Raw genomic sequence first — 57,671 nt, forward strand, 5'->3', positions numbered from 1 at the left:
ATTCATTTATTCGTGTATTATATGCGGGTTAAAAGCGTATCTTTAAACAGTAAAAAAATAAATAAATTTTTATGAAAAAATTATTAATGCTACCAGCTTTATTAATGTTAGTAGTTTCTTGTTCAAACAATGATGATTTAGTAGAAAATCAGCAGAACATTACAAAAGGAGTATCAAATTCTAATCTGCATTCAAAAGATGCACCCCCATCTCCTTATGTTGCTTATAATGGTGATTTTGCTAAAGTAAATGATCAAGGTAACATACTGTATTATGTGAAATTTATGGGAAAATGGAGACATATTGATAATCAGGCAACTTGGGATGGTTTATTCATTGACAAAAGTTTCAGATATGAATTTGGGTCAATAATCTCATTATCTGGAAGTACTCAAACGGAAATTGGTTCTCCGATTTATATTGACAATGGTTTGCTTCAAAATCCAAATAACGGGAGAATATATTTTAGAGAAGGAAATACGTTAAGATGGATACCGTCTATGGCTATTTTTAATCAATATCATTTTAATCCTAATGCTGTAATTCAGTCAACAGCAACAGAAACTTCGCAATATCAGCAATTGCCAGATATGTCAAACACTCTATACTAATATAAGTCTCCTTAATTGGAGACTTTTTTATTTTAATAAATTACAAAAGTTTGCCCGTTAAGAAAAGTCCTGCTACGGAAAAATAGATAATTAGGCCGGTAACATCTACCAGAGTTGCTACAAACGGTGCCGAAGAAGTGGCCGGGTCAAGCTTAAGCTTTTTAAGAATAAACGGAACCATGGAACCTGAAAGCGTTCCCCAGAGTACGATCATCACCAAAGAGACACCAACACTTAAGCCAACATACGCCCAGTGCATGCCGTAATCGAAAAAGCCGGCTTTGTGCCAGACCATAATTCTCAAAAAGCCGATGATTCCTAAGATTCCGCCAAGGAAAAGCCCGGTAAAAATTTCTTTTTTCATGACATACCACCAGTCTTTCAGTCCGATTTCCTGAAGCGCCATCGCCCGGATGATCAGCGTAGCAGCCTGTGAACCTGAGTTCCCGCCGCTGGAAATAATCAAAGGGACAAATAAAGCAAGGACCACCGCTTTCTGGATTTCATCTTCAAAATATCCCATTGCGGAAGCGGTAAGCATTTCAGAGAAGAAAAGGATAATCAGCCACATCCCTCTTTTTTTCACCATTTCCATCAGTGAAGTCTGCGTATACGGATCATCCAGTGCTTCCAGACCTCCGAATTTCTGGATGTCCTCGGTATTCTGGTGCTCAATCTGGTCAAGGATATCATCAATCGTTACAATACCCACCAGTACGCCTGCCTCGGTTATAATCGGAAGGGCTGCCCTGTCGTATTTTTCAAAATACTGGACTGCATCTTCTTTTGAGACCGTAGTTTCAATCGCCACAAACTGGTTATCGGTGATTTCCGAAACCAGGGTGTCTTCTTCCGCCAGCAATAAGCTTCCGAGCGCAATATCATCGATCAGGCGGTTTCTTTCATCCACCACATAAAGGTAATTCATGGTTTCCACCCGGCTCCCGACTTTCTTAATCTGCTGAAGGCATCTTTTTATCGTCCATTCTTTACGGATCTGGATATAATAAGGCGTCATCAGGCGGGCAATGGAATTGGAATCGTAACCCAGCAGTTTCAGGGCAATCCTTCTTTCCTGAGGATTCAGGTGGTTGATGGAGTATTTGATAAGCTCATCCGGAAAGTCCTCGAATAGGGCTGTCCGGTCATCCGGGGTCATCGCGTTCAGGATTTCAGAAACTTCGTCGCTGCCGATGCTTCGGATGGTTTCTTCCTGGAAATCAGGATTTAAGTGTGAAAAAACATCAGCTTTGTATTCCTTCGGAACTTTCAGGAATGCCAGAAGCCTTTCGTCAGCGTGTAATTCACTGAGGGTTTCGGCAATATCGGCAGGATTGAAGATCAGTTCGTCATTAGGATTCAAAACGTAATTTTTTAGCTATGCAAAAATAATTCAAATTTTTAAGATTGACCAGCGAACGGTAAAATTTAAGGATTTATTAAATTTCGCGTGTTAATAGATAAAGGCACCCGCAATTGCAGATGCCTGAAGAAATTTCTACTGAGATAGTTTGAATGAATTGTTTGTTCAACTAAATTAAGAAAAGAATTTATATTATTCACTATATAATGAAATTTATATCAATGAATTTCAATGGAGTGCATAAGATTTATGATGTAATGCCCTGAGAAAGGCTGATGATGATCCCAATGATGAGTTAAGAACTGTTAAGCAGAACAAGATTTAAATATTTGACGTAAGCTAAACATTAACCGCATTAAAATCCTGTTTCAGAAGGCTTTACTTTACGCAGTTGTTTTAAAATCCCTTTAATGGCTCCGTGTGTCCCGATCTTAACCGAGTTGGTGGTAGAGCCTAGAAGCCGCATATTCTTTTTATACGTATCGTAATCGCTTTCCGTGAGCAGGTTCCCGCCGGCATCAAATAGTTTCATGCTGACAATAACCTGGTTGGAGAAAACATATTTCCCGATTCCCACTTTAAAGTATTTTACTTTCGGGACAACGGCAAAGTCTGCATCATTGTTAATACAGTAATCTGAAATCGTCTGTTTGTCAATACTGTCAAAAGAAACCTGGATTTCAGTTTTAAGCATCCTGTTTTTCCGTTCGCTTAAATTATCAGAAACGGCACTGAAGAAGGCTGTATTGGTCGGTTCCTTGATTTCTTCGATGTCAGGATCCACTTCAGGGTTGAAATACAGAACTTTCCGGGTTTTGTTGTCTGCATTTTTCTGCGCTTTCATAGAAGAAGCACAGACAAAAAGGAGGGTGGTAAAGGCAGTAAGGAATATAAATTTTCTCATCATTAATTTCTATGCAAAATTACTGCCTTTTAATGGGATACCTTCATTTTTTTAAGAAATATTTAACATTTTTTATCTATTGAATTTGATAAATGAATCTGATAATGTTTGCCGGATTAAAAATAAGTCGTATTTTTGCAGCCGTTACATAATAATCATTAAACAATATTGGAATGTACTTAACAACAGAAAAAAAAGCAGAAATCTTCGCAAAACACGGAAAATCTGCACAGGACACAGGGACAGCTGAAGGACAGGTAGCCCTATTTACTTTCAGAATCAACCATTTATCTCAGCATTTGAAAGCTAACCGTCATGATTTCAACACGGAAAGATCCTTGGTAAAACTGGTAGGTAAAAGAAAAAGCTTATTAGATTATCTTAAGAAAAAAGATATCACAAGATACAGAGCAATTATTGCTGAACTTGGATTAAGAAAATAATCTGTAAAGATTAAAAGATAAAAGCAATCTCGCAAGAGGTTGCTTTTTTTATGGCCGGCCATTTCGGACTTTATGAACACTTACAGACATCCAGACCTGTATTCCCATACGATCCGGAATATACATTTAACAGCCGATAGCCGGTTAGGTGTAATGAAAATGCAGGCAATACAGCCTCTTCCTGTGGATTTTGACCATCGCAGAGGCTTTAATCCAAATAATTACATTAAATTTGCAAACGATAATTCAGACGAAATATAAATATTAAAGCACTCAATACGGAGTGCAACACAAAACAATTTATGAGTATACCTCAAGCAATTACAGAGCTGATTACTCTTGCAGACGGCAGAGAGATCACAATTGAAACAGGGAAATTAGCCAAGCAGGCTGACGGATCTGTTGTCGTTAAAATGGGCGGAACCATGCTTTTAGCAACCGTGGTAGCCAATAAAGATGCCAGTCCTGGTGTAGATTTCTTACCGTTAACGGTAGATTACAGAGAAAAATTCTATGCAGGCGGTAAAATCCCCGGAAACTTTTTCAGGAGAGAAGCCAGACCTTCAGATCAGGAGATCCTGACCATGCGTTTGGTAGACCGTGTATTAAGACCCTTATTCCCGGATGATTTCCATGCCGAAGTTCAGGTGATGATTTCATTGATTTCTTATGACGGACAGTCGATTCCTGATGATCTGGCAGGTCTTGCCGCATCTGCAGCCATTGCCATCACGGATATCCCTTTCAACGGACCGATGTCTGAAGTAAGGGTAGTAAGAATGAACGGTGAGCTTTCCGTCAACCCTAATTATGCCGATCTTAAGAATTCTGACCTTGATATCATGGTTGGAGCCACTAAAGATTCTATCGTAATGGTGGAAGGGGAAATGAAAGAAATCACGGAGGCAGAAATGCTGGAAGCGATTCAGTTTGCCCACACCGAGATTAAAAAGCAGGTGGAAGCACAGGAAAGACTTGCTGAAAAAGTAGGTAAATCTTTCCCGAAAAGAGAATACAGCCACGAAAACCACGATGAAGCCATCCGTGAGAAAGTGTGGAAAGAAACATACGATAAAGTATATGAAGTAGCGAAAACGCCTTCAGGTAAAGAAGAAAGAGGTGAGAAATTCAAAGCCGTACTGGCTGAATTTTTAGCACAATATGTAGAGGATGCTGAAGAACTGGAAAGAGTAACGCCTTTCGCAAAAGTATATTACCATGACGTAGAGAAAGAAGCGATGCGTCAGATGATCCTTAACGATAAGATCCGTCTTGACGGCCGTGATCCTGAAACGATCCGCCCGATCTGGAGCGAAATCGATTATTTACCGGGAGCCCATGGTTCTGCCATCTTTACAAGAGGGGAGACCCAGTCTTTAACGGCTGTAACTTTAGGTTCGGTAAAAGATGCAAACATGGTGGACAGCGTAATGGTAAACTATGACGAAAGATTCTTCCTTCATTATAACTTCCCGCCGTTCTCTACAGGTGAAGCAAGACCTTTGAGGGGAACTTCAAGAAGAGAAGTAGGACACGGAAACTTAGCGCAGAGAGCTTTGGCGAACATGATTCCTGAAGAAAACCCGTACACGATCCGTATCGTTTCCGATATCCTGGAATCCAATGGTTCTTCTTCCATGGCAACAGTTTGTGCAGGTACGCTGGCGCTGATGGATGCAGGGGTTCAGATTTCAAAACCTGTTTCCGGTATCGCAATGGGACTGGTAACTGACGTAAAGACCGGTAAATTTACCGTGCTTTCCGATATCTTAGGAGACGAAGACCATTTAGGGGATATGGACTTTAAGGTAACCGGAACAGCAGACGGAATTACAGCATGCCAGATGGATATCAAAATCCAGGGACTTTCTATGGATATTATGGAGAAAGCGCTTTTACAGGCTAAAGACGGAAGACTCCATATTTTAGATAAACTGACGGAAACCATTGCCCAGCCTAGAGAAGATGTGAAGCCTCACGCTCCTAAAATGGTGATGATGGAAATTCCTAAAGAATTTATCGGTGCCGTAATCGGGCCTGGAGGAAAAATCATCCAGCAGATGCAGAAAGATACCGATACGGTTATTGCCATTGAAGAGATCGGCGAGATCGGAAGAATTGAAATTTCCGGTGTCAGCAGAGATAAAATCAATGAGGCGATTGCCAAGATCAACGAAATTACTTTTGTACCGGTAGTAGGTGAAATCTACAACGGGAAAGTAGTGAAGGTAATGGATTTCGGTGCTTTCGTAGCAATTGCGAAAGGAACGGAAGGCCTTCTTCATATTTCTGAAATCGAATGGTCACGTTTGGATAAAGTTCCTTACAATGAAGGCGATGAAGTGGAAGTGAAGTTCATGGGTTATGATGACCGTAAGAAAATGAAGCTTTCAAGAAAAGTTCTTTTACCGAGACCTCCGAGACCGGAAGGAAAACCGAGAACAGAAGGACAGGACAGACCTCAGGGTGATAGAAGACCAGACAGGCCGGCAAGACCGGAAGGAAGATCTGACAGACCGCAGGGGCAAAGAAGACCGGAAGGCGACAGGCCGGCCGGAGATCAGGACCAGAATCAAAACCAGAATCAGGATCAGGATCCTTCATCAGAAGCTTAAGAATCATCTTATACAGATAAATATAAACCACCGGACATTCCGGTGGTTTTTTTATGTTTGGATTTTTGATCTGTATTTTTTCTATCTTTATCAAAAACAATATGAAAAAAATTGCAGTAAGCTGCGGCATTTTAATAATTCTGTCATGTCAGCAGAATACCAGGGAGGTTACACAACAGAAAAAAGAGGAACCGGCCCAAGTTACAGCCTCAAAAACAGCGGTAACGGATGATTTTGGTAAACAGGTTAAGGGACATTACAGTGAAGAGGATGATTCCTGGATCAGTGAAGACCCTTTCTATGAATCCGCAAATTTTGGCGGCAGCGATTATGCCAGCATTTACCGGCTGACAGACAATGAAGATGAGCCGCATCTGGGTTTGGTTGACAAAAAGGGAAGAATTGCAGTGTCTACAAAATATTCAGGACTGTCAATCGGTTTTAACGATGGTTTATGTGAAGTAACCCTGGAAAAAAAGGGTATGGTGAACGATAAAGGACAGGAGATTCTGCCACCTGTATACGACTGGATAGATCTTGCGAAGGATAATTTATTAATCATTAATAAAGACGGGAAAAGCGGTTTTGCCGATAGGACCGGAAAAGTGCTGATACAGCCGAAATATCAGGGAGCTTCTTATGCAGGGGACGGTTTGTTTTTTTATATGAAAGAGCCGCAGAGATGGGGTCTGAGAAATTTAAAAGACGAAATCATTGTTGAACCTGAATTTACATCCACATCAGCATTTATAAACGGAAAAACAGTTCTTCAAAAGGATGGGGGAGACGAATACATTATTTACAGCAGCGGCAAAGTAGTTAAGAAATAATTTGTTTTCCATTTCATTAAAAACCAGTCATCAATCAAAGTAATTTTATGAGAAAAATCCTGATCACCGCAGTTCTGTCGGGTTTAATAAGCTGTCATTCTTCCGAAAAAACGTCAGTCCCGGCTACAGTGCCCAATGAAACACTGATCGTTTCGGGCAAAGGGAAATTATTTAATTTCAATCTCGAGACCAGAAAGCTTACCTGGCAATATATATCCAAAGAAGATACCCTGGTCAACCGCAACCGTTTTACGTATGATTCGGAAAACATCTATATGCCGTTCGAAAGCGGAAGGCTGATCGGAGCCAATATCAATTCAGGAAAAGTGGTCTGGGACCATAATTTCATAAATCCTTCCTATCTGGCTGCGGATAATGCGGATAATATGGATGCAGCTGAAGATCATTCCGATAAAAATCTCGGACCCATTTTTATGTCAAAACCCCTGGTCTCCGGCAATATGCTCTACATTGCATCGGCGGGCAGGCCGGAGACGTTCAAATCTGATTTTTTTGTGATCGATGCGAAAAACGGGAACGTAATACGGACCAACCAGAATTCCACCAATTACAATTATTTCCAGCCCGTAGAAAACAAAGGGAATATTTACGTTAATTCTGCCGTGTTTTTAGATTTGCATTACCAGTCGGGATCAGACCGGAACGGCATTAATGAGAACGCAGCATTTGAGCATCCGCTTTATACCCAGATGCAGACTTCCGGAAGCCGCCTGCTGTTCGGCGATGACTATGGTAAGTTTTATGCCTGTGACATCAATGAAGACGGATTTGTCAATGCCGGAAGCAATGCCACTCCGGTTAGCAATTACGCCAGGAGCGAGCATTTTTTTAAATGGACATACCAGTCGGACAAATATCCCGGCCCGGTAGATGACCAGACCGCTTTACTGAATAATCTTCTGATCGTCTGCAAGGAATCCGAAGACGAAAGAAAGATGGCGCTTATTGCCATTGACTCCAGATCCGGAAAAGAAAAATGGATCTTCCAGCCGGAAGACATCATCAAAAACTGGCAGGTTGTGAATGAGAAAGCAATTACAGCCTATACCATAAATAAAATATTAGTACTGGATTCAGAAGGCAAAGTTAATTTTGAAGCGCCGATTGATCCTTCCCTGTATCCGGTTTCCAATATCGAAATCAATTCGAAAAATGAACTTTTATATATTTCAGGAAAAGGTATTGTCATGCTTAACAGAAAAACGAAACGGGCAGCCCTACTGATTGCCCATACCTTTTATCCCAGTTCCATTCCATTAAATCAAATTAAATATTTTGAAAAATAAAATCCTTATTCTTATCGGTACCGTAGTGATGGCCCATTCGGCTTTTGCCCAGACGGTGAATGATGTTCCGCTAAAAGAGATCGATGTGGATTATATCCAGATCATCGGGACAGGACGTACGCTTAGTACAAAAGTGAACGTTGAAATTGATTTCGGACAGGAAACGAAATCTGTTTCCTTTAAAAACGGGACCAACATCAAAGATGAAAAAGGCAGAAACATGAAATTCAATTCCATGATGGATGCGCTTAACTTTATGTCTGCCAACGGTTTTTCCTTTCAGTTTGCCTATACCATGAATGATGAAAAAGATAAAGCGGTTTATTATATACTGAAGAAGAATAAATAACCGGGAAAGCAGCAGGAAGACTGCTGTTTTTTTAGCATGTTTCAATGTATTAAAAAATAATTTCTTGCGGGGTTACAGTAATTCTGCAGGATTTTATGCATATTTACTTTCGTCAGGTCGAAAAAAACAGGTTTTTAAAAAGTTTTAAAGCTATGGTTTAATCTTAAAATACGTATTGATTAGGCTATGTCAATTGATAAAATAAATTGAATTTCAACCGTTTGAAAGCAATACCATTTGCGTGTGAATTTATTTTTTCGTACATTTGTTTACTTATTAAAAGAAATCTCTGTCTTTACTTCTGTGATCGTTTAGCGATTTTATTTATTCCGGGTTAATTTTTAGTTGCCTTATATATCTTTATCCCAAGGCATTCACATTAATAGAAGCACTCAGAAAACCTTTAATAACATACAATTTCATGAATCTTTATGATACCGCGCTGTAAGGCAATTATCTGAGTTTACCATGATCTGTAGAACAACATAAACAGCAATTAATAATAAAAATATATGGCGGATTCTTTCTCTAAAAAAGAAAATTTCAAGAAAAAAGTTCAAAAAGCAAAAGAGAAAGCTCAGAAGCGTGAAGAACGTAAGACGAGCAACAACAAAGGAAAAGGTCTTGATGACATGTTAATGTACGTAGATGCAAACGGTCAGCTTACCTCAACACCTCCTGATCACGTAGATAAGATTGAAATAGATCTTGATAACATCCAGTTGGGAGCTGCTCCTATTGAAGCAGAAGAAATCAGAAAAACCGGGATTGTTACCTTCTTCAGTGAAAAAGGATATGGTTTCATTACCGAAGACAAATCAAAGGAAAATGTTTTCTTCCACAGCAACAACTGTACGGAGCTGGTGAAGAAAGGCAACAAGGTATCATTTGAAAAAGAAAGATCACCTAAAGGATTTTCTGCGGTTGACATTAAACTGGTTAAATAATTTTTACCATCTTAACAAACATATACATAAAGCTCCCAACCCGGAGCTTTATTTGTTTTTATAGATACAGTTCTTCCCTTATTTCGATTAAGTATTGTGCAGTCTTCCCAAGATCCGGCATTTCCGGCAGCGTAGAAACCGAATGGTAATGTTCAATCGACTGTATCAGGCCTTCAGCCTTTTTCATCACCTGCTCATACGGCCAGTTTCCGGCTTTGATGTCAAGTAACTCATCCCGGTTTTCCACACGGATATTCAGTGCGTTTGTTTTAAAAATCTGCTCGCATGACTGCAGCAGACGGATGGTATGCATCATGTTTTTGCTGTCATAATTCTGCCCGTGCCCGCTGTTGACGTTGTACCGGTCTTCATTGCGCTCAGCCACCCATTTCCAGTAGTCTTTATAATCTTTGCAGTAGGTAGAGTAGGCATCCAGGTTGCAGAACAGGTAAGCCACCGGTTTTTCTTCTTTCGGGACTGATGAAACGGAAACCTGATTGGCTTCTTCATGCTGCATGATCCCTTTATAATGAAGATCTCCGGAATGATCATAGAAAAGCGCGTACATTCCTTTGGTATGATCGATGCCCACCAGTCCGCACTGTTCCTGTGAAAGTCCATTCTTAGTTTCGGAGGAACGGAATTCGCGTAGCCACTGCTTTAACGGGACGGAGCCTTGGCCTTCCAAAACATAACAGAAATCCAGAACGGATTTCCTTTCTTTCTCCACCGGGTTCAGGATCTTTTTATTGAGTCCTTTTGCTTTTTTAATCTGCGAAATGGCATACCCGGCAAACGTATCCTTGCAGAGCTTCGACAGAAAGTCTTCCGGTTTCAGCAGATCCATCAGCGGATGTTTATGCTGAATACAGTCTTCCGGACTGGCCAGGACTTCCAGGATATTCGGATTGTTTTTCTGCAGCAATTCTACAAACCTCCCGATCTCATAATAGGTAATGTCATTCGTTTCATTGGAAACCTGCGGAACATAATTCAGCCCGAAGAAATCTTCTTTCGGCAAATAGTACACGCCCCGGATATCCGTATCTGAGTTTTCCGTAGCCAGCCCGAAAGCACGGCTGCCGGAGATAGCTTCGAAGAGGATGAGTTTTTTATTTTTAAGATTTTGGATGGTTATTTTAGAATCCATATTTTTCTTCACGCTTTTTGAATGCTTCTTTTCCTCCTTCGACAATTTCAGCAATATGTTCTCTAATACCCATTGATTTTAATAAGTTTGTTTCACTTTTATTTATTGGAAATGTATTTTCCATAGCACCATTTATATAGTCAAATTTATATATACTTGTTGATTCCATATTATTTTGTCCTTTTTGATTTGCAACAATAATATTTTCGGCATCTGAATTGACAACAATATTTGCATTATGTGTTACCACAATTATTTGTCTTTCTAATTTTTTATTTTTTAAATAATACACTAAATCTTTTGTAATTGATCTATTATCTAAATTGTCTTCAGGCTGATCTATTAATATAGGAGATTTTGATTTGCTTAAACCGATTATTAACATCAAAATAACAAAACTTGCTTTGCCTGTTGACATTTCTCCAAGTTTATCATCCTTATATGTTATTTTCCAGTAATCAAAAAAATAATCATCTAATAAAACTTCAATTGCATGTTTTTTATTTATTCTTTGTAATAAAGAGTAATTATCATTTATTATATCATCAAAAATTGTCTTAATTTGAGATTTGATTTCTTCAAATTTAGTTTCATCAGTAGCCTTTTTATATTCATCAATTAAATCAGGATAATTTCTATAAGATGCTTTTCTACCATCACTAATTTCATAAAGATTCTTATATAATTTAGGGAAATTATATTGTGCAATGCCATCAATTTTTAGCCTGTCTTTTTCTAATTCTATAGTTCTATCTTTTAATTCTTCTATAATATTTTCATATTCATTATATGTTTTTTCGTATAATTCAAAAATACTATTATAACAGTTAGTAATTAAAGTGCTATTATCAATAAGTTTTTTACTTAATATGTCAATTTCGTTTAATAGTTTTTTATCGTCAGTAATAGACTTATTTAATAATGATATTTGTTTTTGAATCTCATTGTTTTTTTGAAACGGTTGAATTTCTTTTTCTAAGATTTTCTTTTCTCTTTTAAGTTCATCTAATTTGTGCTTAAAAGGATTCTCCAAAGAAAAGTATTTTTTATCACCATCAGTCTTAATATTTAATTCTTCACTAAGTTCCGAAAGTCTATTTTTTAATAAATCAATTACATTTAGTTTATCAGTATAATATTCTTTGATAGACAAAAGCTTTAAATTTTCTAATGTATTGTTCCTAGTCTCAATTAAGCTATCTGTAAAATGATTTAATTGCGATAACAAGTTCTGAGTATTTTCATAATCTGTTTTCCAATCCGCTGTAACTTGTTGTAGTAATATTTTTTTGTCTTGTATATGCTTATATTTTTCTAACTGCTCCTTATCTAAACCTTCTGCTTTATTTAGTTCTTCAACTTTCTTTGAATTAGAAGCTATATTAGTTTCTAAAACAGTTTTATTAGATTTAGTTCTCAAGTCATTTTCAATATTTTTTCTATTATCTATTAATTCAAAATAAGTATCTATTAATGTCTGCCTGTCTTTATCATCTTGCTTGACATTTTTAATAAAATATTCATATTTGATTTTATATTCATCATCTTCTTTTATTAAATCACGAATAAGTTTATTTAATGGTCTACCTTTTTTATTCAATTCAGGTTCTGCCAGTTTAACTAAATAGCTTTGTGGTATGTACTTAAGGTCAGGAATTATTGAATTTTCCTCTATATCCCTATCCATTTTTTGAGAAATTCCTGCCTTAGTAGTAATTTCAAAATTAAAATTAGGATCAATAGATTTTAAATTATATTTTTCTTCATTGTTATCATTCTTTAAAATTGAAGGTTCAGGTAACAATGTTTTTGCTATAGAATATAATAAAATTGACTTTCCAGAAGATTTTCCTCCAATAATAACATTTAGATTTGGATGTAGATATATATCATCTCTATAGAATATATTATTTGGAGAATGGAATTTTACTTTATCAATAATAACTTTATCTTCTTTAAAATCTGGTTTTTCATTCTGTATTTTCACTCTTTGCTCAGGTTCAAAACAAATTTGACGTAAGCCTTCAAAGTTTAATTCGGATTTGATCCAAGTAAATCTATTGAAAAGTGTAGACTCTGTATGAGAATCACATCCTACAACACAGGGTTTTAATGAGCCAGTATGACTTATAACTTCACCTACTGATGTTTTATCGCCCAAAAAATATTGTTTGTCGGAATCTGTGTTAGAAAATATGATGTGTGATTTTTTATAAATTGATTTTATTGTCCCTAATAAAGCTCCACTTTCTGTTTCAAACTCTTCATAATAATCCTTTAAACCAGATACACCATCATTTGATTTACTACTAATTGCTATTAGAGAATTATCCCTTAAAAATTTATTACTTTCTACTAGATTTTTAATTTTTCCAAATTCCAAATTGTAATTATCAATTCCATATTTATAAAATTGTTCTTCTTGCAATGATGGATTTAAGAATTTACCATAGTCGCAAATGGATTTGTAATTCATTAAGTAGCCATCTATATTTGATAGTTTATTAAAAAATTCATTTTCTAACAAGTCGATTTTATCAGGATTAAAAAGAAAATGGAGATTTATAAATTTACCTTTCTTTGTCGTAGGGCTAATTCTTAACTCTACATTCGGGAAAATGTAAATATTCTTAATGTAATCTACCTCAGAATCATCAAAGAGTTTTTCTTGGTTTATGGGATTTAATTTTTCATCAATTTCAGAAACATATTTTATTGTGTCTAAATATCGATCAATTGAAAAATAATCTGTAATACCAATTGCACTGATATTATTTTGATACGCGGATTTAAAGAATGTGTGGAAAAATTCATCCATAGTAGAAGATGAAAATTGATCATTTTTATTAGTCCCTTTTGTGTGTACATGGAAATTCCATTTTTTCCATTCTGAACCTCTATTAATTGTCATAGTTTTAGTTTCTTTCTAAAGATATTAATATTTTAGTATAGTTTTCCAGTCAATAAAAATATCTCCTATTTACGAGAAAAAATTACGGCTTCCCGTAATTGCTGTTATTTTTCAAAAATCCCCTTCAAAAACATTCTATAATCTTCCCTTATCATCAGTTCCTTTTCCACAAACAATTCATTTCTCAAACAGTCAACTTTCTCTTGGGTCACCGGATTAAAGCCTGCTTTGCTCACTTCTGTATTATAAATGCCGATGCCGCGCTTCTGCCAGGATGGGAGCGTGTTGTAATTAATTCCGTACTGAAAAAGCAGTTCGTTCTTATCAGCTTGTGACAGCTTTCCAATCTTTTCCGTCGCTTGTGCTGCATTAAACCCGTTATTCCTTAACGTCCAGTAACAGTACGTGGAAAGGGAATTGCGGTGGGCGTCTTCCTGGCGCCAGCAGAAATAATCCAGCAGCATTTCCTGATTTGGGAAAGCAAGGGTGCGGCAGTCGAAAACGCAGACTTCCTGAAACTGCAGGCTGAAAAAAGCACTGGCTTCCCCCGCCAGAACCGAATTGAATTTTCTCACTTTTCTGCCGAAGGTATCGTCGTCTTTATGAATCAGCAGAGAAATTTCATCACTTTGGGTATACCCGTACAGAACTTTAAACCCGATGTTAAAAAGATGTTTTGTTGTAGCAGTCATCACCTCGCTGAATTTTTCGTCGAAGGGTTTTTCCAGTGAAAGTTTTTCCTTGGTCAGTTTCGTAAAACCTTTTCCGTCCAGTCTTACGATGATATAATTTTCCGGAAGGATGTACTGTTCTGCAAGGCTTTCGTTTTTCCGCATTAAGGCTTGAATGTGTTCAAATTTCATAACTGCTGATTTCAAATGTATTATTTACGGTTTTCACACTGAATATTTTATCAAAACCTTCTGTGAATAAAGGCTTTTCCAATGCTTTATATTTTGCTTTGATCCCGATTTCATTGATGGGCTCTTTTCTGTTTTTATTCCTTTCGAGACAGTCCAGAACATTGCTTTCAAAATAATAACCGATGATTTGATATCGGTTTCGCTGACCGGGATGAATATATTTCCTTCTGCTTTCTGCCGTTACGTTGGTATTGTCGATCACCATTTTAGATTGGGTTTCAAAACAGTACTGCAGCAGCTTTCCTTCTTTATTCCGGGTATTCAGCAGATCCATGCTGATCCTGATGTGCGAGTTGAAAAAAAGCTCCTTGTAAAAGGAACTTTTTCCGCAGGCGGGAATCCCGATGAAGATGATCATTTCCATACATCTAATTTTTAATACAGCTTTTTACAATTACTTCCAGCGCTTTTTCCGCATCGCAGGCATATAGACCCGAACACCACGCAGGATTCGCTTCAATCAAAGCCCAGCCTTTTCCTTTAATGATCCCGAAATCCAGGACAATGGCAGCCGGCAACGTTCCGGCATACCGCTTAATAAAATCATTAAAAAACACATACATTCCTCTTTGTTCGGTTCCGGAGAGCGGAGCGGTATCAAACGTGTTGTTCCGCCAATAGGAAGAATGCGTTTTAATTCCGTTATGTAAAACAAAACAGCGTACTTCAAGTTCCCATTCCACCACCTCGGAAGTAAAAACCATAATTTCCGGGTCCAGGGAATCAAAACCTCTGATGTTCTTCACCTGGTCAAAAACCCCGGCTTTAAAGCTTTTAAAATCAGAACACTTAATGAAAATATTTTCTTCATGCACAAAATCCTTTAGCGGGCCGTAAGAAATTTTACGTTTTGTATATGTTTTAGAAATCCCTGAAAGCCAGTTGTCATCAGGTTTGGTTAATGTAAGACGGCACTGTTCCGCCACAATCTCCGCGTAAATATCTTCACCATACACTGCAATCACATCATCACGGAACGCTTCCGGAACATTCCATTTACCATTGAAGCGGTTCAGTTGGTAAGGTGAATTAAGCGATGCTTTTTTTAGGTTGTTGCTGTCATCGGTGTAGATCGGAGACAGGGCAATGAGATTTTTCATAACGTCGGTTTTTAATGTGTTTTTTATTCTGTCACTTTTCTGTCATTTCTTTTATTTTAGCTAAAGTATCTCCCGCTTTCCCCTTTAGAAGCATGTATTTTTTGGTTCTGGAAAATCGTTCGAAGAAATAGCTGTCTTCTTCAGTATTTATTTCTACCAGATAACCGCCGTACTGCAGGACGGTTTCCGCAATTATCTGCGGTAAATTTGTTGCTCCCGAAGTGCCGATGATAAAAAGAATTCCCGTGTTTTTTGCTGCTTTTAATGCAGAATCCAGGAAGTACATTTTTTCATTGTACGATTCGTCAAACCATAGCGTATTCGGACGCAGCCAGTCTCCGCAGTCCGGACAGTGAAGCAGTTCAATATCCTTTGCTGTGAGGTCTTCCGTAAGCTCTTTGGACTGTAATCCCGAAGGCATAGGCATAGTGCCGCAGCATTCCGAAGCACACCGTACCGTCTGCTTGTTTCCGTGGATCTCAAATATATTTCTGCTTCCTGCTTTTGTGTGAAGGCCGTCTACATTCTGGGTGATCAGTTGAAATTTGTCTTTCAGTGATTTTTCTATTTCGGCAAGGGCAAAATGTCCCTGTCCCGGATGTGCTGCATCAATCAGTTTTTTCCAGAATAGATTGTACTGCCAGACTTCTTCCTGGTTCCGGCTGAAATAGGCGTAGGTTCCGAATTCTTCCGGCTTATGGTATTTTGTTCCTTTTATCCAGATCCCGTCGCTTCCGCGATAAGTGGGCAATCCGCTTTCTGACGAAATCCCGGCACCGGTGAGGAAAGTAAAAAGATTTCTTTTTTCCTTTTTGAAATTTTCCTGTATAAGTATCTCTAAAGCTGTTTCCATTGATTATAAATTTACGATTTCCCTAAAAACTCTTTCCATCTCGTTTTTATCCACGTTTCCTCCTTTCAGGCTTTTTGCCCGTTCTTCGTTCTCCTTTATCATTTCCTCCAGGAATCCGAAAAGTTCCCAGTCGTTCGGGTGGAAATACGATTCTCCTTTAGTGGCTTTTAAAGCGGTAAGATGTTCTATTCTGGACCTTGTGAAGTCATCCGTCAATACCAGAAGCTCACTGAACAGAACCGGTGGAACTGTTCCTTTTTCAAGGATCCATCTTCCGGTCAGTGCCGTGCGGAGGCAATAAAAATAACTTTTTAATTTCACTTCATCATGCCTGCATACTTCCAGGTATTTCCTGCTCATGCTCAAATAATGGTAGGAAACCGCTATCGGGGAAAAGCATGCATCGGCCAGAGGTTTGAACAGTTCGTAAAACGTTTCGTTTTTCACATAGACTATAGGCGAATAGAACCAGCTCAACAGGGCAGCATTCGATTTCAGCAAAAGATGAAAAGTCTTCCGCAGGTCCCATCCGGAACCGTCAAGGTCATCTTCCGTCATAAATTCTATGGTTTCGTCTTTGTCCCACGGCGAAAGGTACCAGTCTTTTTCATGTCGGTAGATAAAGCGGATGTCATAATCGCTGTCAGGCGATGCAAAGCCCCAGGCCCGGCTTCCTGATTCTACGGCCAGCAGTATTTCTATATCTCGTTTTTCTTCAACTTCTTTTAGTTTTTCCAGTATTTTTGGTGTCATTGTTTTTAATTTTATGGTACAAAATAACACCGGGTTTGCGCAATGTTTCTGCGCAGGCATTTTTATTTGAAAATAATTTTGAGTATATGAAAATAAAAACTGCCGTTCTGAATATATTTCTCAGAACGGCAGTTTAAAAAAGAATAGGTTTATGATTTGAAAATCCTGGTAAAGCTGTCTTTTTCCAGGGTTTCCAGAGAAAAATCAAAATCGGCTTCCGCACGGTCTGAAGTGATGGCTGCACCCAATTCTTTAATCAGATGATTAAAGGAAAGAGGCTCGTACCATTGCTGATACAGGGCATTGGTTGCCATCACGGAAACTTCGGAATTTCCTGAAACATGCGAATGTCCCGCGCCGAAATTCAGCAATACGAAACATTGTTTTCCGTCTTTCGGCATTAACATTCCTAAAATTGTCTGCTTCTGAACCGAGTTGCATTTAGCTTCTGCAAACAGGCTGTTTGGGTTCATCATATAATCGTAAGAAACAGCATTGCCTTTTCCGATAATGATTTTATACCCGCAGTCGTTGCTTCCGCTGAACACATTGTTCATCACCAGGGTAGGAGCGGCCAAACCGCTGTTGGCATAAAGGTATTCTACTGCACCTTTGGGCGCAGAAGTGATGTCCCCGGAATACATCAATTGTCCTTCCTGCTGGTTATAGGCAGCATTCCAGCCGATTTTTCCGGCAATATTCAGTCCGGAAAGATCCAGGTCATGCGCTCCCCACGCATCTTCCCAATAAATACCAACAGCCAGCCTATCCCCGTAAAATCTCGTTCCGGTAGGGATATTTCCGACAAACATTTTTTCGGAAGCCGGCAGTCCGAACTCTACATCTTCAGGGAAATACATTTTCTTTCCCGAAAGATTATATTTTGATTTCATGTAATCCATGATAAAACTGTAATTGGCTTGATTGACAGAAGATGCTGTTGATTTCCCGGTCCATGATTTACCATTCCTGATCCTGTACACAAAAGTATCCTGTCCGTACATCCTGGAATAGCAGGCAGACAATGCTCTGAACAGGGCAAACGGAGTTGCATTCTCCAGCCAGTGCAGGTCGCTTTTTTCCAGCAGTATACTCGTTGCATGATTTAGCGGGTTTGAAACCAAAGGCTGATGATAAACTTTTGATAATTTTGAAATTTTATTAATCGTTTTCGGTGTTTTGCTTTTATAGGCTAAAAACAGAGGTTTAAACCGGTTAAAAATTTCAGCCAGTTTTTCCAATCTGAATTTTTCAAACAGATAAGTCGGATTAAATTTACTCTGCCTGATATCCTCTATTAAATCATCACTTTTGATCAGAAGTGTTGTTCCGGTTGTTTTATAAATCACGTAACGGAAAAATTCAACCGGGTTTTCAGGATACATTTTATACCGGTCCGCAATTTTTATCACCGCTTCCTTATTCCTGATATTTTCTTTTCCTGTAAAATCATATTCTAATTCGTTATGCAAAATATGCAGCAGGTCATCAACGGTTTCTTCTTTCAGGGCAATCCCGGACTTGAGAAGGGAAAGGCATTTTTCCTGCATTTCTTCCTTTGTGTAGGCTTTGATCACTTTAAAAGTTAATTTCAGATCAGGAACATTCAGAATCTCATCCGGAATATATATATCGTTCTGAAAATTACTTCCGTACGTGGAAACATAATGGCTGATCTGCTCAGCCAGCAATTGGAATCTTGTGCTGTCCTTGATTTTCTTCCAGGATTTATGAAAGGTTTTGTTTAAATCATTCCCGTTCAGATTTTCTTTCGCATAGTAAGAAATAATTTCTTTCTTCGCCCAAATGGCATCGGGTTCAATCACAAAACCGTCTTCCGAAATAAAGGCTTTTGCATCAGACTCTTTTGCCAGTACGGCATTGAATAATTTTAGTGTTTTCATTGTTTTACTGTTAAAAAAATAAGTGAGGAGTAGTTCTTTTAATGAAATGTATAGGAACTCCTTTTACCTACAGTTTTATAAAAAGCGGGGAGTAATTGCCAAATTTAGAGGAACTCCCGTTGCCTTAAGTTTTTTTAAAAAGGCGGAAAGTAAATGTGGGAAATCAAATAGGAACTTTCTTTGCCTTAAATTTTTTGACGAATGGAATCATTAATGATTAACCATTTAGGATAAACATTTCGTCATTTGAGGAGCAGGCAGGGCTCGAACCTGCGACACACAAACTTAATTCATAGGAACTTTTTGTGCCGGTAGCGAAAAGTATTTTTGTTGCTCTAACCAACTGAGCTACTGCTCCTGCCTTATGTTAAAAGCTTTCATAAATCCTGCAGGCTTTCACCCCTGCAAGGTTTGGCTATTAGTTTAGTTTGAAAAATTATGCTTTCCTGAACTTTTTCTTTTTCTTCCACGGTGCATTCTTCTGGACATCACCCGCCATGATACATCCGTAAGGCATCACCTCATCCAATACTTCACACAATCCGTATTCCTCAATCTGTGCCCGTACGTTTTTCGCGCTTTTATAAGCGGTCGGAAGCTCGGAAATATCGATTTCATTCGAGAAGAAACGGATATCCAGCCCCTGGGTTTCCTCGGCGAAGACTTCCTCGATGGTTTTATGGGCCAGTGACCTTTTATGCTGGCTTCTGCTGAAATTCCTTCCTGCTCCGTGCGGTGCAAACCCGAGATTTCTCCCGTTGGTGGTCCCCTGGACGATCAGCACCGGTTCAGCCATATTCAAAGGAATCAGTCTCGGTCCGGTAATATCCGGTAAAAACTTATCATCCAGCGGTGTTGCCCCTTTCGCATGGTAGAACAGATCGCCGTCTTTAAAGACGAAATTATGTTCGTTCCAGTACCGGTCTTGCTTTTCCGTTTTCATTTTATTTAGGACCGCATCATGAATCGAAGTATGGTTTTCCTTAGTCCATGTTCTGATCAGCTGCAGCGCTTCCCAATACGACTTTCCTTCTTCCGTATCGTAGGGGATCCAGGCATTTTCCTTCAGTGTTTCCGGTGACATTTTCATCCTGAAACGGTTGGCCACCTTCATTCCTTTATCATACAGGGCAGCGCCCGGAGCTCTTGATCCGTGATGGGTTACCAGCATCGTGTTTCCGGTATTTTTTGAAATCCCCACGAACAGGAAATGGTTTCCGTCCCCCTGGGTACCCATATGCGAACGGGCAATGCTGATCAGCTTTTCATCATTCAGGAAATCATTTTCCCTGAAGGCATCCATCAGTTCCTGAGACATCTCCATCTGTTCCCCTCTCGGCCTTCCTCCGTATCCGAAATGTGTCACCGAATGAGCGGCATCCAGAACTTCTTTAGGATCAGTTTTACCCATATCGGTCAGCATCACCGAACAGCAGATATCCGCGCTATGGAATCCCGGGTGGATCGCATTTTTTGCCACCACGACACCTCCCACGGGAATATGGCCTGCCGGGCCTGTGGGACATGCATCCGGCATAATGGCACCTTCTGTCAGGGTAGGCGTTTTCATCAGGATATTCATGGTTGAGATTACTTTTTCCACATTATCCTGCTCGCTTTCATGCTCAGCCCTGATGTTGATGACAAAATCTTTCGCCTTTTCATGAAGCGGTACCAGTTCCGGCTGCCTGAACTGTTCCAGGTATTCCCGGATCTGGTTTTCATCCAGTTTATTTTCGTTGATATGCTCAATGGCTTCCTTAAACCATTTCGCTGATCTATATCCTAATTCAAGTAAGTGATTTCCGTTAAATTCCATGTTTTCTTTCATTTTATAATGCAAAGTAACGGTGCAAGTGTGCAATGTTTTTGCGCAGATCAGATTAATTTGATTATTTTTGACAAAACTTTTAAAAATGCTATCGGAACAGATAAAAAATTCTCCTGAAACCATCCAGTTTAAAGAGGTCATCGATTATATTGATGAACATTATGATTTTACACCGACCCGGTTTACCAATGGAAAAACCGTCAATGAAGCGGATCAGAACAACGGCTCCTGTAAAGTATTCAGCTTCGGAAAATTGAATAACCTGACTGAAGATGAGGTGTTAAGCCTTTTCGGTGACTTTTACCGGGAAGATGTCCTGAAAAACCCTGAAGGAACGGACCACCAGAATATCAGGAACTTTATGGAGTCCGGCTGGGCCGGGATTTCTTTTGATGGGGAAGCTTTACGTAAGAAATAGTTTTTACGTATCTGAACAGTCCTGTTACAATGATTTCAAAACCGATCTGAATAATAATATATTTATAAAGTGAGTTCTTCCCTGGTAAGGAAGTGGTCTGATAAGATCGAAAAATATTTAATTATTACCTTCATTTGCGTGAGGGATGCGTAAGGTCCGACTGAAAGGAGGAGTTCCGGCGCGGCGCGGCGCGCCGGAACCGGAACAAAGTGAAGCCTGAAGCAGCCCGGCCCGGCGTTGCAGAGATACAGCCCGGAAACAAAGGGACACGCCCCAATAAAAAAAATTAAAACCATGTCATCCAATAAAAATGCCCTTATCCGCTATAAAACGCTGGACAAATGCCTGAAAAACAAATACCGGAAATACACGCTGGAAGATCTGATTGATGAATGTTCCGAAGCCTTATTTGAATTTGAAGGAAAAGAATCTTTTGTGAGCAGACGGACCATACAGCTCGACCTGCAGAATATGCGCAGCGAAAAGTTCGGCTACGAAGCCCCGATTGAAGTGTATGAAAAAAGGTATTACCGCTACAGCGATCCTGAGTACAGCATCCATAATATTTCCGTTAATGAAAGCGACCTGAAAGCGATGAATAATGCGGTGCAGATTTTAAAGCAGTTCAAGGATTTTTCAATGTTCAAGGAAATGAACGGGGTGATTCAGAAACTGGAAGATTCCATTCATGCCCGAAGCCCGAAATCAATTATTCATCTCGATAAAAACGAAAAGCTGAAAGGGCTGGAGCATATTGATATCCTGTATGAAGCCATCCTGAATAAAAGGGTACTGAATATTGTCTATAAAAGCTTCAAGGCAAAAGAATCCGACTGTTATATCGTCCATCCGCAGCTGCTGAAAGAATACAACAACCGCTGGTTCCTGATCTGCTGGTGCAAAAATAAAATGTATACACTGGCACTCGACCGGATAGAAACCATTTCCGTTGAAGAAAAAATGGCCTACATTGATAAGGATTTTGATTCTGACCGGTATTTCGGGGAAGTGATCGGCGTTACGGTTTCAGAGACCCAGCGTCCGCAAAATGTTGTTTTTAAGATCAATGCCAAGCATGCCCCGTACGTAAAGACCAAGCCGTTTCACCATTCTCAGGAAATCATGGCAGATGATGAAAGCGGGACCACATTCAAGATCTGCGTGCAGCTGAATTTCGAACTGGAACGGATGATCCTGGGGCTCGGGGAATTCATCACGGTGCTCAAACCGGAGAAGCTCAGGAACCGGATTGAGAAAAGCCTGAAAGAAGCCTGCGGGAACTATCATCAGGAAGAACCTAAAAAGCAGGATGATACAATGGCTCAGAAATTGTAGTAACGGAACTATAAATATAAAATTATGAAATCAAGAATACTGAAAGCGGTAATTGCCGTAGTAGCGCCGTTGGTGATCGAATTTATTATTAAAAAAATTGCTGAGAAGTTCGATGAAAAGCCGGCAGCAGATAAAAAACAGATTCCGGTACATAACTGGGAGTAGTTCAATTTAAAATTATAAAAAGAGGCTGTTGTTTTCAACGGTCTCTTTTTATTTTTTGTAATTTATTGGATAGTTAAACAGCTCTAAATAAAATCATAAATTCCGTTTTTCCATCCCAGCACTTTAGAAGCATCCGCTTTCAGCCAGTTTTTAAGAATGGTGGCATATACTTTCCGGAAGTCTTCGGAATACATCAGGTCGCCTTCATTTAAATCAGCCAGGTCAGGGAGTGGGTTTAACAGTCCTTTTTTCTTTAAGCCGCCGCTGATGAAAAACATCTGGTTGGCCGTTCCGTGGTCGGTGCCATTGCTGGCATTCTGGGCGACCCGTCTCCCGAATTCCGAGAAAGTCATCAGAAGGATATCCTCAAAGAGCCCGTTGCTTTTCATGTCGGTCACAAATGACTGTACCGCTTCATTGATATCGCCGAAAAGTTTCTGCTGCCTCTCATTCTGGTTCACGTGCGTATCAAAGCTTCCTACGGAAATGTAATATACCCGGGTATTGATATCCGATTTTATCAGGGAAGCCACGGTTTTAAAATCCTTGCCTAACTGGGAATTGGGATAAGCCTGTTCCGTTTTCCTGGCTTTGCTTTTTTCAAAAATATAACCGGCATTGTTGATGGTAGATCCTAATGTCTGGTATAAATAAGAAACCGTGTCGTCCTCATGGTGATGGTCATACAGAGATTTGAAATATTTTTCCTGACTGGTCTGGTACAGCCTTTTCGGGTCTTTGAAAGCAAATGCTTTGTTCTGTCCGCCTTTTAAGGCCAGGCTCAGCATGTCATCTACTTCCAGTGCCTGGGTCGGATGCTCGCAGCGGTAACATTCTTCGTCCAGAAACCTTCCGAGCCAGCCCGTTTCCAGGTATTCGTCGCTTTTACTGGCAGAATGCCAGATGTCCATGCTGCGGAAATGGGATTTGTCAGGATCCGGGTAACCTACATTGTTCATCACCGAAAGCTCACCGTTGTCATGCAGTTCTTTAAAGTAGGAAAGGGCAGGGTTAATCCCCGTCTCATCATTCAGTGACAGGGAATTTTTAATGGCAATGCTGTTTCTTTCTTTAAAATAAATATCATTGCGCACCGGGATGATTGTATTCAGTCCGTCATTTCCGCCGGTAAACTGGAGTACAATCAGTATTTTCTGGTTCGGTTCCAGGGCTTCATCAACTGTCAGGGCTTTCAGGAAATTCGGCATCAGTAAAGAAGCCGTGGCCAGTGAACTTATTTTAAGGAATTCTCTTCTTTTGATTAACATAAAGGTTAGGTTTTAGGTTAAAGATATCAGGTTGCCGTCTGCCAGTTCAAATCACATTAACTGATATTCCGGGGTTGACATGATATTAATGACGTTCATTTTTACACTGTTGTCCGAGAAATTCTTCACCGAACCCATATCCAGGGATTTTAAATTCTGGATCAGGTATTCTTCAGCCCGTTTGCCTTCAAAAACTTTTTCTACCCGGGCCCAGTCAATGGTAATATTCGGGTTTTTGAATGTCTTGTTTAAGGCTGTTTCACGGGATTTCAACCCCATGTCAATATCATCGTCCGGCCTCGGGGAATATTCCAACGGCCGTAAGCCTGACCAGATCTGGGGAATCTGAAGCCTGAGCATCAGTGTAGAGCTGTCGATCCACGATTTTCCGCTGGGCCATCCGGCAACATTCGGCGGATACAGAAGCATCTGTCCCAATAATTTCTGGTAAACGATCAGGTTTTCAGGATTCCGGATGTCCATCGGAAGCGTCCTCATCATCCCGGCCATCAGTTCGATCGGGGATTTTATCCGGTTGCCGATATTTTTCTTGTCATAAAACCAGGAGCTGGAAAAAATCTCAGTCATCAGCTTCCTGATATCGTATCCGGACTGATAGAAGTTTTCACTCAGCTTTTTAATAATGCTTTCATCAGGTATCTCATTGACGAAAAAACGGTAGATCTTTGCCGTGACAAACCGTGCAGCTGCTTTCTGTTCAAGAATGATATTCAGCGCATCGGTACCCGTAAAGCTGCCGGTTTTTCCCAGAAATGTTTTTATGCCTTCGTCATGAAGCTTCTTCCTTTCTGTAAAGTTCCCTTCCTTGTCATAGCCCCATCCGGTAAAAGCCCTTGCCCCTTCCCGGATGTCTTTTTCGGTATAATTTCCGCGCCCCAAGGTAAAAAGTTCCATAACTTCACGGGCAAAATTTTCATTGGGATGGTCTTTTTTGTTTTGCTGGTTGTTCAGGAAATTAAGCATTGCGGGAGCCTGGCTTACTTCAAAAAGCAGGTCTCTGAAATTTCCCAGCGCATGCTTCCGGATGATGTTTAAAATGTGCCTGTTGAATTTTGGGTTCTGTACCCTTGACGCAAAGTGCCCGTGCCAGAAAAATGCCATTTTTTCCCTCATCTGTTCCCTGCTGTTGACCATTTTGTCGAGAAAATTAAGGTTCAGTTCCTCGTTTTGCCGGCGGTTGATCTTCTGCATCTGTTTTTTCTTCTCAGCCGGAGACGGGTCTGTCATATAATCAGCAGTCTCCGTATCAGGCGTTTCATAGGTAATCTCTGTAAATGCTTCTTCCTTCATCAAATCATTCAGCAGGGTTTCCGTATCTTTAGAAGCGAGGTCTTCAAACTGGCTGATGCCTGCTCCGAAACCTGCCCGCCAGAGAAGATGCTTATTATTGATGAATAATGGTGATGGTTTCATACGGATGATTTATGTTTTGATCTTTTCGCCGGTCGAAGGTTAAAATTAATAACGGTTAACAAGCGTTAATCGTATGGATTCTGTCCTGTTTTAATCTTAATAAATCACAACATCAGAAAGCTCTCCAATTACTGAAAATTATTAAACGGGCATTTAAATTTTAATGATTTGATTATCATGATTTTATAGGTTTAATCGCTGTTAAAGTTGATAAAAAGGGTTTCGTTGGCACGATTTTTACATCTGTCAGCTTAGTAAATTTTAAAAATCAGAAGTATGAAAATGTTTAAACAGGCAATCGTAGCAGCCGGACTTTTAACAGCTGGTGTAGTTAGCGCTCAGAGTGCACAGATGAACAATATGATCAAAGTGGGAGCTAATGTTGGTTTAGCGGTTCCTTCAGATAATCTTTCTGCTGCAGTAGGAGTGGATGTAGCTTATCAGAACCTTATTACACCGGGCTTCGGGCTGGGTATTGCCACAGGATATAGTCATTATTTCGGGAAAGAAAATAACGGATATGATAACAATGATGTAGGGGTAGTTCCTGTAGCAGCTCTAATCAGAATTTACCCTAAACAGATGGGATTCTATTTCGGGACAGACTTAGGATACGGATTCCTTGTAGGGGATGATAAGGTAGCTTCCAATTCTGCCATGAACAGACCGAACGGAGGTTTCTACATCAAGCCGGAAATCGGATATCACAACAGAGACTGGAACTTCTTTTTACAGTATCAGAAAGTATTTGTAGGAGACAACGGTGATATGCCTAACCAAGACTACAATGTTGGTAACATCGGAGTAGGGTTTTCTTACAATATTCCATTAGGAAAATAGTTAGATTTTATATAAGTAATTATTAGCCAAGCCTTTTCGATTTTTTGAAAAGGTTTTTTACTTACAGCGGGCATTTAAAAAAGTATTATTATATTTGATAAAATTTGAGGTTATGATTTTGAATCCAAAATTTCCACTTTATTTACCGGGAGTAAAGAACGGTAGCAATGATAATGTTTCTATCATTAGCGCAAACCTTCGTGAAGACGTTACAACTTTAGGCTATTTTGTGTCCGGTAACGGAGGTCTTGAGATTAAAATCCAACAGAATTATCCTACCAAAGAATATGCTGCTTTTTCAGATATTTTAAAGAAGTTTATTGAGGATAACCAGCTGGAAAATGTAAAAAGACTCGGTATGGCAGTTCCGGGACCCGTACTTAACGGGAAAAGCCGTCCGGAAAGACTGGGCTGGAACCTTGATATGGAAGAGTATTCCAGGGATTTCGGATTTGAAAAGGTAGATATGCTGAACGACCAGGAAGCTTCGGCTTACGGTATGGCACTTCTTGAAGACAATGACCTTGACCCGATTTATACCAGCGGGCACCTGGAAAAAGGAAACGTGGCCATCCTGGCGCCGGGTAACGGGTTGGGGGAAGCCGGATATTTCTTTGACGGGAAATACCTGAGGCCTTTTGCCTCTGAAGGAGGTCACTCGGAATTTTCTCCGAGAACCACCGTTGAGGTAGAATTTTACCAGTTCCTGAATAATCTTTACGGGATTGTAAGCTGGGAAAATGTATTGTCTAAATCCGGATTATTTAATATCTACAGATTCTTGAGAGATGTAAAGAGACATCCGGAACCGGAATGGCTGGCAGAAAAGATCAGCAACGGGGATTTCGTGAAGGAAATTTACAAGGCAGCCGTGGAAGACGATGTGCTGATCTGTAAAATAGCGCTCGATACTTTCCTTGAATTCCTGGCAAGAGAGGCCAATAACCTTACCTTAAAGCTTAAAGCAACAGGTGGACTGTTGATTTCAGGGGATATTCCTCAGGAGATCAGGGCTTACATCAATAAAGATAAGTTCTACGAAAAATATAAGATCAGTGATAAGATGGAAGAGATGCTTAAAAACATCCCGATCTATCTGATCAGGCAGGATCAGACCGCACTCAATGGCGCAGCACTGTATACTGCTTATTATCAGGATTAAATATATCAGGCTCCGGTTCATCCGGAGTTTTTTTATGGCATTTATTCAGGGCAGTGATATCATTTATGAAAATAATTGTATTTATTGATGTACATCAAGGCCGCCTTTCAAAACAGTTGATTACATTTGCAGCAGTTAAACAATAAATACATAACTTTTATTTCAAATGAAAAAAATATTCTTATTAGCGGTATTGGCCGGCGGACTGGCTTTCGGACAGGTGAAAAAAGTAGCAGGTTCAGATGTTCAGTGGTGGGGGTATAAGATTGCAAAATCTGAAGCCAGTTCTCACAACGGGACAGTGAAAGTGAAATCCGGAGAAATGGTTATGAAAGGAAACCAGTTGGTTGGAGGTACTTTCGTACTGGACATGACTTCCATTAACGCTACCGACCTTACCGGTGAATATCAGCAGAAGCTGAACGGGCACCTTAAAAACGGCGATTTCTTCGAAGTTGAAAAGTTCCCTACAGCAACCTTCAAAATTACGGGAGTAAAGAAAAACAACGATAAAGTATACAATTCTTTGGTATCCGGTAACCTGACGGTTAAAGGAAAAACCAATGCGGTTTCTTTCCCTGCCAAAATTACGTATGCCAACGGAACCGTAACCCTGGCTTCAAAGAAATTTACCATTGACAGACAGAAATTTGATGTTACCTACAAATCTGCCATGCAGGATGTTCTTGTGAAAGATGACATCGATATGATGGTAAAAGTAACAGCGAAATAATTTAATCAAAAAAAGATTATTAAAAGTGCAGAAGTTCTGCACTTTTTTTTATTTTTGTTGAATTGTAAATAAAAAAGAATGAAAAGATTACTATTGTTTGCTATGATGTGCATCAGCATATCATTTGTTTTCGCGCAGAAGAAAGGAGATAAGGTGGTAAAAGTAACGTCATCGGAAATCAGATGGTGGGGATATAAAGTGGTAAAAACGGTTCCTACATCACATTCAGGAACGGTAAAACTGAAAAGCGGAAAATTTACTTTTGATAAAACGGTTCTGGTAGACGGTGAATTTGTTATTGATATGAAATCAATCATGGCAGGAGATGTTTCAGATGAAGATCAGGTGAAACTGACGAATGACCTTAAAAGCACCAACTTTTTCGAGGTTAAGAAATTCCCTCTTGCGAAATTCCACCTGACGAAAATTATTCCTCTGGCAAACAGCGAATACAACTCTACAGTATACGGTGATATTACGATCAAAGGAGTAAGAAAAACCATCACGTTCCCGGCTAATGTTTATATCACGCAGTTTACGGTGGTAATTGAATCTGCGAAGTTCTCATTAAACAGAAGAGACTTCAAAGTATTTTACCAGTCTTCACTGAAGGATTATTTTATCAAAAACGAAATGGATATCCAGTTCAAGCTTTCAACCGAAAAGCTGGATAACGAAAACAGGGCTCCGAAAAAGAAAGGATAAATATCGGATCTTTAAAATATAACGAGCGGTTCTTTTGGGAACCGCTCGTTTTTTTGTTTGATTTTTTTTAAATTAGTAAGATGAAAATTTATGTCATAAGCGGTCTTGGCGCAGATTTTACCGTGCTGGAAAAGATTCAGTTTCCGCAACATCATGAAGTGGTTTTTATTGACTGGCTGATTCCTCTTCAGAATGAGGGATTTATAGATTATGTAAAAAGAATGGCCGAAAAGATTGATGATTCAGAGCCGTTTTATCTGTTAGGATATTCCTTCGGCGGAATTATCGTGCAGGAAATTCATAAAATAAAGCCTGCCCGGAAAGTAGTTATTCTCGGAAGCATAAAATCCGACAAAGAGAAATCCCGGCTTATACGGACCGGGCAGATCACCAGAATTCCGAAAATACTGCCGTTAGGCCTGTTCAATGATAAGGCGGCCAATATGTATGGTGTGGTCAGAAAACTTTTTGATCCTAAAAATCCTAAGCTGATGCAGTATTTTAAAGTGCGGGATCCCTATTACCTTAAATGGTCCGTTGAAAAAATATCAGACTGGAAATGTGAGGAAAATCCGGATGTCATCCAGATACTTGGCGACCGGGATATTGTTTTTCCTATCAAAAACTCCAGACCCAATTATATCATCAAAGGGGGTACCCATCTTTTTCCGGCGACAAAATGTAAAGAAGTATCTGAAATCTTGGGGGAAGTGTTTAAATAAATATTAAAAGCTATAGATTTATTGTTAATTTATAGGGGTATTTTAAATAAATATATGTTTTTATAAAAATTATGTTTACTTTTGAAGGGGTAAATTTAATTTTTTATGAAAGTAGGATTAAAATGGATCGTTTCATTCTCAATGATAACACTGGTAGCCATCGGTGGTTTATTCTGGAGTCCTATTGTCGATTTTCCTAATACTGGAGAATTTCTGTCAGAAGATAAGATTGTAGGTGCAGATGTCGCATGGATTCTGGCAGCGGCAGGCCTCGTTTTGTTAATGACTCCCGGCCTGTCATTTTTTTACGGAGGAATGGTGGGAAAGAAAAATGTAATTTCTACCATGCTTCAGAGCTTTATTGCACTGGGCGTAATTTCCATTCTATGGGTAGTCATCGGTTTTTCGCTTTCCTTTGGCGATTCAATCGTCTTTACGGTGGATGGTGAACATTACGGAATTATCGGGAATCCTTTAAGTTACCCGTTTTTCAGCAGAGTAGGGGTATTGCCTCACAAGGACATGGCTTCAACCATCCCGTTTGTCCTTTTTGCGCTGTTCCAGATGAAATTTGCGGTGATTACGCCGGCTTTGATTACAGGATCTTTTGCCGAAAGGGTCCGTTTTGTTTCTTACCTTTTATTCATGGTGCTTTTCAGCATTTTTATCTATACACCGCTTTGCCACATGGTCTGGCATCCGGACGGGCTGTTAAACAAATATTTCGGGGTTAAAGATTTTGCAGGCGGAACCGTGGTTCACATGAGCGCCGGTTTTGCCGCACTGGCGGGCGCTTTGGTAGTAGGAAACAGAAAAAAGCCGCACCATGAGCCGTCAAATATTTCTTATGTCCTACTGGGAACGGGAATGCTCTGGTTCGGCTGGTTCGGGTTCAATGCAGGCTCTGCCCTAAGTGCCAATGCAACGGCGGCAATGGCTTTCGGGACCACTACCATTGCTTCAGGTTCGGCAATGATGACCTGGATCTTTTTTGACCGGATCAACGGGAGGAAAATATCAGCCTTGGGAGCCTGTATCGGGGCTGTTGTCGGTCTGGTAGCTATTACACCCGGCTGCGGGTTCGTATCAATTCCGGAAAGTATTTTCATCGGTTTCATCGCTGCCATTGTCTCAAACCTGATGGTAAACTGGGAAAAGCTTAAAAGAATTGATGATACCCTAGATGTTTTTGCCTGTCATGGGGTCGGCGGAATTATGGGAATGATCTTGACTGCCATTTTTGCGCACGGTGAAAATGCAAGCCTTCTTCACGGCGGTATTGATGTTTTTGCACACCACATGATGGCTTTGTTCCTGGTATCGTTATTTGCTTTTTTCGGGTCATTGGTTTTATATAAAATTACCGATAACATCATCACGCTGAGGGTTTCTGAAGAATCTGAAGACCTCGGCCTGGACATTTCCCAGCATGAAGAACGGCTCTCTTAAAACCAAATTTCAATGTTAAATTTTACTTTACAGCTGATTTAAAACCCAGAAGTAACCTTGACATAAAACAGTTTATCTACAGTGTTCATATAGTTTAATTGGAGCCGGGGGTGATTTTTCATCTCCGGCTTTTGCATTTCGATTTATCGTGTATCTTTGCGGTTAGGAAAAATGTAGGATTTTCTTTATGGAATCAATATCTGTTTTTGAAATTATTAAGGTTGGGATCGGTCCGTCAAGTTCACACACCATGGGCCCCTGGAATGCAGCGTCAGCCTTCATCAGAATTATAAAAAGGGAAAGGTCGGTAGCCGAGGTAAAAGAAGTTTTCCTTGAGTTTTTCGGTTCTCTGGCGAAAACCGGAATCGGGCACGGAACAGACATTGCCGGTATGCTGGGATTGAACGGTGAAGATTTTAAGACCATCAATACCTCAAAAATTGATGAGAAAGTAGCACAGATAAAAAGTACCCAAATCCTGAATCTGGGAGGCGAGAAAGAAATCCCTTTTATTTACGGGCACCACCTGGTTTTAAATATGCAGAAATCGCTTGATTTCCATCCGAACGGAATGATTTTCAAAGCTGTTTTTGAAGACGGTATCGAACTTGTGCAGGACTTCTATTCCGTGGGCGGAGGTTTTATTGCAAGCCAGGAAAAAAATTCTATAGAAAAGCACTGTGTGCGTACGCTGTATCCGTGCCACCGATCTTCGGATATTGTCAAGTACTGCCAGAAGCTTGGATTCGATAAGATTTCAGACCTGATTTTCATCAATGAAGAAAGCTGGAGGACGAATGCGGAAACCAGGCAGGAGGCACTTTATATCTGGCAGCAGATCAAAGAATGTATTTACAAAGGGGTGAATAAAGAAGGAATCCTTCCCGGAGGCCTGAATGTGACCAGAAGGGCTGCCGGAATCAACAGGAAGCTGCTGGGTGAGAAGATTTATAAAAATAAAGACGAATGGTTTCAGCAGGTGGTTGACGCGGAAGAAAATTTCACCAATATCAATAAATGGATTTCATGTTTTGCTCTGGCAGTGAATGAAGAAAACGCAAGCTTCGGGAGAATCATTACGGCTCCTACCAACGGTGCCAGCGGGGTAATCCCTGCAGTGCTGATGTATGCCCAGGCCTTTACCGAAGCTACCAGTGAAGATGACATTGTAAGGTTTCTGCTGGTAGCAGGTGAAATCGGGACCCTGTTCAAGAAAAATGCGACCATTTCCGCAGCAATGGGCGGCTGTCAGGCAGAAGTCGGGGTATCTTCGGCAATGGCTGCAGCAGGCCTTACCGAAATTCTGGGCGGGAGTGTCGGGCAGGTACTGATGGCAGCGGAAATTGCAATGGAGCATCATCTGGGATTAACCTGTGACCCGATCAGAGGCCTGGTGCAGATCCCGTGTATTGAACGGAATACCATGGGTGCGATCAAAGCCATTACGGCTGCCAATATCGCGCTGGAAAGTGATCCTGCAAAAGCAAAAGTAACGCTGGATGAGGTAATCCAGACGATGTGGGAAACCGCACTTGCGATGAATGACCGTTTTAAGGAAACTTCCGAAGGCGGCCTGGCTATTGCGGTGAATGTTCCGGAATGTTAGTATAATAAGTTAATTCAGAAATAGAAAACCTTAGAATTGTATGTTCTAAGGTTTTTGTCTTTTAGATCATTTCAAGCTTATTATTTATTTATTTATTTATTTATTTATTTATCAAGGATGCCTCTTATCTTGTTGGCATGGGAAATCAGTTCCCCTAAATAGTCAAAGTTTTCTTTTTCTAAAGCCGATTTGAACTTCCTTAACTGGGAAATATGTTCATTGAGGACATCAAGGACGTTTTCTTTGTTCTGCTTAAAAATCGGAACCCACATTTCAGGATGGGATTTTGCAAGGCGCACGGTGCTTGAAAACCCGGAACTCGCCAGCTGGAAAATCGTTTCCTCTTCACGTTCTTTTTCCAGGACGGTATTCGCCAGGGCGTAAGAGGTAATGTGGGAAATATGCGAAATGTAAGCGGTGTGAACATCATGGGCTTCCGCATTCATGTAGATTAAATGCATGTCCAGGTTTTCAACAATTTTTTCAACGGTTTTTAAAGCATCGTCTGCAGATTCTTCTTTATTGCAGATCACACCGGCTTTCCCGGAAAAACTCTCTGCAACTGCCGATGCAGGCCCGCTGTTCTCCGTTCCCCACATCGGGTGGAATGCGACAAATCTCGACCGTTTCGGGTGGTTCTGAACGGCATTTACAATTCCTGCTTTTGTGGATCCGGCATCCATAACGGTCTGACGGTCTGAAATTAGATCCAGTACCTCCGGCAACAGTTTCCTGGCGGCATCTACCGGAATGGCAAGAATAACCAGGTCTGAGTTTTTAATCCCGTATTCAAGATCGGCTCCGGCATCGATAATTTTTAAATCCAGTGCTTTATCCAGGTGTTCACGGTTGTTATCGATCCCGTAAATAAATTCTGCAATTCCTTTCTGTTTTAATTTCAGGGCCATGGAGCCGCCGATGAGCCCTGTTCCTATAATACTTATTTTCATCTTTACTGAGCGTTTTAAAATCAAAAAACCCCGTCCGCGGACGAGGTTATATAATGTGTACATCAGAAATCCTTATCCCGGGTGAGAGGTAAAAATTCCGTAATAATATGTTTCCTTGCTGATCATCATCAAACGAAGGTATGAAATTTTTTTTAAACTGAATTTAATATAAATGGCGGCCGCTGTACAGACGGCTTTAAAATGGTTCATTCATCTTCCGTTTGTACAGCGCTGTCCGCCATTCGTTACTGAGGGTTGCTGATAATCAGGGTCGACGGAATATCCGACAGCCACAGGCTTTTTGTGTCGATCAGGCTCTTCCAGCTTTTGCTGCTGATCAGCATCAGGTCCTGCGCATTCAGGAATTCTTTTTCGATCCTTTTTTCATTATATAAAGTGATGTGGTTCGGGGCAACCTGCTCAATACTTCTGATGAGTTCCTTTACTTCGATATTGCTTCGGATCTGTCCGGCAACATCCAGAATAATAATCTGGGAATTGTTATTGTTAATCAGTCTTTTTGCATATTCAAGCAGATAAAAATCGCTCAGGTTAAAGATCGGGACAAAAACCCTGTCTGCAGATTTAAATTCTTTCTCTACCAGAACACCTACCGGGATATTGGTCTTGTCCAGGATCTGCAGCGTAAAATCGTCAAAAGGCGAGTTGTTGAAAATATTTCCTCTTCCCTTAACGGTATTCAGGAGCTTTTCGGGATTGATGATCTTTGTGGTAAAGCCTAACAGCCTTCCCAAAAGGCTTCCTTCATACATGGATTTCCCGAGCATGATAAGGAGAAGATCGTAATTTCCTTTATTGGTAATATTCGTCAGGTCGCTTTCAACATCCGTGGACGCTTTGAACAGTGTGGTAATTTCAAGCTGGAGCTCGTTTGATGTTTCAACAACATTTTTAAACTGTTCTTTTTCAAAATCGTCGATCTCAAAGGCGTGAAGCTCATCAACAGGGGCAATATTCATGACGGTCACACTCTTGTTCCCATTCATTTTTCGGGTAAAATTATCTGCAAGCTTAAGAAGCGTGCTGCCGGATTTGGCAGTTTCAAAAGATAAAAGCACCCTGTATTTGGCATCGTCATCTTCCTGCTCATCCTCTTCCGTCATTGACGTCTTTCCTTTAAAAAGATAATTGATAAGATCAAGGCACGGACCTGTCATGAAAGTAGTGAACAAAGCCATAATCACCAACATGGCAAATAATTCCGGTCCTAGAACCCCCAAATCATATCCGATGTTCAGAACGATAAGCTCAGTAAGGCCCCTTGTGTTCATCAATGCACCTATCGTAAGGCTGTCTTTCCAGCTGATCTTGAGGAATTTTGCAGTCAGGGCACTTCCGACAAATTTACCCGTAACAGCTGTCAGTATAATAAATCCTCCGATTTTCCAGAGATGAGGATCATTCAGCAGTCCGATCTGCGTCCTTAACCCGGTAAAAACAAAGAAAAGGGGCAGCAACAGGACCAGGGCCACATCTTCCACTTTTTCTATGAACAGATTCCTGAACTTTACATTTTCCGGCATCACCGCACCTGCCATAAATGCTCCGAAAAGCGCATGGATCCCGATTACTTCCGTTGCATAGGAAGAAATAATCAGAATAAGAAAAAATACGGCAACCAGTGCTTTGCTGATAAAGCCTTTTCCTTTCTGGGATTCAGCAATCCTGTGGAGGAATGGTCGTACTGCTTTAATCATAATGAATACGTACAACACAGCCATTAAAATGACAAATATAGACCCTGAAAAAGATCCTGCCTTTACAATAGCAATAACAGCAGCAAGAATACACCATGCGGTAATATCGTCGGCAGCCGCGCAGGTAATGACAACGGTTCCTATTTTTGTTTTATGCAGGTTCCGTTCCTGAACAATCCGTGCCAGGACGGGAAAAGCCGTAATGCTCATCGCAATAGCAATAAACAGGGCAAACGAGCTGAACTGGATTCCCTCCGGAGCAAATTCTTTGTAAATAAAATAAGAAAGCCCGACGCCTAATGCAAACGGAAAGATGATACTGGCGTGGCTGATGACCACCGCATCGTGCGCTCTTTTCCTGAGAACGCTTAAATCCAGCTCCATACCAACGATGTACATGAACAGGATCAGCCCGATCTGGCTTAAAAACTGTAAATTCGGCAGTGATTCCTTAGGGAAAATAAAGGCTGAAAGCTCCGGGAAATAAAGTCCGAAAAGAGAAGGCCCGAGCACGATACCCGCAATCATCTCCCCGATTACCGAAGGCTGTTTCAGCTTCACGCAGATCCAACCGAAAAGCTTGGCAACCAGAATAATGGTAACGATCTGAGCCAAAAGCAGGGCCAGTGGATGATGGAGGTTCACCAGGAAAGAATCGGTAAAGTTTTCCCACATTGTGGAACCTGTGGTTTTGGGTACGGCAATGTTTTCCCCGATTTCAAGCGTTTTCCCTTCAATAAAAAACCAATACATCAGACATGAAAAAAATGTGATGGTGCTGATGTAAAAAATAATGTTTTTATATTTTCCCAGACTCATAATTCCGTTATGTTAAAGTGCAAATTTCCTAAGAATTTGTGGATGATGCCAACCCGATTTCTTAAAATGTAACCAAGGTGAGAAATAATGTAATGAAACCTGCCGGAAAGAATATTCGGGAGCCATTCCTGTTTTCCAGGCTCTGTTTTGAGTTGGATTTTTAGCATTGAATAAAGAGGAAGCTGTGATGGAGCCTATTTCCCAAACCGTTCCATCAATGAACTTTTATAGGTCTCACCGATCTGCAGTTTTAAAAAAGCATCATGGTCAGAAGGGATTTTGGTAATAATTTCGTTGGTTGAAAATATTTTAATGGAAGACAAAGCAATAATTTCTTTTTTATTGACCTGTGCAAAATCTTTTGCGGGAAGCATTTCCAGCAGGTTCTTGAAATTCAGGTTTTTTAAAACGATTTTTGTTCCGTCGCTGAGGATGATGTCCTTATCGCGACTGTCGATTTCAGAGGTTTTGATGTACACAATCTGATTCGTAAAGATGACTGTTTTACCGATATTGGTGTTCCACTCGATAAAGTCTTTTTTCGCCAGCTGCTGAACCAGGTTCCGGACTTTTTCAAAGGCCTGCGACAGTCTTTCTATTTTAATGGGTTTTCTCACATAATCCACTACGTTCAGGTCAAAAGCTTCGGCGGCATATTCTTTATAGGCAGTTGTAAAAATAATTTTTTTTGAACCTGAAATACGTTCTGCAACCTGTAGACCGTTAATTCCGGGCATTTCAATATCCAGAATACAGACCTCACAGTCAATCTGGTCAATTTCGTTCAGAAAAGCTTTAGGATCATTGAATGCCTTTACCACTTCCACCTGATCAATCTGTTCGCATAACAGCTTTAGATAGCTGATGGCCAGTAATTCATCATCAAGAATAACGCATTTTATCATAGAATTCTCTCAAATTAATTGTTAATTCTGCTGTGAAGATACCGTTTTTTGAATTTTTCTGAAGGGAATAGCTGCTGTTATAGATCATTTTCAGCCTTTGGTCCAGAGACTGGCTTCCGAAACCGCTTTTCTCTTTTTCCAGCATGTTTTTCAGGGAAGCTTTGTTGCTGACTTTCATGATGAAGATACCGTCTTCAAGTTCCAGCTGAATGGATATAAAGGAATCCTGAGCCAGGAAATCCGTGTGTTTAAAGGCATTCTCAATTAAATCCACCGAGAGCAGGGGCGCGAAAACTTTTTCTTCATAAATCTCATCAGACTTGTCGATTTTAGATTTAATCCTGAAATCAAACAAAGGATTCACCTTGATTTTGTTAATCTCAATAAGGCTTAAAGCGAAATTCAGTTCCTCTTTCGGGCTTACGAATTTGTTGTTGCTTTCATAAAGAATATAATCCAGGACATTGGCCAGCTTATCCAGTGACATGTAGGTGTGGTAGGCATGTGACTGAACCGAGTTCAGGATATTTTTGAACAGATGGGGGTTCAGCTTGGTCCCGATGTGCTCCAGCTGTACTTCATTCAGCCGCTGCTCAATAAGTTTATTGGCTGTGGAAAGTTTTGCGTTTTTTAGCTTGATGGACTGGTTCTGGCTGAATAAGAAAACAGCTGCTGCTAAAAAAAGGAAAATGGCAAATACCGCAGTAAATATCAGGTAATCATGGATCATGTAATAATTGCCTTCCATAGAATATTTAGATTAAGTTACAAAAAAAGTGAAAGAGCTGTTTCTCTACGAATTCTGAAATTCAACAGCAAACTGTCTTTTTTTATTTCGCTTTTTAGTGGAAATACTTTTATGACATCACCTTTTTGAACAAGTATTTTATAATCCGGACATTTGAAAATACATCCAAACCAAATCGTTCTCGTCTTAAAGTACCCATTTTTGTCTGTATATAAAGCAATAGGCTCAGACATTTGCCGGTGTATATTAAAAGTAAGATGGTCTTTTATTCCTTTTTTTCGCAATTCTTTTCGTTGTTCTACAGATATCGTATCCAAAACTTCACCCATTTTTTGAACCGTATCTATTCTTCCAATAATCAAAGAGATTTTAGCATCCTGTACAGGTTCGTTCTGAAGATTATAAACATTTCCACTATAATGTAGGAGTGATTCACAAGAACTTAAAGCAAATGCTAACAGCAATAAATAAAAAGTCTTTTTTAATTCTATTTTTCTATTCACGTTAAAACTTCAAAAAAAGCTACATTACTTCAATTTCTTCAGGGTATTTAAATTCAGGGTTTCCTCGCATTTTTCAAAGGTGATTTCATATACAGGATTTTCTTCAGGGTAGGTTAAAAGATAATCCGGGCATGGCTTTTTCTGTGCATGGCTTCTGTCAAAATCAATCTTTCCTTCGGTCAGGATGCTGTCTTTCAGGAATTTTTCACTGATCTTCAATGTGGCCATTTCTGCTTTTGCCCCATCGGTATATTTAAAATCTTTGGATAAAGATTCTGCAATAACGCGGCTGTTGGGAAGATAACCGGTGCAGCTTGCGCCTTTTTTGTTTAAGATAAAGAATACGAGAACGAGCCCGGGAATAAGACCAATTAAGTAGAATTTCAGCTTTTTCATTAGAAGATTAAAAGGTTGATATCATGATAGGTAAGCCCGAAACGGTCGCAGATGCTTTTCTTGGTATGCCTGCCTTTGTACATGTAAAGGCTCTGTTTCATTTCATTTTTGCGGACCAGCATGTTCTCAAAACCGCCTTCTTCATCATAATTCAGAATATAAGACAGAAAGAAGTTAGAGATGGCTTTTGTGGTGGTTCTCGGCATTCTTGAGGTAAGGTTCGGAAGCCCGCAATGGATCACGCCGTGCTTAATGATATACGGATCTTCCATGGTGGTGAGTTCTGAAGTCTCGATCACTTTTCCGTTGTCAATGGTAATGTCAATAATTACGCTGCCTTTTTTCATGGTCATAACCATATCTTCGGTTACAATCGGCGTCATGTTCAGCCGTGGAAGCGCCCCGATGACCACATCGGCTCTCCGCAAAGCTTTTTTCAGTTCTTTGGGATCAATAATGGAAGTGGGAACCCTGCTGTCTACCAGCGTATGAAGCCTCCTCAGTTTTGAAAGGGAGTTATCAAAAACCCTGACATTGGCACCCAGCCCGATGGCGGCTTTGGTTGCAAATTCACCAACAATTCCGGCTCCTAAAATCACGACTTCCGCAGGACGTACCCCGGTAATTCCACCCAGCATCAGGCCGTTGGACAACGCCAGCAATTCGGAAGCATAGAGAATGGAAACCGTTCCTGCAATTTCGCCGATCAGCCTTACCAGCGCCAGCTGCTTATATTCGTCAACAATAAATTCAAAAGCAATGGCATTGACTTTTTTCTCCGCCAGCTTTAAGAAATATCCTTTATCCCGCAGGTTGATCTGAAGCGCAGAAACCAGATAGGTATTCGGGCGCATATAATCGATCTCCTCTTCTGTAGGCGGATTGATTTTTAAAATTAAATCCTGCGCGAAAGCCTCCTTAGGATCATTGGTAATCCTGGCTCCCGATTCGGAATATTGTAAATCTGTAAAAAACGAGCATTCTCCGGCCCCGGCTTCTATGATGATTTCATGGCCGCTTTCTACCAGAACCTGTACCGCATCCGGGGTGATACACGTTCTTCTTTCGTTCAGGGAGGTCTCTTTCGGGATCCCGATACTGAACTGTTTTCCTTTCTTAATAACCTCCAGTTTTTCTTCCTGCGGCATCAGTTCCTCTTCGGTAAAAGGAGTAAAAATGTTTGTAGTACTCATCCTTATTAATTAATTAAGTTCTTACAGATCGTTATTTTACATTCAATTTCAACGGCAAAGATACATAATATTTACGCGAATAAAACCTCTCTGCTTTCTCCGGTATTGATGATGCTCATCTCGTGATACTTAAGCCCGTACAATTCATCTTCATACACTTCCGGCCACTCGATAATGCATAGAAAAGCGTTGTCCAGATACTCTTCAATGCCGGTATCATAGACTTCTTCGATGCTTTTCAGGCGGTACAGGTCAAAATGAAAAATCTTTCCTTTCGGCGTGTCATATTCGTTGACAATGGAGTAGGTAGGAGAGTTCACTTCATCCCGGCTTCCCAGATTTTTAAGCAGAAACTGGGTGAACGTGGTTTTCCCTGCGCCCAGGTTGCCTTTTAATAAAAGGATAGGATGCTCTAATGCTGAAATGACGGTCTCTGCGATATGCTGCCAGTCGTTGATGCTTTTTATATTAAATTGCATGAAAGTTCTTTGATGCAAAATTAGCCATAAACTGTTATATTTGTACAGAATTTTCTACTTCCCACATTACTTTTTGCATTATGATTTCTAAGCTGACTATTGACAAGATCTTTTCAACAATTCGTGTAGAGGAAATTGTTGGGGAGTATGTGCAGCTGAAGAGGGCCGGGTCCAATTTTAAAGGATTAAGCCCGTTCCATGACGAAAAGTCACCCAGTTTCGTTGTTTCGCCAAGCAAGCAGATCTGGAAAGATTTCTCTACGGGAAAAGGCGGAACGGCCATTTCTTTCCTGATGGAGATTGAAAATTTCACCTATCCTGAAGCACTCCGCCACGCTGCTAAAAAATACGGCATCGAGATTGAAGAAGATCAGAAAGTTTTTTCCGAGGAAGCCAGGCAGGCCAATACTGAACGGGACATCCTTTATAAAATTCATGAAATCGCCAATGATTACTTTCAGGAGCTTTTGTGGAATTCCCAGGAAGGAAAATCAATCGGTCTGTCCTATTTCAAAGAGCGTGAACTGAAAGATGACATCATCAAAAAATTCCAGTTGGGATATTCCCCGGAAAAGAAAGATGCTTTTACGGCGTACGCCCTTGAAAAAGGCTACAATAAGGAAATCCTGGAAAAATCAGGGTTGTCTATATTCCCGGAGAATACACCGTCGGGGGTTGACCGGTTCCGGGAAAGGGTGATGTTCCCGATTCACAGTTTCTCGGGAAGGGTACTGGGTTTCGGGGCGCGAATCCTTAAAAATAATGTAAAGACTGCAAAATACCTCAACTCGCCGGAGACGGAGATCTACCATAAATCCAATGTCCTTTACGGATTAAACCAGAGCAAGCAGGCGATTTCCAGGAAAAATGTCTGTCTTCTGGTAGAAGGATATATGGATGTGATTTCACTCCACATGTCCGGGATTGAGAATGTGGTGGCGAGCTCCGGGACTTCCTTGACCACGGAGCAGATTAAGCTGATCAAAAGGCTTACGGAAAACGTAACGATTCTTTTTGACGGGGACAATGCAGGGATAAAAGCCAGTTTCCGGAGCATTGATATGCTGCTGACGGAAGGCATGAACATCCGTGTCCTCCTGTTTCCGGATGGTGACGACCCGGATTCCTTTGCAAGAAAGCATCCGCAGGAATATGTTGAAAAGTTCATTGAGGAAAAAGCAATGGATTTTATCGATTTTAAAGCTGAAATCCTTCTGAAGGAAGTCGGGGATGACCCGATTAAGAAAGCAGAGGCCATCCGCGATATCGTAAAATCAGTTTCGTTTGTCCAGAATGCCCTGAAAAGAGAGGTGTACCTGAAACAGGTGTCCAATAAATTCGGGCTGTCTGAGCAGAGTCTGTTCAATGAGCTTGATGTTCAGCAGCAGATTACCCAGAATCAGAACCAGCATCAGCACGTTCAGCAGCAAAGGCAGAACAGCGCCCCTCCGAAAATGGAAATTGTTCCTCCGGAAGAAGACCGGGGAGACCGTTTTTTATATGATGTGCTGTTCATGGAAAATAAGCTGGTAAACCATATGCTGATGTTCGGCGACATTGTTTTAAAAAGAAGCAATGATAAGGATGAAGAATACCAGATTACCGTAATTGAAGAGATCCTGCATCATTTTGAAGAAGAAAATTACAGTTTTTTAGCCAAGCCCAATGAACTGATCATTCACCATGTAAAAGAAGGGATTCAGAAAGATGAGCTGAGAAGCGGAAGTTTTTTTATCAATTTTATGGATGAAGGAATTACCCAGAAAGTGGTGGATGCCTTACTGACTCCCGACGACCTTGAAAACTGGGCTTCCCGGAATATTTTCCCACCCAATTACGGTGATAAAATTGCCGAACAGGTAAGAGGGGATGTTTTGCTGCACAAATACCGGTACATAGATTACCTTATAAAAGAAACCGCAAAACAGCTTGAGGAATGCCGGACGGCCGATGAAAACAGGTATTATGAAATCATCAAACAGATTACCATGCTGAAACAGGCTTCCATCCGGCTGAGTGACATGATAGAATATTCTCCGATTAAAGGTATTTATGCCAGCAGGAAATAACAATGTAAGACATCCTGCAGATGAAGGCTGTACTTTCTGTGACAAAAAGTCCTGTAAAATTTTAGGAATAAAAGTTGTAATTTAACTCTCGTAAATTTTAATATACACAACAGAAATATGGACATTAAAAAAGAATTCAGAGATTTCTCTACAAAACATTTAGGAAACAGCGGTCTGGCTACCGATCAATATATGGGAATGTACGGCCCTACGAATCTTACACCGTATATCATGGAAGAAAGAAGGTTGAACGTTGCGCAGATGGACGTTTTTTCCCGTCTGATGATGGACCGGATTATTTTCCTGGGTACGGGAATTGATGACCAGGTAGCGAACATCGTAACAGCACAGCTTTTATTCCTGGAAAGTGCAGATCCTTCAAAAGACATCCAGATTTACATCAACTCTCCGGGAGGAAGTGTTTACGCAGGATTGGGAATTTATGATACAATGCAGATCATTAAGCCTGATGTAGCCACCATCTGTACAGGGATTGCCGCTTCAATGGGCGCTGTATTGCTGGTTGCGGGAGAAAAAGGCAAGCGTTCGGCGCTTAAACATTCAAGAGTGATGATTCACCAGCCTTCAGGAGGTGCACAAGGGGTAGCTTCTGATATGGAAATCAACCTGAGAGAGATGCTGAAGCTTAAGAAAGAATTGTATGACATCATCTCGGAACACTCCGGACAGACGTATGAGTGGGTAGAAAAAGCATCCGACAGAGATTACTGGATGACTTCTACCGAAGCAAAAGATTTCGGAATGGTAGACGAAGTTTTACAGAGATCCAAAGAGAAAAAATAATTTTCTTAAATAAGAAACAGAAAGCGCATCAATTGATTTTGATGCGCTTTTTTTATACGATTCAATTGAATTCAATTCAAAATTTTAACTGAAAAGAAGTAGCATATTTCGACAGTATGATAATAAGGAATAAAAATTTTCAGAAATTAAAAATTAAACATTTATCCCTTAAAATTTTAACAAACTTTTATCAATGAAGAAGTTGAGAACGGCACTATTTTTCCAATAGGAAGGGCATAACACTTAAATCATAAAAATTATGTCAAAGAAAATTGCAATTTTAGCAACCCACGGATTTGAAGAAAGCGAACTGAAATCACCGAAAGAACATTTGGAGCAGCAGGGCTGGACGGCTCATATCATCAGTCCGGAATCAGGGACGATCAAAGCATGGGCAGAAAAAGACTGGGGACAGGAATACAATGTGGATAAAACATTAGGCGAAGCACATGCTTCAGATTATGATGCTTTGGTTCTGCCGGGCGGCGTGATCAATCCGGATCAGTTAAGAACCAATGAGACAGCTTTATCATTTGTCAGAGATTTCTTCCAGCAGCAGAAACCGGTGGCAGCAATCTGTCACGGACCGCAGATTTTAATTAATGCTGAAGTAGTAAAAGGAAGAAATATGACTTCTGTAGACTCCATCAGCAAAGACCTGAAGAATGCAGGTGCAGAATGGGAAGACAGTGAAGTAGTGGTAGATAATGGTCTGGTAACCAGCCGTACCCCAAAAGATCTTCCGGCATTCAATGCTAAAATGGTAGAAGAAATCATGGAAGGCAAACATGAAGATCAGACAGTATAATCTGATTTCGTGAAGAAAAATATAAAAGACCCGGATTTTTAATTCGGGTCTTTTTTTAGAATTTATTTTGAATAAGACGGCATCATCGGATTGCTGATGACCGAACATTTTCTCACTTCTACCACGGTCGAAGCCGTGTTGTTGGTAAGATCTGTATCCGTAATCTGGCCGCTTGAAATGTTAGAAACCATTTTAAAGCTGTGGTTGGTACCGATTCCCTTTTTGTAATACTGGCCGGTTACGGTAATGATCCCGGAGGACTTGGCATTCAATCCGACCACGCCGTTAATTTCATTCGATGTAAAATTAGAGCTTTGAAGATTGGAATTGGTAAAACTGCTGTTATAGGAAACTCCGGTAATCTTAAATTTGGAGAAATCCACTAAATTATTATTCTGGTCCAGAATTTTCCCGTTGAAGTTGATGCTGTTTAGGGCAGCATTCGTGTCGTTGCTTACTTCTACCTTAAAGGTAACGGGACGGCTGTTTTCGTTGCAGGTAAAATAGCTGTCTGAACGGCTGTCGACCCTGAGATTGCCGGGTGTAGTCAGGATAATATTCCGGATTTCCTGAAAATTGAATCCTCCTCCAGTAGAAGCTGAAAAGCCCAGTTTCAGGTTGGCGGGAATCGGATAGACGGCAGAGCTTAATGTATAGGTAAATACCTGGGTGAAGTCACTTTGGTTTTCCTTTCTCCACTTAACGGTAACTACATAATCTGTTCCCGGTTTTGTAATCATCACCTGTACCCTTCTGTAAAAAATGTTATCTGCAGGCCTTGTTGCCGTTACCGTGTTATAATCAATTTCGTTTCTCGTGCGGATATCGTTTACCGTACCGGTCCGGTCACCCAGTGCTGCGCTGGTAAGATAAATGTTGGAACTGGTATATGTGCTGCTGGTAGGGCCTCTCAGTACAAAAGCATTGGGAAGCATTCCTGAAGTAAGCATTCCTGCCGGAGCAGATCCGTGCCTGTTTTCTCCGTTGTTCGCATAGTTTCCGTACGCATCCAGGCCTATGCCCAGGTATCCTCCGGAGAGCCCGGTTGTGCCTGCAGGATTACTGTAGGTAGCATATCCTAATGAGCCTCCGTAACCACCGAGCTTGAAATTGGCATCTGATACTGAAGCATCAAACAGGTATACGCAGAAGCCGTCGGCCCCGTTATAGCTGTCGGCAACATTCCGCCAGTCCTTATACTCGAAATCAGCAATGACGCCCAGGGTAGTCGGGAATCCCTGCAAAACATACATGTAGCCTTTCTGATTGGCTTTGGCTTCTGTAAGCCTGAGCCATCCTGCTCCGTTGGGGTCTGCGCCTGTAGCAGCGGTAAGGGAAGCGTTATCCCCGATCTTTATTCCGGTAAAATCCTTTGTGGTAAGCGGATTGGTTATCGTAAACTGTGCTGAAGCCGAAATAAATGCCAGTGAAGCACATACAGGAATAATGAATTTTGAGCAATAGTGTTGGAATTTCATATGACCGTGCTCTTATTTTACAACAAATACAATGTTCATAAAGCTGGCTTCCGTAGCGTTGTTGCTTATGGTATAGTTTAATATACCGTTGGCATCAATGGTTACATTGGTAAATACACTGCTGTCATAATACGTAATGTAATACTCAAGATCGTTTTTACCCAAGACCGGAATTTTTCCCGAAGCTCCGGTACTGGATACCTGAGGAGCCGTAAACTGATCATAGTACAGCTGATAAAGATCTTTGGTTTTGGCCCCTAATGTGGTGGTGTCAAATAAAATAGACGGCATGTAGAAAAATTTAGGCATAGACAGGCCTATCCATTTTGATATTGAATTATTATAGTAATAAAAACCGGGAGCCGTAACATTAACGGTTTTGGGTGTTGACATGCCGGGTGCTGTAGTTACGTATACAACAGCAGAATTCTGGTCAGCTCCGTAAAGGTTGTCCCTGGAAACCAGTTCGTTTCCGGATAAACGTACAGTAAGAAAGCCTTCGGCAGACGTTGCTGCAGATTTATGAAGGTCAAGTGTTGATTTTGGGGCAGCGGTATTAATGCCTACCTGGCTGTAGAATGAAGATGCCGCTGATAGACACAGCAGCGAGATAATTTTTTTCAATTTGCAATTTTTTTCAAAATTAACCAATATTAATAATTGATATGATATTTTTAAAGTGTATTTTTTATGAATTTAATCATACATCGTGATATTGTCTTTTATTGCTGTCTGTTTTTAGCTAAAAAATTATTATATGTGTAAATATAAAGATTTATGTATTCTGGTTTTATAAGGTTATGGTTCTCCCGTAAAGGATACTGTAAATTTAAATGTATGGATTCATTATGATGCTCCATTCTTTCGGATTGTTCTGAACCGAAATGTAACTTTAATAATTTATAAGCACTGTCATTCAGATCATTGGTAATGAAGGCGCATAGTACAGGATTTAAGAAATATTTAATGTAACCGATGCGTATTTAAAGTATACATAGTATTCCATTGATGATCAGTTCACACAACAACGCTACTTTCGCGTCATAATAAACGATATGAAAAAAATACTGCTATCTGTAGTGATGCTGGCCGCTGTTACAGCCTGCAAAGATGATGAAACCATCAATAATCAGGATCTTAACTACTCCAAACTTCCTCAGGAATTCCCTTTTTCTACGATGTCAACCCTTAATGGCGTCGGGATCATCAACGGAGGTTTCGGTTCGGGAGCTGCGGCGCACCCTTCCAGAAAAGGAGAGTTTTATGTTATTACAGACCGCGGCCCGAATACTGATTATCTGAGCGGCAAAAAGTTTCTTACGCCTTCTTTTACGCCTACCATCATGCATTTTAAAATTAATGCGGACGGGAATATTGAAGTAATTAAATATATCAAGCTTAAAAATCCTTCCGGACAGCCGATTACAGGGCTCCCGAACCCTGCAGGAATGGGAAGTACCGGAGAAGTGGCCTATGATGCCAACGGAAATATACTGGGCACCGATAATTACGGGCTCGACAGTGAAAGTATTGTGGCTGCTGCAGACGGGACGTTCTGGGTCTCTGACGAATACGGACCCCACATCGTACATTACAGTGCAGAAGGCGTTGAACTGGAAAGGATCAGCCCGATCGGAGTGAATACCGGGACAAGGAAATTACCGGCTGTTTTAGCTAAGAGAAGGGCCAACAGGGGAATGGAAGGCCTCTGCATTACACCTGACGGAAAAACCCTGGTAGGAACCATCCAGTCCATGATGTATGTGCCGAATAAAAATGCAGCGACCAATAAAACCTTAACCAGAATCGTAACTTTTGATCTTGCCACAGGCCAGACCAAGCAGTTCCTGTATCAGCAGGACGGAGGCGCTTCGGATTCCGTATGCGATATTACCGCCATCAGCAATACGGAATTTTTAGTGATTGAAAGAGATGGTAATTTCGGTTCTCAGGGAGGGATTAAGAAAGTGTATAAAATAAACATGGCCGGAGCTTCTGATGTCAATGGGAGTGACCTTGCCGCTGTTGACGGGATGAAAATTAATGGAAAAGCCCTGGAACAGTGTACCTGGAGTGAAATTTCAGCAGCGGGAATCCAGTCTGTTTCCAAAACACTGGCTGTTGACCTTGTGGCTAAAACAGGGTATGAGCATGATAAATTTGAAGGACTGATTTATTTGGGAAATAACAAAATTGCAGTTTTCAATGATGATGATTTCGGAATTGTAGATGACGGAAACGGCAATCCCAAAGCAAAGATCCTGCCTAAAACCGGGAAAGTAGATAAAGGAACAATGTACGTAATCGATATTCAGTAATTAGATTTTAAAACAATCGGCCGCATCTTCGATGCGGCCAGATCGGAAGNACCATTACAAAAATTGCTTTGGAATACAATGCAAACGATAAAGGAACAGCGATGCGGCCGATTGTTTATATACTTTTATCAGGATTTTCTTTTTAAAGAAAACTGTATAAATCAGAAATGTCTGTATGATCACGTTTCCAAAATAAATCAATACTGCCTGGTAACCGGAATCGGTGCATAAAAAGGTAAATTTTCATCTGCAAATACCGCAGGTGCACTTACCAGGAAATGTATTAAAATAAAAGGATATTTAAGGAATTCAGGCTCAATACTGCCTGAAAACTGGTCATACAGGAAGCCGTAGGCGGTATCAAAAATAAAAATGCCTGAGAATAGAAAATACATTTTTTCATATCAGCCGTACGGACATTTTATCTGATTAATTAAACCCTTCAATAATCCTGGAGAAATCTTCCAGTTTCAATGCGGCTCCGCCGATCAGTCCGCCGTCAATATCAGGCTGGGAGAAAATTTCTTTTGCATTGTCCGGCTTTACAGAACCTCCGTACAGGATGGAAATCTCGTCCGCTACTTCCTGCCCGTATTTTGCAGCAATCGTACTTCTGATGTGCGCGTGGATTTCCTGCGCCTGTTCCGGCGTTGCTGTTTCACCGGTTCCGATGGCCCAGACCGGTTCGTAAGCAATGACTACTTTTTTAATTTCTTCTGCTGAAAGCGTGAAAAGAGCCACTTCGGTCTGGTTTTTTACCACCTCAAAATGCTGTCCGGCCTTTCTCTGCTCCAGCGTTTCACCGTTACAGTATACCGGGATTAAGCCCTTATCCAAAGCCAGCTTCACTTTTCTGTTGCAGTGGGAATCTGTTTCCCCGTGGTACTGCCTTCTTTCGGAATGTCCGATCAGTGTACCGGAAGCATCAATGGATTCCAGCATGTCTGCGGAAATTTCACCGGTGTAGGCACCGCTTTCATGCTCACTCATATCCTGGGAAAACACACCGATTTCATCCTTTTCAAAGATGTCTTTCGCCATCATTAGATACAGGGCGGGCGGGGCAATCCAGACTTCGCAGTTGGCGGTGTTGTTGTTTTTATAGCTTAGTAACTGAACCATCAACTGTTGGGCATCAATTACATTCTTATTCATTTTCCAGTTTCCTGCTACTATTTTTCTTCTCATAGATTTATTTATTTTAGAAGTTAGAGGTCAGAAATCAAAAGTTAGAATTACGGTAATTTTTTAAACTGATAGCTAACTTCTGATATCTAATTTCTTAATTGATTTTCCAAAGGTTTTTCAAAAGCGTATAAAAAGTATGTTCCTCATCGGTAACCACATTGTCCGCTTTGATCAGGGTTTTTGCAAATTGCACGAAATTTTTGCGCTCTTCCTCGGTAGAATCGTCATAGAAACAACGGGCATGGAATTCAAAATGGTCTTTCCATTCTTCCGGCTGCAGGGTAGCAATGGCATCAAGTTCATTGTCAAGATTGATTTTGAAAGGAAATTCGTCGGCTAAATACTGCTGAACAATCATTCCTTCTTCCGGAGCAAATTCCCCGTCTACAGAGGAAAGAATCATCAATAAATGGTAACCGGCAATCGGTTTATTTGATTTTTGCATTATTAAATATATAGTTTAGCGTTTAAAATTAATCTTATATTTTGTCAGTTTAAGCAGGCCATCCACTATTTCACATAGTCTTTAGCAGGCTGTTTGTCGGTAATTTTACCGTTCTGTAGAACCAGCACGAACGGATTGCTTCTCGCAATGGTTTTAATAGCGGTGCCGTCCATCATCATGTTTTTGATGGTTTTAAAGGTGTTCGGATCTGTGGAAACACCATACACTACATTGGCTCCCTGGCTTTTAGCCTTAGCTTCAACCTGCTTTAAAAGCTCAGGTGAAACTTCTTTGGGATGATAAGAGAACACAAGAATAGCTTTCGGGGCATTGATTACCTCTTCCGTAAATTCCATTCCTGTAGGATCTTCTATCTTGAACTTAACGATCTCAGATTTATAACCTTCCTTCACGAGGACAGATTCATTCTTTCCTTCCTCAATTTTCCAGGGCGAACCTTCTGCCCAGTATTTGGTTTCTTTGATATAATCGTCCTGGTTTACTTTTAAAACTTCGCCTGTTTTCTCATTTTTAAGCGTGTAAAAAGTCTTATATTCAGAAGGGTTTTTATTGATTTTTTCCTTTTCAGATTTTAAGTCGGTCCCGATTTTATAATCGCGGAAATCAATAACCGGTTCTTTTATAATTCCATACGCACCAATCCCGATCATTACTAAAGAAAACACAGCTAAGAGAATATATTTAAACCGGTCTGCAGGTTTTTCCTGAGCATCAGCGCTGTAAGCATCTTTCTTTTTAAACTCCTTTCTGTACAGGATCAAGACCACAATAAGCCCGATTAAAAGTACAATATCTTTAATAAAACTCTGCCATGGTGTAAACTTAATGGCGTCCCCGAAACATCCGCAGTCCGTTACCACATTAAAATAAGCGGAATAAAATGTAAGGAACCCAAAGAAAATACAAAGCGCAATCAATGCCGAAAGCGTGAATTTAAGCCTGAGTTTCAGCAAAAGCATAAACCCGAGAAAAAGTTCCAGAACCACTACAGTCACCGAAAACAGCAGCGCAAACTTTTCCAGAAACGGCATGTTGAAGACAGAAGGCGAGAAGTATTCTTCCATTTTAAAGGAAAAACCGACCAGGTCCACCGCCTTTACAAAACCTGAAAGGATGAAAATAACGGCAATAACGAAACGTAATAAACTTTTGATCATATTATGTAGTTTTAGGCTCAGCCCTGCTTTCTGCTTCAGAGAATTTAATCAGGCAGAAAACGGCGTAATTCAGCATATCAAAATAATTGGCGTCTAAACCTTCGGAAGCAATGGTAACGCCCTGGTTGTCTTCAATCTGTTTTGTCCTCAGTACTTTCTGATAGATCAGATCAGTTATGGATGAAATCCTCATGTCCCTCCAGGCTTCACCGTAATCATGGTTTTTCCTTTCCATTAAGTGTTGAGCGTCCGTGGCATATTTGTCGTAAAGGGCTAAAATTTCTTCCCTGTTTTCATTGAAATCGTTGGAAAAGCCTTTTTCAAGCTGGATCAGGGCAATGATGGAGTAGTTGACCACCGCTACAAATTCGCCCTCTTCGCTTTCGTCCACCATTTTTTTTCCGGTCATCTGTATCGTACGGATCCTGTTGACTTTAATATAAATCTGATCCGTAATTGAACTCGGCCTTAAGACCCTCCATGCTGCCCCGTAATCCTGTAATTTCTTGCTGAAAAGTTCACGGCATCCGGCAATGATTTTCCCGAACTGTACTGATGTTTCTGACATAAATTCTCTTAATCTTTCAAATATACGAATTAGGTTTCAGGTAGCAGAAATTAGCATTCAGTTTTTTGGAGGCCAGAAGCCGGAAGTTCGTATTTTTGCAGTACGCAAATCTTTATCATGATCCATCATTATCCACTGAACTGTAACGGAAAGCTTGTCGGTTTATCTTCCCCTAAAATCATGGGAATCCTGAACCTTACCCCGGATTCTTTTTCCGATGGCGGACGGTTCAACAATGAAAAATCGGCACTGGAGCATGCTGAAAAGCTGCTGAAGGATGGTGCGGAAATTATCGATATCGGCCCGCAGTCCACACGCCCGAAGGCAGAATTTTTAAAGGCTGAAGAAGAGATAAGAAGAATCGGGAATGTTATTTCTTCGATCAAAAAAGAGTTTCCGGAAGCCCTGGTTTCTCTTGATACCTTTTATGCAGAAACGGTGGCATTCGGTTATAACGAAGGCATTGACCTGGTTAATGATATTTCCGGAGGCCAATATGACGGCAGCATGTTTGAGGCGGTGGCCAAAACAAAGCTTCCCTATATTTTAATGCATGTCAACCCTTCCTATGAAACCATGCATGACAAAATAAAGTTTGATGATATTACAGTTTCCGTTAACCGGTATTTTTTTGAAAAAACAGCGGAGCTCCTGGAAATGGGAATCACTGATATTATCCTTGACCCCGGTTTCGGATTCGGGAAAACGGTGGGAGACCAGATGAAAATGATTGATGAGGTACAGTATTTCGGTTTCGGGAAATTTCCTTTGTTAATCGGGATTTCCAGGAAATCTTTTATCTATAAGCCGTTGGGGAAATCTGCTCTGGACATCAATGAAGAAACCCAGAAGCTGCACATGAACGTTTTACAGCAGGGCGCAAAAATACTCAGGGTACATGATGTTGCCGAAGCAAAAAAAACAGTTGACGAATTTAACAGTTATGAGTTATAAGTGATGAGTAAACTTCATAATTCAAAACTTATAACTCATCACTCATAACTATAATCGGTTCGCCATTTTATCTGCAAATTCCCTGGAAAATTCTTTCCGGTCCTGTTCCAGCTTCTCCTGGTCTGCCGGTAAACGGTAGCTGAACAGGATTTTATCTTCATTGTCCAGGAAAATAATTTCTTTTTCATTTCCGTCAATCATCTGGGCAAAAATTTCCCACATGGAAGTGTCTTTTAATTTTAACAGTTCGAAGAATCCTTCCGCTTTTATTTCTATACTCTGCATGATATTATAATTATATGTATTACTGATTGATGATGTGTGCTAAAATTCCAAAAGTTTTAATTTAAACTGAAGGGCAAAATTCTGCATAAAATTCGGGGTTGTATAATACCCGACCCTGTAAAACAATCCTAAATTAAAATAAGAAGAAAGGAAATTGCTCCATTCCAACCCGACTTCCTGATACAGATGATCCAGCGGGCGGAATTTAAACTGGTGGTATTCCGGATGTTCCATATTCCCGATGGTTCCCCTCAGCACGAAATCAAAGCTTGAAACATTCTGTCCGAAACTTTTGAAATACAAAGGAAGTTTGTGCGTGAAATAATAGGCAATAAACCGGTCATTGTAATATTTACCGCCTTCCAGCGTGGCAAAACCCAGGAATGAAGTCAGGTTAAAGTTGAAATCCCTTTGCGGCGAGGCCAGTCCGTTCATCGTAAAATTTTTCCAGATCGGGGCATCCCCAAGAACCATTCCGCCATACAGACGGAAACCGGTAGTTCCCAATCTGGTTTTGAAATTGTGAACAAAAAGCGCGTCAAAACGGGTGTAGTTAAAATCTCCACCCAGGATTTTATAGCTCTGCTCATAATTAAAATACAGTTCCGGATATTTCTGGTCGATCAGGGATTTCCCCTGCGGCGTCATGATATTGGTAGAGTTCGGGGAGAATTTCAGGGTAAATAAGGTGTTGAAATTATCAAAACCCGGCCCTCTGTTTCTGAATGAGTAATTAAAAAGAGCTTCCTCATAATTCCTGCGCGCCGCGAAAACAAGGGTCAGGCCGTTGGAAACATCATTCAGGTAAGAAAAAGAAGCACTCCGGAAACGGTAATAATTGTCATTCTGGATGTTGTTCCCGTAGTTGGCCATCTTCATCTTAAAATTCCAGAGCCTCCTGTAAAATTCTCCGGAAGCGGTTACGTCATCCGTATAATCCACCCTGAAAAAAGAATTTTTATCCAGCGTGGTTCTGATATCCAGTCCGATTCCGTATTTCCAGCGGTCGTCTTTAAAACCGTAGGCAAAATAATAGTCGGGTGAAAAATAAGGGTTGAAGGTTTCATTAAGCTTGGCCTTTAAACCTACCCTGAACCCTTCATATAAGTTGTAATTTACGATTTCATCCACCGCAAAATCCAGTGCGCCCATTCGGATCTGCCCGTTCAGCAATCCGGTGAGCACCCTTGCCTTGGTATCGATATTGTAGATTTTTCCGAGGCTGTCTATGGTAGTGTAGGTGTTTTTCTCCCTTGCCGTCAGCGGATCGGTACGGTAACGGTCCAGGGTTGTCCCGCTGATATTTTTTACCGAGAAGGTATAGCCTTTAAAATCGTTTCTGTCATTTTCAATGGGAGCGCGGTAATCAAAATACCTCGAACTCAGGAAAGCGTAGGTTCCGAAGCTTTTCCGGTCTTTCTTTTCATGCTTTTCCCCGGATTGTTCCTTACCGTCTTTTTCCATCGCCATATTGCTCATTTTGAGCTTTACCGTTTCATGGGCGAGGAACCATTTGTTGTTAAAGTAAATCCAGGTGCTGGTGATAATTCCGTCGTTTTTATTTTTACTGAAATTTTCTATTTTCTTGATGCCGTAAGTTTCCGTGTCAATATAAACCGCACCGTTGTATTTTCTCTTTTTATCCGGCTTTTTATAGTTGACCTCGCGGAAGCGGATCACAAAATTTTTCCTGCCGTCCATTTCCAGTGTATCCGTTAAAAAGAAACGGTACAGGCCTCTGTTTTCCTGTTTCAGCTGTGCGGGGATTTTGTCCCGGTTGCTCTGCTGGAGGGCAATCATTTCATAGACAGGCTGCTTAAGCCCGGAAATCCTGTTGTCCAGGATGTTGATTTTTTCACCGTATGTTTTTGAATACAGGAACTCCTGTGCCCTTTCCCAGAGGAAGAGTTTGCTTTTGGAAAAGATGTTTCTTGCAGAAATGTTGTTTAAGGAGTCTTTTTCCCTTTTTTTCTTGACAAAACTGCTGTTCTGAAAGAATTCATTGAACTGGGTGATGCTGTCTTCATCAATATCCATGGAAATTTTCTCGTACGATTTATAGGAATAGGATTCCAGGCTTTTCGGTGAATTTTCCCTGAACATCCGTTCCACTTTTTTCAGGATTTCCAGCGCGCGCGGATCACTTTTGTCTTCAATGATTACGGTTTCAATGGATGTTTCTTTTGATTGCGAATAACCAAAAATATACATCCAGAAACATAAAAACAGTAACACCCTTTTCATAAAGACCTGTCAAAATTAATGATATTTATTCTTACGGAAAAGTTTTTGGCCTACAGATAAATCAGTCTCTTACAATAAATCCCGGAAGTTCCGAGATCAGGTTAGCGGTCATTCAGGGCAGAAAGGAAATCAATAATTTCAGAAATTTCCTGTCCGGTAAGGTTAAGAGGAGTATCGGAAAGTGTCTGGTTATCCACCTTCAGTCCCAGTCCGTTTCCGCCGCCTTTGTTATAAAAGTCCATAACTTCCTGCAGGGTCCGGTAACCTCCGTTGTGCATATACGGGGCAGTCTTGCTGACATTGCGCAGTGTCGGTGTTTTAAAGGAATGCTGAAGGAACGCTACTGTCTCATGAAACTTTCCTCGGCCCGGATCCCGGTCCAGCTTTCTGTTGGATGCATTTTCGGCCACGCCCAGTACTTCCTGTTCAGTTTTGCTATAATCAGGAGGAACCGTACCGTTGAAAAGCGGCAGGAAATGGCAGATAGCGCACTGGGCTTTGCCCATGAAAAGATTGAAGCCTTTTTTCTGGCTGTCGGTCATGGCCTGTTGGTTTCCTCTCATATAGCTGTCAAAATCTGAACTGAAAGTAGCCAGTGAACGGATATAACTTGCCAGAACATTCTGCAGCTGCCATATTTCCGCCCGTTTCCCCTTGTAAATGGTTCTGAACGCCTGATTGTATTCCGGATTTTTGTTGATTTTCCCGATAATCAGGTTCAGGTCGCCGTGCATTTCTTCCTTATTGGTAATTACTTCAGAACTCTGTCCTTCCAGGTCATCTTTCCTCATGTCCCAGAACTGTCCGTGCTGGAATGCGGCATACATTAGGGACGGTGTATTCCTTTTCAGTGCCGAATTTTCCAGGGACATAGATTTCTCCAGTCCGTCGGTAAAGGCTTTATCAGCCACATGGCAGGCAGCGCAGCTTCTCGTGTTGTTATTGGACAGGATATTGTCATTAAAAAGCTGTTTTCCCAGGATTACTTTCTCTTCCGTCATTTCAAATGCCTTGCCGGGCACAAAAGCATCCGGGTCAAAAGCATTTTTAGAGTAGAAGGTGGGGGCGTTTTTATGAAGTGCGGTCGTAATTTCCACGGCGGGAATGCCTTCCTGTTTCTGATATTCCAGCAGCAGTGAAGAAATCCTGTTCAGATGTTCAGGAATGAAAACAACATAATCGAAAGTATTTTTGTCTGTGTTTTTTTTCAGGTAATCTACAGAATGCTTAATCTCATTTGTAATCTGGCGCAATGCGTCTTTTGATTTTTGGGTAGCCATCTGTTGCAGGGTGAGCTGCAGAGAATTTAAGGAATAAGGCATCTCCATCAGGAAAGTCCCGGAAAGAGGCGTGTCGAAACCGGCGATCCCCAGACTGGAAATCCTGAACGTTTCCTGACGCAGCGCATCAAAAATCTGGTCTCTGGAAATACTGATAGCCTGGAAGTTGGCTCTGATGGTATTGCTTTTATTGATCAGGTTTTTCAGCAACCTGATGACTTCTGCTTTGTTTGCAGGATCGTAGGGATACAGGTATTCCTCCACAACCTGCAGGCCTTCGGGCTCTAATTCGGTGTGTTCCTGCATTTCGATTTCCGGCAGGGCAGGGCCATTGATGAACCGGGCGGTGTGAGGCAGGAAATATTCCACAGCCCATTCCATTTTTTTATAGCTGTTTCTCAGGTTCCGGAACTGCTGCTGTAAAGTTTTTTCGTCTGCACCATCAGATACCTGTGAGATCAGCTGTTGGGTATCCTGCAGAAATTCTGCGTTGTTTTTAAAGATTTCTTTCTTTACAGGTGCCAGCCCGTTATCTATCGGAGGCTGTGCTTTGTTGTTTTCGCATTGGATAAAGAAGCAGAAAGCAAATACAAAACTGAGAAAGATAACCAGAGGATATTTTAAAATCGTTTTCATTCTTTACAAAAAAGCACCAGCAGAACAGTCTGCTGATACTTTAATTTTATACTTATGATACTTATTTCTGAACGTTTCTGATGATCACAATCTGTCCGCCTTCCTCATTGGTATTTACTCCCGCACCGTCAGCATTGGCGAAACCGCTTTTCTGCCACGTATGAGAATGGATGTTTACGGCAAAGGTATCAGGCAGCCCGATAATATTAGAGATGTCTACCATCGCGCCGTATTCCCACGATCCGAATTTTGCAAGCTGTCCAGACTGGTTGTAAGCCGTCTGCCATGCAGCATTGTTTCTGTTGTGTTTCATATTCAGCCATGGCTTGTACTGCTTGCTGCTGATGTTCAGCTGCCAGATGTATGAATCATGCTGCGCTGCAGGATAATAAGAATCTCCGTCTTCCTGGATATATACGTAGTTTTCCGTAACACAAAGGTTGTCAGGATTAATCAGGTTATTCCCCGGGCTGGAGTCTCCTTCAGCCACCAGTTCCAGTTTTCCGGCGAGCATATTATTCTGGTCCAGCACCAGTTTATAAACTCTTCCCCACATGGTAAGGCCTGCTTTCGGGTTTATTCCGTCTGAAGACTCGCCGGTTGCCGTAAAATAAATTTCTCTTCCTTTTCCGGCTCCTTTTCTGTAATCCACATCTTCCACTCGGGAGAAACGGATCGCATTGTTGTCCATATTTTTCTGGTTGATCTGGGCTCCGGTAAGGTTTTTGGCATTCGGGATCTCCACAAACTGCACGTCGTACTGGGAACCTTTTGTCATATCGGTTTCCGTGGTGTTATTGTTGGTTCTTTTCAGCGCATACAGCTTACCGTTATCCAGGTCACCCTGTGCATCGGATACATACATGATCAGCTGGCCGGCAGACTGATGAGAGGTGGAATAGGACTGGTCTTCCCCGATCAGGATATAGGTTTTCCCGTTGGAAACATCTTTAGGAAGCGGAACTGCATTTTCCATAGATGCTTTTCCCAGGGCCGGTTTTATTCTGGTCTGGTCTGAAGCCTGTGCAGCAGAAGCCAGCGGGTTTAATGCGTGTACCATACTTTCCTGTCCGG

The 57,671-nt window shown here is 40.8% G+C and carries 54 protein-coding genes and 1 tRNA gene (1 of these 55 running past the window's edge); 22 read left to right on the forward strand and 33 right to left on the reverse strand.

The features are described 5' to 3' along the window. The first annotated feature begins 71 nt into the window (after positions 1 to 71). Complete coding sequence (locus ASE55_RS07370; protein ID WP_056217271.1) at positions 72 to 611, forward strand: hypothetical protein; 540 nt, start codon at positions 72 to 74, stop codon at positions 609 to 611. A gap of 40 nt (positions 612 to 651) precedes the next feature. Here ASE55_RS07370 and mgtE read toward each other — a convergent pair whose 3' ends face one another. Then, positions 652 to 1,974 (reverse strand): magnesium transporter, encoded by a 1,323-nt coding sequence (gene mgtE, locus ASE55_RS07375; RefSeq protein ID WP_056217273.1) that lies wholly within the window; start codon positions 1,972 to 1,974, stop codon positions 652 to 654. A 355-nt stretch (positions 1,975 to 2,329) separates the two neighbouring features. Then, a complete protein-coding gene (locus tag ASE55_RS07380) occupies positions 2,330 to 2,881 on the reverse strand; it encodes a pyruvate decarboxylase (RefSeq protein WP_238585012.1) in 552 nt (183 codons plus the stop codon). A 170-nt stretch (positions 2,882 to 3,051) separates the two neighbouring features. Here ASE55_RS07380 and rpsO point away from each other — a divergent pair, with 170 nt between their 5' ends. The 6 genes from rpsO to ASE55_RS07415 all read left to right on the forward strand — a co-directional run bounded on the left by rpsO (position 3,052) and on the right by ASE55_RS07415 (position 9,369). Then, positions 3,052 to 3,321, forward strand: coding sequence for a 30S ribosomal protein S15 (gene rpsO / locus ASE55_RS07385; protein ID WP_027386233.1), 270 nt, complete (start codon positions 3,052 to 3,054; stop codon positions 3,319 to 3,321). A gap of 302 nt (positions 3,322 to 3,623) precedes the next feature. Continuing rightward, entirely contained in the window at positions 3,624 to 5,936 is a 2,313-nt protein-coding gene (locus tag ASE55_RS07395) for a polyribonucleotide nucleotidyltransferase (RefSeq protein ID WP_056217281.1), read from the forward strand. A gap of 101 nt (positions 5,937 to 6,037) precedes the next feature. Continuing rightward, positions 6,038 to 6,766 (forward strand): WG repeat-containing protein, encoded by a 729-nt coding sequence (locus ASE55_RS07400; RefSeq protein WP_185116280.1) that lies wholly within the window; start codon positions 6,038 to 6,040, stop codon positions 6,764 to 6,766. 47 nt (positions 6,767 to 6,813) lie between these two features. Further along, a complete protein-coding gene (locus ASE55_RS07405) occupies positions 6,814 to 8,073 on the forward strand; it encodes a PQQ-binding-like beta-propeller repeat protein (RefSeq protein ID WP_056217288.1) in 1,260 nt (419 codons plus the stop codon). Beyond that, entirely contained in the window at positions 8,063 to 8,422 is a 360-nt protein-coding gene (locus ASE55_RS07410) for a hypothetical protein (RefSeq protein ID WP_238585013.1), read from the forward strand. The genes ASE55_RS07405 and ASE55_RS07410 overlap by 11 nt, the downstream gene beginning before the upstream one ends. A 512-nt stretch (positions 8,423 to 8,934) precedes the next feature. Further along, entirely contained in the window at positions 8,935 to 9,369 is a 435-nt protein-coding gene (locus ASE55_RS07415; protein WP_056217291.1) for a cold shock domain-containing protein, read from the forward strand. A 58-nt stretch (positions 9,370 to 9,427) separates the two neighbouring features. Here the strand turns inward: ASE55_RS07415 and ASE55_RS07420 are convergent, their stop codons facing one another. The 10 genes from ASE55_RS07420 to ASE55_RS07460 all read right to left on the reverse strand — a co-directional run bounded on the left by ASE55_RS07420 (position 9,428) and on the right by ASE55_RS07460 (position 20,782). Further along, positions 9,428 to 10,507: a DNA polymerase beta superfamily protein gene (locus ASE55_RS07420; protein ID WP_056217425.1), complete on the reverse strand. Its 1,080-nt coding sequence runs from the start codon at positions 10,505 to 10,507 to the stop codon at positions 9,428 to 9,430. A gap of 1 nt (position 10,508) precedes the next feature. Then, complete coding sequence (locus ASE55_RS07425) at positions 10,509 to 13,430, reverse strand: TrlF family AAA-like ATPase (protein ID WP_056217294.1); 2,922 nt, start codon at positions 13,428 to 13,430, stop codon at positions 10,509 to 10,511. A gap of 104 nt (positions 13,431 to 13,534) precedes the next feature. After that, positions 13,535 to 14,293 carry a tRNA(His) guanylyltransferase Thg1 family protein gene (locus tag ASE55_RS07430; protein WP_056217297.1) on the reverse strand — a complete coding sequence of 253 codons (759 nt, stop codon included), beginning with the start codon at positions 14,291 to 14,293 and terminating at the stop codon, positions 13,535 to 13,537. Further along, on the reverse strand, positions 14,283 to 14,717 hold the full coding sequence (locus tag ASE55_RS07435) for an AAA family ATPase (RefSeq protein ID WP_056217300.1): 435 nt from the start codon (positions 14,715 to 14,717) through the stop codon (positions 14,283 to 14,285). The genes ASE55_RS07430 and ASE55_RS07435 overlap by 11 nt, the downstream gene beginning before the upstream one ends. Before the next feature lie 4 nt (positions 14,718 to 14,721). Beyond that, positions 14,722 to 15,453 (reverse strand): ATP-grasp domain-containing protein, encoded by a 732-nt coding sequence (locus ASE55_RS07440; protein WP_056217303.1) that lies wholly within the window; start codon positions 15,451 to 15,453, stop codon positions 14,722 to 14,724. Between the two features lie 31 nt (positions 15,454 to 15,484). Next, positions 15,485 to 16,306: an SIR2 family NAD-dependent protein deacylase gene (locus tag ASE55_RS07445; protein WP_056217304.1), complete on the reverse strand. Its 822-nt coding sequence runs from the start codon at positions 16,304 to 16,306 to the stop codon at positions 15,485 to 15,487. A gap of 3 nt (positions 16,307 to 16,309) precedes the next feature. Continuing rightward, positions 16,310 to 17,059 carry a DNA polymerase beta superfamily protein gene (locus tag ASE55_RS07450; protein ID WP_056217307.1) on the reverse strand — a complete coding sequence of 250 codons (750 nt, stop codon included), beginning with the start codon at positions 17,057 to 17,059 and terminating at the stop codon, positions 16,310 to 16,312. A gap of 149 nt (positions 17,060 to 17,208) precedes the next feature. Continuing rightward, positions 17,209 to 18,963, reverse strand: coding sequence for a hypothetical protein (locus tag ASE55_RS07455; protein ID WP_056217310.1), 1,755 nt, complete (start codon positions 18,961 to 18,963; stop codon positions 17,209 to 17,211). A 249-nt stretch (positions 18,964 to 19,212) separates the two neighbouring features. Beyond that, positions 19,213 to 19,321, reverse strand: a tRNA-OTHER gene (locus ASE55_RS20290). Positions 19,322 to 19,399: 78 nt separating this feature from the next. Continuing rightward, a complete protein-coding gene (locus tag ASE55_RS07460; protein ID WP_056217430.1) occupies positions 19,400 to 20,782 on the reverse strand; it encodes an RtcB family protein in 1,383 nt (460 codons plus the stop codon). A 97-nt stretch (positions 20,783 to 20,879) separates the two neighbouring features. On the opposite strand from ASE55_RS07460, the gene ASE55_RS07465 reads away from it, so the two are divergent. From ASE55_RS07465 to ASE55_RS20455, 3 genes are all read left to right on the forward strand, one after another. Next, entirely contained in the window at positions 20,880 to 21,212 is a 333-nt protein-coding gene (locus ASE55_RS07465) for a HopJ type III effector protein (RefSeq protein WP_056217314.1), read from the forward strand. Positions 21,213 to 21,506: 294 nt separating this feature from the next. Continuing rightward, positions 21,507 to 22,547 (forward strand): helix-turn-helix transcriptional regulator, encoded by a 1,041-nt coding sequence (locus tag ASE55_RS07475; protein ID WP_056217317.1) that lies wholly within the window; start codon positions 21,507 to 21,509, stop codon positions 22,545 to 22,547. Between the two features lie 24 nt (positions 22,548 to 22,571). Continuing rightward, the gene (locus ASE55_RS20455; protein ID WP_185116281.1) at positions 22,572 to 22,712 is read left to right on the forward strand and encodes a hypothetical protein; all 141 of its coding nucleotides are present in this window, start codon (positions 22,572 to 22,574) and stop codon (positions 22,710 to 22,712) included. 83 nt (positions 22,713 to 22,795) lie between these two features. Here ASE55_RS20455 and ASE55_RS07480 read toward each other — a convergent pair whose 3' ends face one another. Together ASE55_RS07480 and ASE55_RS07485 are read right to left on the reverse strand one after the other, a co-directional pair. Continuing rightward, entirely contained in the window at positions 22,796 to 23,980 is a 1,185-nt protein-coding gene (locus ASE55_RS07480) for a DUF1501 domain-containing protein (protein ID WP_056217320.1), read from the reverse strand. A 51-nt stretch (positions 23,981 to 24,031) separates the two neighbouring features. Then, on the reverse strand, positions 24,032 to 25,414 hold the full coding sequence (locus ASE55_RS07485; protein WP_056217322.1) for a DUF1800 family protein: 1,383 nt from the start codon (positions 25,412 to 25,414) through the stop codon (positions 24,032 to 24,034). Between the two features lie 276 nt (positions 25,415 to 25,690). On the opposite strand from ASE55_RS07485, the gene ASE55_RS07490 reads away from it, so the two are divergent. From ASE55_RS07490 to ASE55_RS07520, 7 genes are all read left to right on the forward strand, one after another. Next, on the forward strand, positions 25,691 to 26,254 hold the full coding sequence (locus ASE55_RS07490; protein WP_056217325.1) for a transporter: 564 nt from the start codon (positions 25,691 to 25,693) through the stop codon (positions 26,252 to 26,254). Between the two features lie 112 nt (positions 26,255 to 26,366). Further along, positions 26,367 to 27,416: a glucokinase gene (locus tag ASE55_RS07495; RefSeq protein WP_056217328.1), complete on the forward strand. Its 1,050-nt coding sequence runs from the start codon at positions 26,367 to 26,369 to the stop codon at positions 27,414 to 27,416. A 166-nt stretch (positions 27,417 to 27,582) separates the two neighbouring features. After that, positions 27,583 to 28,149, forward strand: coding sequence for a YceI family protein (locus ASE55_RS07500; protein ID WP_056217332.1), 567 nt, complete (start codon positions 27,583 to 27,585; stop codon positions 28,147 to 28,149). 78 nt (positions 28,150 to 28,227) lie between these two features. Further along, the gene (locus ASE55_RS07505; RefSeq protein ID WP_027386213.1) at positions 28,228 to 28,854 is read left to right on the forward strand and encodes a YceI family protein; all 627 of its coding nucleotides are present in this window, start codon (positions 28,228 to 28,230) and stop codon (positions 28,852 to 28,854) included. A gap of 80 nt (positions 28,855 to 28,934) precedes the next feature. Further along, positions 28,935 to 29,576, forward strand: coding sequence for an alpha/beta hydrolase (locus ASE55_RS07510; protein WP_056217347.1), 642 nt, complete (start codon positions 28,935 to 28,937; stop codon positions 29,574 to 29,576). Positions 29,577 to 29,681: 105 nt separating this feature from the next. Then, positions 29,682 to 31,025: an ammonium transporter gene (locus ASE55_RS07515; RefSeq protein WP_056217350.1), complete on the forward strand. Its 1,344-nt coding sequence runs from the start codon at positions 29,682 to 29,684 to the stop codon at positions 31,023 to 31,025. 187 nt (positions 31,026 to 31,212) lie between these two features. Beyond that, on the forward strand, positions 31,213 to 32,631 hold the full coding sequence (locus tag ASE55_RS07520) for an L-serine ammonia-lyase (RefSeq protein ID WP_056217353.1): 1,419 nt from the start codon (positions 31,213 to 31,215) through the stop codon (positions 32,629 to 32,631). Between the two features lie 104 nt (positions 32,632 to 32,735). Here the strand turns inward: ASE55_RS07520 and ASE55_RS07525 are convergent, their stop codons facing one another. From ASE55_RS07525 to tsaE, 8 genes are all read right to left on the reverse strand, one after another. Further along, positions 32,736 to 33,581 (reverse strand): prephenate dehydrogenase, encoded by an 846-nt coding sequence (locus ASE55_RS07525; protein ID WP_056217356.1) that lies wholly within the window; start codon positions 33,579 to 33,581, stop codon positions 32,736 to 32,738. Between the two features lie 245 nt (positions 33,582 to 33,826). After that, positions 33,827 to 36,118 (reverse strand): cation:proton antiporter, encoded by a 2,292-nt coding sequence (locus ASE55_RS07530; protein ID WP_238585014.1) that lies wholly within the window; start codon positions 36,116 to 36,118, stop codon positions 33,827 to 33,829. 194 nt (positions 36,119 to 36,312) lie between these two features. Further along, positions 36,313 to 37,023, reverse strand: a complete 711-nt coding sequence (locus ASE55_RS07535; protein ID WP_056217359.1) for a LytR/AlgR family response regulator transcription factor — start codon at positions 37,021 to 37,023, stop codon at positions 36,313 to 36,315. Then, positions 37,001 to 37,771, reverse strand: coding sequence for a histidine kinase (locus ASE55_RS07540; protein WP_082474369.1), 771 nt, complete (start codon positions 37,769 to 37,771; stop codon positions 37,001 to 37,003). Before ASE55_RS07540 ends, ASE55_RS07535 begins: the two co-directional genes overlap by 23 nt. Before the next feature lie 17 nt (positions 37,772 to 37,788). Then, entirely contained in the window at positions 37,789 to 38,274 is a 486-nt protein-coding gene (locus ASE55_RS07545; protein ID WP_056217361.1) for a hypothetical protein, read from the reverse strand. Positions 38,275 to 38,298: 24 nt separating this feature from the next. Beyond that, positions 38,299 to 38,670, reverse strand: a complete 372-nt coding sequence (locus ASE55_RS07550; RefSeq protein ID WP_056217364.1) for a hypothetical protein — start codon at positions 38,668 to 38,670, stop codon at positions 38,299 to 38,301. Continuing rightward, entirely contained in the window at positions 38,670 to 39,863 is a 1,194-nt protein-coding gene (locus ASE55_RS07555; RefSeq protein ID WP_056217366.1) for an alanine dehydrogenase, read from the reverse strand. The genes ASE55_RS07550 and ASE55_RS07555 overlap by 1 nt, the downstream gene beginning before the upstream one ends. A 71-nt stretch (positions 39,864 to 39,934) precedes the next feature. Continuing rightward, entirely contained in the window at positions 39,935 to 40,342 is a 408-nt protein-coding gene (gene tsaE / locus ASE55_RS07560) for a tRNA (adenosine(37)-N6)-threonylcarbamoyltransferase complex ATPase subunit type 1 TsaE (protein WP_056217368.1), read from the reverse strand. Between the two features lie 80 nt (positions 40,343 to 40,422). On the opposite strand from tsaE, the gene dnaG reads away from it, so the two are divergent. The 3 genes from dnaG to ASE55_RS07575 all read left to right on the forward strand — a co-directional run bounded on the left by dnaG (position 40,423) and on the right by ASE55_RS07575 (position 44,023). Continuing rightward, complete coding sequence (gene dnaG, locus ASE55_RS07565) at positions 40,423 to 42,411, forward strand: DNA primase (protein WP_056217370.1); 1,989 nt, start codon at positions 40,423 to 40,425, stop codon at positions 42,409 to 42,411. 117 nt (positions 42,412 to 42,528) lie between these two features. Beyond that, the gene (gene clpP, locus ASE55_RS07570; protein ID WP_027386198.1) at positions 42,529 to 43,215 is read left to right on the forward strand and encodes an ATP-dependent Clp endopeptidase proteolytic subunit ClpP; all 687 of its coding nucleotides are present in this window, start codon (positions 42,529 to 42,531) and stop codon (positions 43,213 to 43,215) included. Between the two features lie 259 nt (positions 43,216 to 43,474). Continuing rightward, positions 43,475 to 44,023 (forward strand): type 1 glutamine amidotransferase domain-containing protein, encoded by a 549-nt coding sequence (locus ASE55_RS07575; protein ID WP_056217373.1) that lies wholly within the window; start codon positions 43,475 to 43,477, stop codon positions 44,021 to 44,023. A 62-nt stretch (positions 44,024 to 44,085) separates the two neighbouring features. Here ASE55_RS07575 and ASE55_RS07580 read toward each other — a convergent pair whose 3' ends face one another. Both ASE55_RS07580 and ASE55_RS07585 read right to left on the reverse strand, forming a co-directional pair. Beyond that, on the reverse strand, positions 44,086 to 45,501 hold the full coding sequence (locus tag ASE55_RS07580) for a hypothetical protein (RefSeq protein WP_056217376.1): 1,416 nt from the start codon (positions 45,499 to 45,501) through the stop codon (positions 44,086 to 44,088). A 12-nt stretch (positions 45,502 to 45,513) separates the two neighbouring features. Next, complete coding sequence (locus ASE55_RS07585) at positions 45,514 to 46,125, reverse strand: hypothetical protein (protein WP_056217378.1); 612 nt, start codon at positions 46,123 to 46,125, stop codon at positions 45,514 to 45,516. Between the two features lie 431 nt (positions 46,126 to 46,556). Here ASE55_RS07585 and ASE55_RS07590 point away from each other — a divergent pair, with 431 nt between their 5' ends. After that, complete coding sequence (locus ASE55_RS07590; RefSeq protein ID WP_056217379.1) at positions 46,557 to 47,819, forward strand: esterase-like activity of phytase family protein; 1,263 nt, start codon at positions 46,557 to 46,559, stop codon at positions 47,817 to 47,819. 197 nt (positions 47,820 to 48,016) lie between these two features. Here ASE55_RS07590 and ASE55_RS07595 read toward each other — a convergent pair whose 3' ends face one another. The 5 genes from ASE55_RS07595 to ASE55_RS07615 all read right to left on the reverse strand — a co-directional run bounded on the left by ASE55_RS07595 (position 48,017) and on the right by ASE55_RS07615 (position 51,198). Continuing rightward, a complete protein-coding gene (locus tag ASE55_RS07595; protein ID WP_056217381.1) occupies positions 48,017 to 48,214 on the reverse strand; it encodes a hypothetical protein in 198 nt (65 codons plus the stop codon). Positions 48,215 to 48,248: 34 nt separating this feature from the next. Continuing rightward, on the reverse strand, positions 48,249 to 49,007 hold the full coding sequence (tpiA, locus tag ASE55_RS07600; RefSeq protein WP_056217383.1) for a triose-phosphate isomerase: 759 nt from the start codon (positions 49,005 to 49,007) through the stop codon (positions 48,249 to 48,251). A gap of 94 nt (positions 49,008 to 49,101) precedes the next feature. Next, positions 49,102 to 49,452: a TerB family tellurite resistance protein gene (locus ASE55_RS07605; RefSeq protein ID WP_056217386.1), complete on the reverse strand. Its 351-nt coding sequence runs from the start codon at positions 49,450 to 49,452 to the stop codon at positions 49,102 to 49,104. 65 nt (positions 49,453 to 49,517) lie between these two features. Beyond that, positions 49,518 to 50,630, reverse strand: coding sequence for a BT_3928 family protein (locus ASE55_RS07610; protein ID WP_056217389.1), 1,113 nt, complete (start codon positions 50,628 to 50,630; stop codon positions 49,518 to 49,520). 1 nt (position 50,631) lies between these two features. Then, complete coding sequence (locus ASE55_RS07615; RefSeq protein ID WP_056217391.1) at positions 50,632 to 51,198, reverse strand: DUF1599 domain-containing protein; 567 nt, start codon at positions 51,196 to 51,198, stop codon at positions 50,632 to 50,634. Between the two features lie 117 nt (positions 51,199 to 51,315). On the opposite strand from ASE55_RS07615, the gene folP reads away from it, so the two are divergent. Further along, positions 51,316 to 52,152 carry a dihydropteroate synthase gene (gene folP / locus ASE55_RS07620; protein WP_056217394.1) on the forward strand — a complete coding sequence of 279 codons (837 nt, stop codon included), beginning with the start codon at positions 51,316 to 51,318 and terminating at the stop codon, positions 52,150 to 52,152. A 48-nt stretch (positions 52,153 to 52,200) separates the two neighbouring features. Here the strand turns inward: folP and ASE55_RS07625 are convergent, their stop codons facing one another. The 4 genes from ASE55_RS07625 to ASE55_RS07640 all read right to left on the reverse strand — a co-directional run. Then, positions 52,201 to 52,437 carry a hypothetical protein gene (locus tag ASE55_RS07625; RefSeq protein ID WP_056217398.1) on the reverse strand — a complete coding sequence of 79 codons (237 nt, stop codon included), beginning with the start codon at positions 52,435 to 52,437 and terminating at the stop codon, positions 52,201 to 52,203. Positions 52,438 to 52,476: 39 nt separating this feature from the next. Next, positions 52,477 to 54,681: a hypothetical protein gene (locus ASE55_RS07630; RefSeq protein ID WP_056217400.1), complete on the reverse strand. Its 2,205-nt coding sequence runs from the start codon at positions 54,679 to 54,681 to the stop codon at positions 52,477 to 52,479. Positions 54,682 to 54,782: 101 nt separating this feature from the next. Continuing rightward, the gene (locus ASE55_RS07635) at positions 54,783 to 56,597 is read right to left on the reverse strand and encodes a cytochrome-c peroxidase (RefSeq protein WP_056217403.1); all 1,815 of its coding nucleotides are present in this window, start codon (positions 56,595 to 56,597) and stop codon (positions 54,783 to 54,785) included. A gap of 61 nt (positions 56,598 to 56,658) precedes the next feature. Continuing rightward, positions 56,659 to 57,671, reverse strand: the 3' portion of a protein-coding gene (locus tag ASE55_RS07640) for an alkaline phosphatase PhoX (protein WP_056217406.1). The gene runs 466 nt beyond the window's last position; the window shows 1,013 of its 1,479 coding nt (coding positions 467–1,479); its start codon lies off the right edge, out of view; the stop codon is at positions 56,659 to 56,661.

Origin of the sequence: Chryseobacterium sp. Leaf201, assembly GCF_001421435.1 — a bacterium.
In the GTDB taxonomy this organism is placed as follows: Bacteria; Bacteroidota; Bacteroidia; order Flavobacteriales; family Weeksellaceae; genus Chryseobacterium.

Bases quoted from the DNA above. Each gene is read 5' to 3' on its own strand.
- ASE55_RS07370 (WP_056217271.1), top strand. From the start codon at position 72: ATGAAAAAATTATTAATGCTACCAGCTTTATTAATGTTAGTAGTTTCT.
- ASE55_RS07380 (WP_238585012.1), bottom strand. From the start codon at position 2,881: ATGATGAGAAAATTTATATTCCTTACTGCCTTTACCACCCTCCTTTTT.
- rpsO (WP_027386233.1), top strand. From the start codon at position 3,052: ATGTACTTAACAACAGAAAAAAAAGCAGAAATCTTCGCAAAACACGGA.
- ASE55_RS07395 (WP_056217281.1), top strand. From the start codon at position 3,624: ATGAGTATACCTCAAGCAATTACAGAGCTGATTACTCTTGCAGACGGC.
- ASE55_RS07400 (WP_185116280.1), top strand. From the start codon at position 6,038: ATGAAAAAAATTGCAGTAAGCTGCGGCATTTTAATAATTCTGTCATGT.
- ASE55_RS07405 (WP_056217288.1), top strand. From the start codon at position 6,814: ATGAGAAAAATCCTGATCACCGCAGTTCTGTCGGGTTTAATAAGCTGT.
- ASE55_RS07415 (WP_056217291.1), top strand. From the start codon at position 8,935: ATGGCGGATTCTTTCTCTAAAAAAGAAAATTTCAAGAAAAAAGTTCAA.
- ASE55_RS07425 (WP_056217294.1), bottom strand. From the start codon at position 13,430: ATGACAATTAATAGAGGTTCAGAATGGAAAAAATGGAATTTCCATGTA.
- ASE55_RS07430 (WP_056217297.1), bottom strand. From the start codon at position 14,293: ATGAAATTTGAACACATTCAAGCCTTAATGCGGAAAAACGAAAGCCTT.
- ASE55_RS07435 (WP_056217300.1), bottom strand. From the start codon at position 14,717: ATGGAAATGATCATCTTCATCGGGATTCCCGCCTGCGGAAAAAGTTCC.
- ASE55_RS07440 (WP_056217303.1), bottom strand. From the start codon at position 15,453: ATGAAAAATCTCATTGCCCTGTCTCCGATCTACACCGATGACAGCAAC.
- ASE55_RS07445 (WP_056217304.1), bottom strand. From the start codon at position 16,306: ATGGAAACAGCTTTAGAGATACTTATACAGGAAAATTTCAAAAAGGAA.
- ASE55_RS07450 (WP_056217307.1), bottom strand. From the start codon at position 17,059: ATGACACCAAAAATACTGGAAAAACTAAAAGAAGTTGAAGAAAAACGA.
- ASE55_RS07455 (WP_056217310.1), bottom strand. From the start codon at position 18,963: ATGAAAACACTAAAATTATTCAATGCCGTACTGGCAAAAGAGTCTGAT.
- ASE55_RS07460 (WP_056217430.1), bottom strand. From the start codon at position 20,782: ATGGAATTTAACGGAAATCACTTACTTGAATTAGGATATAGATCAGCG.
- ASE55_RS07465 (WP_056217314.1), top strand. From the start codon at position 20,880: ATGCTATCGGAACAGATAAAAAATTCTCCTGAAACCATCCAGTTTAAA.
- ASE55_RS07475 (WP_056217317.1), top strand. From the start codon at position 21,507: ATGTCATCCAATAAAAATGCCCTTATCCGCTATAAAACGCTGGACAAA.
- ASE55_RS20455 (WP_185116281.1), top strand. From the start codon at position 22,572: ATGAAATCAAGAATACTGAAAGCGGTAATTGCCGTAGTAGCGCCGTTG.
- ASE55_RS07480 (WP_056217320.1), bottom strand. From the start codon at position 23,980: ATGTTAATCAAAAGAAGAGAATTCCTTAAAATAAGTTCACTGGCCACG.
- ASE55_RS07485 (WP_056217322.1), bottom strand. From the start codon at position 25,414: ATGAAACCATCACCATTATTCATCAATAATAAGCATCTTCTCTGGCGG.
- ASE55_RS07490 (WP_056217325.1), top strand. From the start codon at position 25,691: ATGAAAATGTTTAAACAGGCAATCGTAGCAGCCGGACTTTTAACAGCT.
- ASE55_RS07495 (WP_056217328.1), top strand. From the start codon at position 26,367: ATGATTTTGAATCCAAAATTTCCACTTTATTTACCGGGAGTAAAGAAC.
- ASE55_RS07500 (WP_056217332.1), top strand. From the start codon at position 27,583: ATGAAAAAAATATTCTTATTAGCGGTATTGGCCGGCGGACTGGCTTTC.
- ASE55_RS07505 (WP_027386213.1), top strand. From the start codon at position 28,228: ATGAAAAGATTACTATTGTTTGCTATGATGTGCATCAGCATATCATTT.
- ASE55_RS07510 (WP_056217347.1), top strand. From the start codon at position 28,935: ATGAAAATTTATGTCATAAGCGGTCTTGGCGCAGATTTTACCGTGCTG.
- ASE55_RS07515 (WP_056217350.1), top strand. From the start codon at position 29,682: ATGAAAGTAGGATTAAAATGGATCGTTTCATTCTCAATGATAACACTG.
- ASE55_RS07520 (WP_056217353.1), top strand. From the start codon at position 31,213: ATGGAATCAATATCTGTTTTTGAAATTATTAAGGTTGGGATCGGTCCG.
- ASE55_RS07525 (WP_056217356.1), bottom strand. From the start codon at position 33,581: ATGAAAATAAGTATTATAGGAACAGGGCTCATCGGCGGCTCCATGGCC.
- ASE55_RS07530 (WP_238585014.1), bottom strand. From the start codon at position 36,118: ATGAGTCTGGGAAAATATAAAAACATTATTTTTTACATCAGCACCATC.
- ASE55_RS07535 (WP_056217359.1), bottom strand. From the start codon at position 37,023: ATGATAAAATGCGTTATTCTTGATGATGAATTACTGGCCATCAGCTAT.
- ASE55_RS07540 (WP_082474369.1), bottom strand. From the start codon at position 37,771: ATGGAAGGCAATTATTACATGATCCATGATTACCTGATATTTACTGCG.
- ASE55_RS07550 (WP_056217364.1), bottom strand. From the start codon at position 38,670: ATGAAAAAGCTGAAATTCTACTTAATTGGTCTTATTCCCGGGCTCGTT.
- ASE55_RS07555 (WP_056217366.1), bottom strand. From the start codon at position 39,863: ATGAGTACTACAAACATTTTTACTCCTTTTACCGAAGAGGAACTGATG.
- tsaE (WP_056217368.1), bottom strand. From the start codon at position 40,342: ATGCAATTTAATATAAAAAGCATCAACGACTGGCAGCATATCGCAGAG.
- dnaG (WP_056217370.1), top strand. From the start codon at position 40,423: ATGATTTCTAAGCTGACTATTGACAAGATCTTTTCAACAATTCGTGTA.
- clpP (WP_027386198.1), top strand. From the start codon at position 42,529: ATGGACATTAAAAAAGAATTCAGAGATTTCTCTACAAAACATTTAGGA.
- ASE55_RS07575 (WP_056217373.1), top strand. From the start codon at position 43,475: ATGTCAAAGAAAATTGCAATTTTAGCAACCCACGGATTTGAAGAAAGC.
- ASE55_RS07580 (WP_056217376.1), bottom strand. From the start codon at position 45,501: ATGAAATTCCAACACTATTGCTCAAAATTCATTATTCCTGTATGTGCT.
- ASE55_RS07590 (WP_056217379.1), top strand. From the start codon at position 46,557: ATGAAAAAAATACTGCTATCTGTAGTGATGCTGGCCGCTGTTACAGCC.
- ASE55_RS07595 (WP_056217381.1), bottom strand. From the start codon at position 48,214: ATGTATTTTCTATTCTCAGGCATTTTTATTTTTGATACCGCCTACGGC.
- tpiA (WP_056217383.1), bottom strand. From the start codon at position 49,007: ATGAGAAGAAAAATAGTAGCAGGAAACTGGAAAATGAATAAGAATGTA.
- ASE55_RS07605 (WP_056217386.1), bottom strand. From the start codon at position 49,452: ATGCAAAAATCAAATAAACCGATTGCCGGTTACCATTTATTGATGATT.
- ASE55_RS07610 (WP_056217389.1), bottom strand. From the start codon at position 50,630: ATGATCAAAAGTTTATTACGTTTCGTTATTGCCGTTATTTTCATCCTT.
- ASE55_RS07615 (WP_056217391.1), bottom strand. From the start codon at position 51,198: ATGTCAGAAACATCAGTACAGTTCGGGAAAATCATTGCCGGATGCCGT.
- folP (WP_056217394.1), top strand. From the start codon at position 51,316: ATGATCCATCATTATCCACTGAACTGTAACGGAAAGCTTGTCGGTTTA.
- ASE55_RS07625 (WP_056217398.1), bottom strand. From the start codon at position 52,437: ATGCAGAGTATAGAAATAAAAGCGGAAGGATTCTTCGAACTGTTAAAA.
- ASE55_RS07630 (WP_056217400.1), bottom strand. From the start codon at position 54,681: ATGAAAAGGGTGTTACTGTTTTTATGTTTCTGGATGTATATTTTTGGT.
- ASE55_RS07635 (WP_056217403.1), bottom strand. From the start codon at position 56,597: ATGAAAACGATTTTAAAATATCCTCTGGTTATCTTTCTCAGTTTTGTA.